The organism is Haloquadratum walsbyi J07HQW2, from assembly GCF_000415985.1.
Classification (GTDB): Archaea; Halobacteriota; Halobacteria; order Halobacteriales; family Haloferacaceae; genus Haloquadratum; species Haloquadratum walsbyi_B.
In genome coordinates this window covers 2,904,760-2,962,430 of sequence record NZ_KE356561.1, presented here as the reverse complement: position 1 = coordinate 2,962,430, position 57,671 = coordinate 2,904,760, and the positions used below count along the sequence as shown (strand labels likewise).

Annotated in this window: 48 protein-coding genes, 1 tRNA gene and 3 pseudogenes (2 of these 52 only partly in view); 29 read left to right on the top strand and 23 right to left on the bottom strand. The window is 47.7% G+C overall.

What is annotated here, in order from left to right:
• On the top strand, positions 1–77 hold the end of the coding sequence (gene proS, locus J07HQW2_RS13940; protein ID WP_021056223.1) for a proline--tRNA ligase. The gene continues 1,465 nt to the left of window position 1, outside the view; 77 of the gene's 1,542 nt are visible here — the last part of the coding sequence; its start codon lies beyond the left edge, outside the window; its stop codon occupies positions 75–77.
• Positions 78–239: 162 nt separating this feature from the next.
• Positions 240–4,808: a glutamate synthase large subunit gene (gene gltB / locus J07HQW2_RS13935; protein ID WP_021056222.1), complete on the top strand. Its 4,569-nt coding sequence runs from the start codon at positions 240–242 to the stop codon at positions 4,806–4,808.
• A 467-nt stretch (positions 4,809–5,275) separates the two neighbouring features.
• Here gltB and J07HQW2_RS13930 read toward each other — a convergent pair.
• A pseudogene (locus J07HQW2_RS13930) lies at positions 5,276–5,941 on the bottom strand (HD domain-containing protein); the annotation flags it as partial.
• A gap of 442 nt (positions 5,942–6,383) precedes the next feature.
• Between J07HQW2_RS13930 and J07HQW2_RS13925 the strand changes: the two are divergent.
• Positions 6,384–7,067 (top strand): DUF1405 domain-containing protein, encoded by a 684-nt coding sequence (locus J07HQW2_RS13925; protein ID WP_021056220.1) that lies wholly within the window; start codon positions 6,384–6,386, stop codon positions 7,065–7,067.
• A 318-nt stretch (positions 7,068–7,385) separates the two neighbouring features.
• Here J07HQW2_RS13925 and J07HQW2_RS13920 read toward each other — a convergent pair.
• From J07HQW2_RS13920 to J07HQW2_RS13885, 8 genes and pseudogenes are all read right to left on the bottom strand, one after another.
• Positions 7,386–7,458 (bottom strand) — tRNA-Gln (locus J07HQW2_RS13920).
• Positions 7,459–7,784: 326 nt separating this feature from the next.
• Positions 7,785–8,237 carry a metal-dependent transcriptional regulator gene (locus J07HQW2_RS13915; protein WP_021056219.1) on the bottom strand — a complete coding sequence of 151 codons (453 nt, stop codon included), beginning with the start codon at positions 8,235–8,237 and terminating at the stop codon, positions 7,785–7,787.
• On the bottom strand, positions 8,234–8,815 hold the full coding sequence (locus J07HQW2_RS13910) for a hypothetical protein (RefSeq protein ID WP_048075704.1): 582 nt from the start codon (positions 8,813–8,815) through the stop codon (positions 8,234–8,236). Before J07HQW2_RS13910 ends, J07HQW2_RS13915 begins: the two co-directional genes overlap by 4 nt.
• A gap of 290 nt (positions 8,816–9,105) precedes the next feature.
• Entirely contained in the window at positions 9,106–10,320 is a 1,215-nt protein-coding gene (gene sufD, locus J07HQW2_RS13905) for a Fe-S cluster assembly protein SufD (protein WP_021056217.1), read from the bottom strand.
• Positions 10,321–10,322: 2 nt separating this feature from the next.
• Complete coding sequence (gene sufB / locus J07HQW2_RS13900) at positions 10,323–11,753, bottom strand: Fe-S cluster assembly protein SufB (protein ID WP_021056216.1); 1,431 nt, start codon at positions 11,751–11,753, stop codon at positions 10,323–10,325.
• A 69-nt stretch (positions 11,754–11,822) separates the two neighbouring features.
• A complete protein-coding gene (locus J07HQW2_RS13895; RefSeq protein ID WP_021056215.1) occupies positions 11,823–12,755 on the bottom strand; it encodes an ABC transporter ATP-binding protein in 933 nt (310 codons plus the stop codon).
• Positions 12,756–13,114: 359 nt separating this feature from the next.
• The gene (locus J07HQW2_RS13890; RefSeq protein ID WP_021056214.1) at positions 13,115–18,202 is read right to left on the bottom strand and encodes a DNA polymerase domain-containing protein; all 5,088 of its coding nucleotides are present in this window, start codon (positions 18,200–18,202) and stop codon (positions 13,115–13,117) included.
• A gap of 389 nt (positions 18,203–18,591) precedes the next feature.
• Positions 18,592–19,506, bottom strand: a pseudogene (locus J07HQW2_RS13885) (3'-5' exonuclease); the annotation flags it as partial.
• 219 nt (positions 19,507–19,725) lie between these two features.
• Between J07HQW2_RS13885 and J07HQW2_RS13880 the strand changes: the two are divergent.
• From J07HQW2_RS13880 to J07HQW2_RS13870, 3 genes are all read left to right on the top strand, one after another.
• Positions 19,726–19,914, top strand: a complete 189-nt coding sequence (locus J07HQW2_RS13880; protein WP_021056212.1) for a DUF7331 family protein — start codon at positions 19,726–19,728, stop codon at positions 19,912–19,914.
• Between the two features lie 190 nt (positions 19,915–20,104).
• Positions 20,105–20,578 (top strand): DUF7322 domain-containing protein, encoded by a 474-nt coding sequence (locus J07HQW2_RS13875; protein ID WP_021056211.1) that lies wholly within the window; start codon positions 20,105–20,107, stop codon positions 20,576–20,578.
• 183 nt (positions 20,579–20,761) lie between these two features.
• Entirely contained in the window at positions 20,762–21,214 is a 453-nt protein-coding gene (locus tag J07HQW2_RS13870) for a DUF7346 family protein (RefSeq protein ID WP_021056210.1), read from the top strand.
• Positions 21,215–21,285: 71 nt separating this feature from the next.
• Here J07HQW2_RS13870 and rad50 read toward each other — a convergent pair whose 3' ends face one another.
• The 3 genes from rad50 to J07HQW2_RS13855 form a co-directional block, all read right to left on the bottom strand.
• Positions 21,286–23,982, bottom strand: a complete 2,697-nt coding sequence (rad50, locus tag J07HQW2_RS13865; RefSeq protein WP_021056209.1) for a DNA double-strand break repair ATPase Rad50 — start codon at positions 23,980–23,982, stop codon at positions 21,286–21,288.
• On the bottom strand, positions 23,983–25,557 hold the full coding sequence (mre11, locus tag J07HQW2_RS13860) for a DNA double-strand break repair protein Mre11 (protein WP_021056208.1): 1,575 nt from the start codon (positions 25,555–25,557) through the stop codon (positions 23,983–23,985).
• Positions 25,558–26,140: 583 nt separating this feature from the next.
• A complete protein-coding gene (locus tag J07HQW2_RS13855; protein ID WP_021056207.1) occupies positions 26,141–27,862 on the bottom strand; it encodes a hypothetical protein in 1,722 nt (573 codons plus the stop codon).
• 374 nt (positions 27,863–28,236) lie between these two features.
• Here J07HQW2_RS13855 and J07HQW2_RS13850 point away from each other — a divergent pair, with 374 nt between their 5' ends.
• Genes J07HQW2_RS13850 through J07HQW2_RS18915 form a run of 3 tightly spaced genes read left to right on the top strand, consistent with a single transcriptional unit; the run spans position 28,237 to position 29,017 of the window.
• Entirely contained in the window at positions 28,237–28,530 is a 294-nt protein-coding gene (locus J07HQW2_RS13850; protein WP_021056206.1) for a UPF0175 family protein, read from the top strand.
• A complete protein-coding gene (locus J07HQW2_RS18920; protein ID WP_021056205.1) occupies positions 28,530–28,772 on the top strand; it encodes a PIN domain-containing protein in 243 nt (80 codons plus the stop codon). Before J07HQW2_RS13850 ends, J07HQW2_RS18920 begins: the two co-directional genes overlap by 1 nt.
• On the top strand, positions 28,739–29,017 hold the full coding sequence (locus J07HQW2_RS18915; protein ID WP_021056204.1) for a hypothetical protein: 279 nt from the start codon (positions 28,739–28,741) through the stop codon (positions 29,015–29,017). The genes J07HQW2_RS18920 and J07HQW2_RS18915 overlap by 34 nt, the downstream gene beginning before the upstream one ends.
• On the opposite strand, the gene J07HQW2_RS13840 is transcribed toward J07HQW2_RS18915, so the two are convergent.
• Positions 29,006–29,359: a hypothetical protein gene (locus J07HQW2_RS13840; RefSeq protein WP_021056203.1), complete on the bottom strand. Its 354-nt coding sequence runs from the start codon at positions 29,357–29,359 to the stop codon at positions 29,006–29,008. The genes J07HQW2_RS18915 and J07HQW2_RS13840 overlap by 12 nt on opposite strands.
• A 36-nt stretch (positions 29,360–29,395) precedes the next feature.
• Between J07HQW2_RS13840 and J07HQW2_RS13835 the strand changes: the two genes are divergently transcribed.
• The 7 genes from J07HQW2_RS13835 to J07HQW2_RS13815 all read left to right on the top strand — a co-directional run bounded on the left by J07HQW2_RS13835 (position 29,396) and on the right by J07HQW2_RS13815 (position 32,925).
• Positions 29,396–29,977 carry a hypothetical protein gene (locus J07HQW2_RS13835; RefSeq protein ID WP_048075311.1) on the top strand — a complete coding sequence of 194 codons (582 nt, stop codon included), beginning with the start codon at positions 29,396–29,398 and terminating at the stop codon, positions 29,975–29,977.
• 86 nt (positions 29,978–30,063) lie between these two features.
• Positions 30,064–30,249 (top strand): hypothetical protein, encoded by a 186-nt coding sequence (locus J07HQW2_RS18910; RefSeq protein WP_021056201.1) that lies wholly within the window; start codon positions 30,064–30,066, stop codon positions 30,247–30,249.
• Between the two features lie 179 nt (positions 30,250–30,428).
• Positions 30,429–30,893, top strand: a complete 465-nt coding sequence (locus tag J07HQW2_RS13830) for a LamG domain-containing protein (protein ID WP_021056200.1) — start codon at positions 30,429–30,431, stop codon at positions 30,891–30,893.
• An 84-nt stretch (positions 30,894–30,977) separates the two neighbouring features.
• Positions 30,978–31,448, top strand: coding sequence for a hypothetical protein (locus J07HQW2_RS18905; protein WP_303704158.1), 471 nt, complete (start codon positions 30,978–30,980; stop codon positions 31,446–31,448).
• Positions 31,449–31,468: 20 nt separating this feature from the next.
• Entirely contained in the window at positions 31,469–31,666 is a 198-nt protein-coding gene (locus J07HQW2_RS13820; RefSeq protein WP_021056198.1) for a hypothetical protein, read from the top strand.
• 74 nt (positions 31,667–31,740) lie between these two features.
• A complete protein-coding gene (locus tag J07HQW2_RS18900; protein ID WP_021056197.1) occupies positions 31,741–31,935 on the top strand; it encodes a hypothetical protein in 195 nt (64 codons plus the stop codon).
• A gap of 510 nt (positions 31,936–32,445) precedes the next feature.
• Positions 32,446–32,925 (top strand): DUF5793 family protein, encoded by a 480-nt coding sequence (locus J07HQW2_RS13815; RefSeq protein ID WP_021056196.1) that lies wholly within the window; start codon positions 32,446–32,448, stop codon positions 32,923–32,925.
• A gap of 525 nt (positions 32,926–33,450) precedes the next feature.
• On the opposite strand, the gene J07HQW2_RS13810 is transcribed toward J07HQW2_RS13815, so the two are convergent.
• Positions 33,451–33,651: a hypothetical protein gene (locus tag J07HQW2_RS13810; protein WP_021056195.1), complete on the bottom strand. Its 201-nt coding sequence runs from the start codon at positions 33,649–33,651 to the stop codon at positions 33,451–33,453.
• 591 nt (positions 33,652–34,242) lie between these two features.
• Between J07HQW2_RS13810 and J07HQW2_RS13800 the strand changes: the two genes are divergently transcribed.
• Together J07HQW2_RS13800 and J07HQW2_RS13795 are read left to right on the top strand one after the other, a co-directional pair.
• Positions 34,243–35,283 carry an MBL fold metallo-hydrolase gene (locus J07HQW2_RS13800; RefSeq protein ID WP_021056194.1) on the top strand — a complete coding sequence of 347 codons (1,041 nt, stop codon included), beginning with the start codon at positions 34,243–34,245 and terminating at the stop codon, positions 35,281–35,283.
• Between the two features lie 25 nt (positions 35,284–35,308).
• Positions 35,309–35,599, top strand: a complete 291-nt coding sequence (locus J07HQW2_RS13795; protein ID WP_021056193.1) for a DNA-directed RNA polymerase subunit L — start codon at positions 35,309–35,311, stop codon at positions 35,597–35,599.
• Positions 35,600–36,113: 514 nt separating this feature from the next.
• Here the strand turns inward: J07HQW2_RS13795 and hisF are convergent.
• Positions 36,114–36,926, bottom strand: coding sequence for an imidazole glycerol phosphate synthase subunit HisF (gene hisF / locus J07HQW2_RS13790; protein ID WP_021056192.1), 813 nt, complete (start codon positions 36,924–36,926; stop codon positions 36,114–36,116).
• A gap of 147 nt (positions 36,927–37,073) precedes the next feature.
• On the opposite strand from hisF, the gene J07HQW2_RS18895 reads away from it, so the two are divergent.
• Positions 37,074–37,238: a DUF7550 family protein gene (locus J07HQW2_RS18895; protein ID WP_021056191.1), complete on the top strand. Its 165-nt coding sequence runs from the start codon at positions 37,074–37,076 to the stop codon at positions 37,236–37,238.
• Between the two features lie 226 nt (positions 37,239–37,464).
• On the opposite strand, the gene purL is transcribed toward J07HQW2_RS18895, so the two are convergent.
• Positions 37,465–39,642, bottom strand: a complete 2,178-nt coding sequence (purL, locus tag J07HQW2_RS13785) for a phosphoribosylformylglycinamidine synthase subunit PurL (protein ID WP_021056190.1) — start codon at positions 39,640–39,642, stop codon at positions 37,465–37,467.
• A gap of 134 nt (positions 39,643–39,776) precedes the next feature.
• On the opposite strand from purL, the gene J07HQW2_RS13780 reads away from it, so the two are divergent.
• Complete coding sequence (locus J07HQW2_RS13780) at positions 39,777–40,460, top strand: PHP domain-containing protein (RefSeq protein ID WP_021056189.1); 684 nt, start codon at positions 39,777–39,779, stop codon at positions 40,458–40,460.
• 3 nt (positions 40,461–40,463) lie between these two features.
• Complete coding sequence (locus J07HQW2_RS13775) at positions 40,464–41,786, top strand: asparagine synthase C-terminal domain-containing protein (RefSeq protein ID WP_021056188.1); 1,323 nt, start codon at positions 40,464–40,466, stop codon at positions 41,784–41,786.
• A gap of 247 nt (positions 41,787–42,033) precedes the next feature.
• Here the strand turns inward: J07HQW2_RS13775 and J07HQW2_RS13770 are convergent, their stop codons facing one another.
• Positions 42,034–42,510: an NUDIX domain-containing protein gene (locus J07HQW2_RS13770; RefSeq protein ID WP_021056185.1), complete on the bottom strand. Its 477-nt coding sequence runs from the start codon at positions 42,508–42,510 to the stop codon at positions 42,034–42,036.
• Positions 42,511–42,757: 247 nt separating this feature from the next.
• Complete coding sequence (locus J07HQW2_RS13765) at positions 42,758–43,798, bottom strand: transcription initiation factor IIB (RefSeq protein ID WP_021056184.1); 1,041 nt, start codon at positions 43,796–43,798, stop codon at positions 42,758–42,760.
• 258 nt (positions 43,799–44,056) lie between these two features.
• On the opposite strand from J07HQW2_RS13765, the gene J07HQW2_RS18890 reads away from it, so the two are divergent.
• From J07HQW2_RS18890 to J07HQW2_RS13750, 6 genes are all read left to right on the top strand, one after another.
• The gene (locus J07HQW2_RS18890; RefSeq protein WP_303704153.1) at positions 44,057–44,251 is read left to right on the top strand and encodes a helix-turn-helix domain-containing protein; all 195 of its coding nucleotides are present in this window, start codon (positions 44,057–44,059) and stop codon (positions 44,249–44,251) included.
• Positions 44,252–44,434: 183 nt separating this feature from the next.
• Positions 44,435–44,641, top strand: a complete 207-nt coding sequence (locus tag J07HQW2_RS18885) for a hypothetical protein (RefSeq protein ID WP_303704152.1) — start codon at positions 44,435–44,437, stop codon at positions 44,639–44,641.
• 264 nt (positions 44,642–44,905) lie between these two features.
• Complete coding sequence (locus tag J07HQW2_RS18880; protein ID WP_021056182.1) at positions 44,906–45,226, top strand: transposase; 321 nt, start codon at positions 44,906–44,908, stop codon at positions 45,224–45,226.
• Positions 45,187–45,348, top strand: coding sequence for a zinc ribbon domain-containing protein (locus J07HQW2_RS20095; RefSeq protein WP_394324615.1), 162 nt, complete (start codon positions 45,187–45,189; stop codon positions 45,346–45,348). The genes J07HQW2_RS18880 and J07HQW2_RS20095 overlap by 40 nt, the downstream gene beginning before the upstream one ends.
• A 358-nt stretch (positions 45,349–45,706) precedes the next feature.
• The gene (gene gatC / locus J07HQW2_RS13755) at positions 45,707–45,985 is read left to right on the top strand and encodes an Asp-tRNA(Asn)/Glu-tRNA(Gln) amidotransferase subunit GatC (protein WP_048075309.1); all 279 of its coding nucleotides are present in this window, start codon (positions 45,707–45,709) and stop codon (positions 45,983–45,985) included.
• Positions 45,982–47,421, top strand: a complete 1,440-nt coding sequence (locus tag J07HQW2_RS13750) for an amidase family protein (RefSeq protein WP_394324649.1) — start codon at positions 45,982–45,984, stop codon at positions 47,419–47,421. Before gatC ends, J07HQW2_RS13750 begins: the two co-directional genes overlap by 4 nt.
• 86 nt (positions 47,422–47,507) lie before the next feature.
• Here the strand turns inward: J07HQW2_RS13750 and J07HQW2_RS13745 are convergent, their stop codons facing one another.
• From J07HQW2_RS13745 to J07HQW2_RS13735, 3 genes are all read right to left on the bottom strand, one after another.
• On the bottom strand, positions 47,508–49,112 hold the full coding sequence (locus J07HQW2_RS13745) for a TrkH family potassium uptake protein (protein WP_021056179.1): 1,605 nt from the start codon (positions 49,110–49,112) through the stop codon (positions 47,508–47,510).
• Positions 49,113–49,329: 217 nt separating this feature from the next.
• Positions 49,330–50,667, bottom strand: coding sequence for a Trk system potassium transporter TrkA (trkA, locus tag J07HQW2_RS13740; RefSeq protein ID WP_021056178.1), 1,338 nt, complete (start codon positions 50,665–50,667; stop codon positions 49,330–49,332).
• 330 nt (positions 50,668–50,997) lie between these two features.
• Positions 50,998–51,558 carry an SRPBCC family protein gene (locus J07HQW2_RS13735; RefSeq protein ID WP_021056177.1) on the bottom strand — a complete coding sequence of 187 codons (561 nt, stop codon included), beginning with the start codon at positions 51,556–51,558 and terminating at the stop codon, positions 50,998–51,000.
• Between the two features lie 188 nt (positions 51,559–51,746).
• Between J07HQW2_RS13735 and coaBC the strand changes: the two genes are divergently transcribed.
• On the top strand, positions 51,747–52,925 hold the full coding sequence (gene coaBC, locus J07HQW2_RS13730; RefSeq protein ID WP_021056176.1) for a bifunctional phosphopantothenoylcysteine decarboxylase/phosphopantothenate--cysteine ligase CoaBC: 1,179 nt from the start codon (positions 51,747–51,749) through the stop codon (positions 52,923–52,925).
• Positions 52,926–53,152: 227 nt separating this feature from the next.
• A pseudogene (locus tag J07HQW2_RS13725) lies at positions 53,153–54,449 on the top strand (RNA-guided endonuclease InsQ/TnpB family protein).
• A 126-nt stretch (positions 54,450–54,575) separates the two neighbouring features.
• Here the strand turns inward: J07HQW2_RS13725 and J07HQW2_RS13720 are convergent.
• The gene (locus tag J07HQW2_RS13720) at positions 54,576–56,486 is read right to left on the bottom strand and encodes a Na(+)/H(+) antiporter subunit D (RefSeq protein WP_021056173.1); all 1,911 of its coding nucleotides are present in this window, start codon (positions 56,484–56,486) and stop codon (positions 54,576–54,578) included.
• Positions 56,483–57,671, bottom strand: the 3' portion of a protein-coding gene (locus J07HQW2_RS13715; RefSeq protein ID WP_021056172.1) for a cation:proton antiporter. Its footprint extends 956 nt past the window's final position; the window shows 1,189 of its 2,145 coding nt (coding positions 957–2,145); its start codon lies off the right edge, out of view; it ends in the stop codon at positions 56,483–56,485. Before J07HQW2_RS13715 ends, J07HQW2_RS13720 begins: the two co-directional genes overlap by 4 nt.

Genomic DNA, 57,671 nt, shown 5'->3' with positions numbered 1-57,671 from the left:
TCGATCTGACAGACTCAACATGTGTGGTCTGTGATAATCCAGCTCTCGAAACTGCATATTTCGCCAAGTCTTATTAACGAAATTAGTAATATCGAAAATTATATTTGTCGATAATTACATTCGTCAGATGTCGAGAATATCGTCAATATATTATATATTCCTCTGGAGCCTTATATGTGGTTAGTGTCACCATATCATTTGAGGACAAGTTCCTTTAGTAACCGTGCTGTAAACATCATATGACCAAGCCAAGTAGCCATACGACTGGAAATTCGGATGGATTAGCTGATCCATCAGATAGTCAGTCGAACTGCGGTGTTGGTGCTGTCGTCAATCTTGACGGTGGACAATCACACCAAACCGTATCTGATGGGATTGAACTCCTTGAAAATCTTGAGCACCGAGGAACGACCGGTGCCGAGCCTGACACAGGTGACGGTGCTGGAATCGTTATCCAACAACCTGATTCATTCTTTGATGCTGTTGTCGGGCATGACCTCCCAGAAGAGTATGCCGTTGGTTCGATTTTTATGCCGCAAGACGATGCCGCTCGAGAAGGTCTTATGTCGATCTTCGAGCGGGTGCTTGCTGAGCACGACCTATCTGTCGTCGAATGGCGAGACGTTCCAACAGATAACAGTGACCTTGGTGAAACAGCGCTTGCATCTGAGCCTGATGTTTGGCAGGCATTCATCGTCCCTGGATCTACGCATAAAACTGAGACAGGTGCAGTCGATGAAAAGCAGTTTGACCGGTCTTTGTACATTGCTCGGCGAGCAGTTGAGACAGAAGTAAATGAACTTGACTCAACCGGTGCTGCGCGATTCTACATTTGTTCATTATCCAGGCAAACGATCGTATATAAAGGATTGCTGAAAGGAACGCAGCTCGCTGATTATTATCAAGATCTTGCGGACGAACGGTTCAAAACAACGCTGACACTCGTTCATGCCCGGTTTTCAACAAATACACTTGGTGCATGGCATCTCGCACACCCATACCGACATATCATTCATAACGGCGAGATCAATACGATTCAAGGCAATATCAATTGGATGCGAAGCCGTGAAACAGACCTCTCACACCCAGAATTTGACGACGACCTCGACACGATAAAACCAGTAATTAACGACCCAGATCAGTCAGACACAGCATCTGTTGACAATGCTGTTGAGTTGCTTCTACAAGGAGGTCGTGAACTACCACATGTCCTTCGAATGCTCATTCCTGAAGCATATCGTGGTGATGAGCAGATGGACAAGGATCGTCGCGAATGGTACGATTACCACGCCTCACTCGTTGAACCATGGGACGGACCAGCACTGGTTGCAGCAACAGATGGCGATCGAATTGCTGCAGTCCTTGATCGAAATGGACTCCGACCGTGTCGATATGATATTACAACAGATAACACGCTCATTATGGCAAGTGAGTCTGGTGCGCTCGATACTGAGCCGAGTAATATTAGTGAACGTGGACGTCTTCAGCCTGGGCAGTTATTTGTTGCAGACCCAGAAGAGGGACGTGTTATTCCAGACTCTGAGGTATTTGATTCGCTTACCGATGAGAAGTACGGTGAGTGGATTGAATCAGAACAACGACACCTCTCAGAACTGACTGGTGATTCTGGATACGAATCGCAGGCAGACGTTGATCATCTCCGTGCAGCACAAGCAGCATTCGGGTACACGCATGATCAGATTAATCACCTGATTGAGCCGATGGCAGAAAAAGGTAAAGACCCAGTCGGGTCGATGGGTGATGATACTCCATTATCAGTTCTGTCAGATTTTAATCGACCGCTGTTTACATACTTCAAACAACTATTCGCACAAGTCACAAACCCACCGCTTGATTACATTCGCGAAGAATTAGTCACTTCGCTCGAATCGCGTGTCGGGGCACAACGGAATCTCCTTGATGAGACTCAAGCCCACGCCCGTCAGCTCGTCTTAGATTCACCTGTGTTGTCTGATGAACAGACATCAGGAATCAAATCACTGGGTAATACTGAAGAAGATGCAATGTCGACAGCAGTTGTTGACATCACATATGATCGCGAGAAAGCACTTGACACAGCAATCGAACAAATCCGTGAGGACGCGGCAACTGCGATCAGAAATGGTGCTGACGTCGTTGTACTTTCAGATAAAAAACTTAATTCCGACCGTGTAGCGATTCCAAGCCTTCTTGCAACAGGTGCTGTACATCATAGTCTTGTTCGCTCTGGGCTTCGAAGCCGTGCTGGACTTATTATTGAGTCTGGTGACCCACGTGAGGTCCATCATATTGCAACACTTGTCGGATACGGTGCTGATGGTATCAATCCATATCTTGCATACCAGACGATTGCCGATGTTGTTGCTGGACCTGACGGTGCTGAAGAGTCCGAGGCGATTGCCTCATACATCGGAGCGCTTGAAGATGGGCTACTCAAGACAATGGCGAAGATGGGGATTTCAACGGTCGAGTCATATCAAGGAGCGCAAATTTTCGAGGCAGTCGGTCTTGATTCAGATTTCATTGCAGAATACTTTGAAGGAACAGAGATCAGAACTGAGGGAATCGGCATTGATGTCATTGAGGAAGACGCATTAACCCGACATACGGTCGCTTACGGAACCGACCCAGAGTTGGAACGACAGGGTGAATTCGAGCATCGATCTGATGGAATTCATCATCAATGGAACCCGGAAACAGTTGGAACACTTCAACAGGCAGTTCGATCAGGTGATTATGAAAAATACGGTGAGTTCGCTGAGCTAATTAATGATCAGTCTGAAGAACTGCAAACTCTGCGAGGACTTCTCTCATTCGATGGTGATCGTGAGTCCATTCCGGTTGAGTCTGTTGAACCTGTCGAAGATATTGTGACGCGGTTTTCGACAGCGGCGATGTCGCTTGGGAGTCTCTCTCCAGAGGCGCATGAGAATAATTCAATCGCTATGAATCGTCTTGGTGCGAAATCGAACACTGGCGAAGGCGGCGAGCCACCAGAGCGATTTGGAACTGAAAAAGAATGTGCAGTCAAACAGGTTGCATCAGGACGGTTTGGTGTCACATCAGAGTACCTCACAAGCGCTGATGAGATTCAAATAAAGATGGCACAGGGAGCAAAGCCTGGTGAAGGTGGGCATCTTCCTGGAAAGAAGGTTAATGAGATGATTGCCCATGTTCGGTTCTCAACACCAGGTGTTGGGCTTATTTCGCCACCACCATTACATGATATTTATTCAATTGAGGACCTCAAACAGCTTATTCATGATCTAAAGGCGGCAAACCCTGAAGCAGATATTAATGTCAAACTCGTCTCAGAGGCGGGTATCGGAACGATTGCTGCAGGTGTCGCAAAGGCAAACTCTGACGTTGTGCATATCTCAGGACATGACGGTGGAACTGGTGCGTCACCGAAGACATCAATTAAGAATGCGGGTCTGCCGTGGGAGCTTGGTCTAGCAGAGACAAACCAGATGCTTCGGGCAACAAACCTTCGATCACGCATTCGTGTTGCTGTCGATGGCGGAATGAAAACTGGTCGTGACGTTGCTATTGCGGCGCTGTTAGGTGGCGAAGAGTACGTCTTTGGAACTGCTTCACTCGTTACCTCTGGGTGCGTGATGGCTCGGCAATGTCAAGAAAACACCTGTCCAGTCGGTGTTGCGACACAACGGGAGAAACTCCGGAATCGATTCCCCGGACAGCCGGATCATGTTATCAACTACATGACGTTCATTGCACAGGAACTCAGAGAAATAATGGCTGAACTTGGATTCGAGTCATTAGATGAGATGATTGGGCGACCATCACTCTTGACACAACGTGAGACCGATCATGAGAAGGCTCGTCATCTTGATCTCTCAGATGTTATTGCAGAGCCTGCAGGTGATACGAGACACCGAACTGAAGGGCAGACTCATTCCGCTATCGAGACGCAACTCGATCATGAACTTATTGAGTCAGCTGAAGGGGCAATTACTGATGGAGAACCAGTTGCGATCACGGAATCAATCTCGAATGTTGATCGAGCGGTTGGTGCGATGTTATCAAACCGAATTTCGAGTGAGTATGGTGGCACTGGGTTACCAGACGACACAATCCATTGCTCATTCGATGGTGTTGCAGGACAGTCATTTGGTGCGTTCCTTGCAAGCGGTGTCACGATGCATCTTACCGGTGCAGCCAATGACTACGTTGGTAAAGGGCTCTCTGGCGGAAAAGTAATTATTGACACTCCAGAGACAGCCAATTACGAAGCGAGTGAGAATGTCCTTATCGGAAACGTTGCACTTTATGGCGCGACGCAGGGTGAATTGTATGTCAACGGCGTTGCTGGTGAACGATTTGCGGTCCGTAACTCCGGAACTAAGGCTGTTGTCGAAGGAGTTGGCGATCACGGCTGTGAATATATGACCGGTGGTGTTGTTGCTGTCCTTGGAGAGACAGGTCGAAACTTTGCTGCGGGTATGTCAGGTGGGATTGCATACGTGTACGACCCAGACGATACATTCTCAGAGTCAGCAAACACAGAAATGGTATCGCTTGCGTCTCAACTTGAAGATAGCGATGAGGAGATGCTCCGCCGGCTTATTGAAAATCACGAAGAATATACCAGTAGTGATCAAGCTGAGTGGATGCTTGAACAATGGACAGATGTTGTTGGTGACTTCGTGAAGGTAATGCCTGATGCATATGCAGAAGTCATCGAAGAGCGAGCACGGGACGACGTAAGGAATGAACTTCCACCAGCTGCAGCTGCCTCAGCAAGCATCACTGATAATGATGCCATTGCACAAACAAGCGACGACTGATCGTATGCGTAGTATTTAGTTTTCATCGTTTCAGTTTTGTCGAGTTTTTGTCATACATCTCACTCACAAAAGCCAGCAGTGATGACTCAATGAAAAGGTGATGTGAAGATTTTAATCAATCATACAAATATTGATAACTCACGAGTAAGTCTCTTGAGAGATCAAACTGTGTATACAGCAATTATATTCTTACGCAGATGGCACTCATGATTCGATGGTTGTCTTCGCTGTGAGGGATACAGCATCACTTCGTCAAACTGTGTTATTTATCTTATCTATCCATCAGTGACGTGAGTGTCGACGGGATCGCTATTATCGGTGCCGGTGTCAGTACTAGCGTCTGTGTCTGTGTCTATGTCTGTATTGGGGTCAGTGGTGACGCCAACGTTAGAATCAGTATCGTTGGGCATCGTCCGATTATTTACCGTCGAGGAATCGGGCGTGAATTCGATTTCCTCAGTGGCAGACATCGCTGGGACTTCAGATTCAAGCCATTCCCGAAACCACTTCACGCGTTTGAGACGCTGATGTGCAATACTTTCGGCGGTATCAGAGACAATCCGTTCTTTCGCATTACGTCCACGTTCAAGAACGCGATCAACCATTTCTGCAGCATCGGTATGTGTGCGAGACTCATATCCCATCCGTAGGAGGATCAATGCAGTACCGTTCGCCCCAATTTTATCAAGAATATCTGCTTCGATGAGGCTCTGTGTCTCAAGGGGGACATCTGTCAGTTGACCTTGATATGAATGGTCGGTAACAGACTGACACACCTCATCAATGAACGACTGTGGGAGGTTACCGCGGGTCTGAAGATACTCGCGAGTAACCCGGGCACCTTCCTCGGCATGGACATCCTGGTCCGCCTCAAGTTTGGAGATATCATGAAATAGCGAAGAAACACGGACAACATCAACTGCTGCTCCCTCGCGGTCAGCGATTGTCGTTGCGATCTCAATGACATTCTGAATATGATTGAATCGATATTCCGCACTATGCCATGGATACCACCGCATTCGACCACCATCATCCTCAGCCTCAACGCTAGCAGCAAGATAATCATAAACAAACTGCTGCATCCGCTCGAACTCTGCGTCAGAAACAGCAGAATCCTTAATTTCAACGCCCACAATACCACCTCGGATAAGTTATTTCCGGCAGTCCAGCCGGCAATAGAGTCACGAATAGATTCATTACTCCAACGAATGGCTCTTCGGTTCTTAGGCGTTACGACGAGATAATATAAATAAGATGTATATGATCGGTTGTATCGGTACTACGCACACTACAGTGCACAAACTGAGTCGCACATGCTCAGTGTCTGTATCGCAAGTACTCCAAGTTATCATGATTATATTATCTTGGAGTAACTAGTAATCATAGTTCATTAGCCCCATCCTGTCGCCAACCACTATTGCAAATAGGTCATTCCAGCAGTTTTATACCTGATATGGGCTGGCTATTAGATATCTTCGACCATATCATGATGTTCAGTCATAATAGCGATCAACGCACAATGCACGCGGGCACATTGCAATTCTCATTATCATATCAGTATCATAATTAGGGATAATGAATTCAATACCCGCTCCGGATGATCTTCCGGTGTATCTCTCACCGTTACCGACTCAGATCGAGACGTTTGCACTTCAGCTTTCTTGGGCAATCATCTTGATCAATATCGTCGGTAGCATATTTGGATTCTGGTATTACCGATTCCAGTTATTGAATACATCGGTAGTAATGTGGCCTGTTGTGCCTGACAGTCCACTCGCAACAACGCTGATGGTACTAAGCCTTCTGTCATGGCGATTCGGACAGAGTCGAAACTGGATACATGCGCTGGCGTTTGTTGGAAATCTAAAATATGGATTTTGGGTGGTGGCTGTTCAGATTTTCATCAACGATATATTCATTACTCAAAGTCTATATCAATGGTTTTTGCTCATTAGTCACCTTGGAATGGGGTTACAAGCATTCGTGATCTATCGATATGCAGAATTTACTATTCCTGCTGTTGGTGTTGCTGTGAGTTGGTTTGGATTTAATGACATTGTCGACTATCTTATGCCACTCATTGGAGATTATCATCACACTCATTTTGGACCAAGGCTTGCCAGCGCCGGTGACCACAGCGTCCGTGCACATGATATCGCCGCCGTAGCTGCGATTTGTTTGACACTTATTACGTTGTTTTTGATGTTTGCCGTCCGTATCCGAAGCATAAAATCTGAGATAGCTGACGACGACGGTTAATTAATTAGCCATTATATTCGACGATATTAGTATGGTTTCAAATTCGTATCTACGAGATTAGAGAAGCCCAATATGACGGTCCCGATACCGAGGACCTCCTCGTGTGTGTTCGAAGGTAATCTATTGTATGTTTCATCACCGAAACAAGTGAGCTACCCCGGAGACAAGCCCCAAGACACTCGTCTTGATATCTGTAGATTACAACAGACGGTACGTTCTCACGAGTATTCAACTCACAGAGTCTTCGTGTTCTTCATCGTGGGTTTCGCTTAGATAATCAGCTAATGAATGAAAACAGGATTCGCCGACATAAACGCATAGTCCCGGGCGGATTCGAACCGCCGTCAACGGCTCCAAAGGCCGTTATGATTGGCCACTACACCACGGGACTACAATTGATACACATGTGCGGTCATATGAAAAACCATCGAGTTCATTCGCAAGTAGATCAATTCATACATCGAAATCAGACTCTATGCAATCTCGATTACTCATCTGGTGTTGAGTATAATTGATGTATATTATCAAATCGCTATCCACAACTAGTTGAATATCAGTTAAATGATAATTATCGAAACATCCCTGTGGTATCTTCAAAACGCCGAATAATGAGATGTGAAACGATGGGGTGAATTCGAATTCGAATCTCAACCTGAATCTATATACTAACTGAGAACTGGAGTGTGCTCAGCTCATTCAATCCTATGAGATGTACTGTTAATCTGCACGCTGTTCGTTTGTTTTTGTTGACTCAGTTACAAGGTCGAGATAACAGCATGCATTTGTCTCAGGATCAAAACAATCGGGACAGTCTGGATGACGGTCAATAATTGTGTCGAGTCGTTCAGCAACGAGTTCATCAATCACGGGTTCAAGCTCATCTGCTTCCGTACGGAATGACTCGACAGCAAGGACATTCATCAGGAACCGTTCAATAATACAATACGTTTGCAGGGCCTCGCGTGCACGTGCAATTCCTTCATCTGTGAGTGTCACCCCAGTGTATTTTTCATGATCGACGAGATTACGTGATTCGAGTTTCCCAATCATATCGTTTGCACTTGCTGGGCTAATATCTAGTCGATCTGCGAGCGTTCCAGTCGAGACTGGTCCGTTTTCAATTTGCTGTTCAAGATATATTGCCTCTACATATTGGTCTGCGGTATTCATTTACGTTGCTCCATGAGGTTTATGACAGCTTCGACACCCTCTGCTTCTTCAGCTTTAAGCCGTTTAAGTACGTCTAGAAGCCGTTTGCGATCAATGCCGAATGAAACATCGGAAGCCTGGATCGCCGTTACCAGGTCATCATAAAACTTGTACGCCGTTTCCTCATTACAGAGTTGATCATAAATCACGTCGTCAAAATCCTCCAGTTCTGTTCGTCCATACTGCCCCTCAACGAGTGTTTGGATCTTATCAAATGCAATGCTCTCAGCATCAAGCACGTTGATTAATTCCTCAAGTTGGTCTCGATGGCGTGCAGATTCCTTGACAGCATCGGAAAGTAACGCTTCCAGTGTATCATCGGTATATGCTGTTGTGTCAGTATCAGCATCATCATCTGAGTGATATTCTGTGTGTTGTATAGAGTTACCATCATGATGTGATTCAGTAGTATCTAAGCTATCATCAATCGATTGGTAGTGTCTGGTGGCTCGAGCCTCAACAACTTCTTCAAGAACGATACCAATCTGTAGTAATCGCACAAGCTGTCGGTCGGAGTCAACGCGCTGACCAACACTCACGGGTCTCTCCATGGCATTTCGCTTGCGGTGTCGATTCTACGTTGAATCATATCTTGCTGGTAGGGAGTTGGTCCCTTAACAGTTATTCACATACACAACAACCCTGTAGTAGGGCTATTAGGACGCGTGTAATACAATAATGCAGTAACAAACACGTTATGACTAGATTGACCGTATCACCCGCTGAGATGTGTCATGTTATCGCTTAATTGGTATTATCTCATATGATTAAATTAACAGCAATAATTTAAATAAGAATAAAAATTAAACTTAGAGCGAATTAATCTGCTCTACTTAAGACGTGCTGCGATCAATTCTTCAAGATCGTCACGGAATTCATCGACTGCAATTTCTTCGAGCACAGGAACGAAGAATCCCTTAACGAGCATATCCCGAGCCATACCTGGTTGGATTGCTCGAGAGATCATATAGAACAAGTCTTCTTGATCGACTTGTCCGACAGTCGCCGAATGCGATGCCTCGGTATCGTGGTTATGGATGATCAGCTTTGGTGATGCATCAGCTTCACTCTCATCTGAGAGCATCAGCGTGTTTTCACGCTGATATGAGCTTGTGCTCCATGCGTCACGACCGACGTCTTGAACACCCTCATACACTGATCGAGCCTCATCATCAAGGACACCGCGGGTCACCAAGTCTGCGGTCGTGTGTTCAGCCTTGTGCCAGACCCGAGCATTCACGTCGAAATGCTGGTCCTCGTGACCGAAGAATGCACCAACAATCTGCGATTCAGACGAGTCTCCGTTGAGTTCGGATTCAACATCGCTTCGCGTCAACCGAGACCCAAGATTGCCTTCGATCCAATTGACTGTCCCGTATGTGCTAACGTCTGCTCGCTTGAGACTGTAACTGTACGTGTTGTCATCGAGCGTCTGCAGTGATCCATACTGTACGTATGAGTTTTCTCCAGCAGCTATTTCAACCAGATTTGAGAAATACCGGGAATCAGCATCGACGGATTCTGACCCGGGTTCAATGCTTTCAAGAATTGTCACTGATGAAGAGGGCTCACTGATGACAAGCGTATGACTGAATAATGATCGGGAGTTCATCTCTGCACGCACCTTCACATCTTCAGCATCAACACCCTCTGGAACGTAGACGACAGTTCCAGTGGTGAAAAGTGCTGCCGAGAGTGCAGTCAGGTAATTCTCATCGAGTGCTACTGTTGATCCAAATGCAGACTCAACGACATCCGGATGCATGTCGACTGCATCTGCAAATGGCAGTACTTTGACTCCCTCAGCGGTAACGCGAGCGGTTTTGTCGCTCTGGTTGAGCGGGTCAACCAGCTTTTCAAAGTCAAGAGATTCAAGATCAGTCCATCGACGTCCTGGTGTTTTAATTACATCGGGGAGGTCAAGACTCTCAAGTGACTTGAGCGCATCAAGTCGCGTCTGAAGGAGCCACTCTGGTTCATCACGCTGTGATGAAATTTCGCGAACCGTATCCGTAGAGAGATCCGCAGGGAGTTGTGTGCTCATTATTACCCGAGACTACCTTCCATCTCAAGTTCAACGAGTCGATTCAGCTCAACTGCGTACTCAATTGGGAGCTCTTCAGTAATCGGCTCAATGAAGCCTGAGACAATCATTTGTTTTGCATCATCGTCATCAAGACCTCGAGATTGAAGATAGAAGACATCCTCATCTCCAATCTTACCAACAGTCGCTTCGTGTGCAACATCAACAGATGACTCGTTGATCTCCATGTACGGCATCGTATCAGATGTTGACTCATTATCAAACATCAGCGCATCACACTCAACTGCGGTTGAGGAATTCTCGGCGCCGTCTGCGATGTGAACGAGTCCACGGTAGTTTGTTCGACCACCGTCTTTTGAAATCGACTTTGACTCGATAGTCGACTTCGTCTCAGGAGCGTTATGATAAACCTTAGCGCCAGTGTCAATATCCTGACCGTCACCGGCGAACGCGATTGTAATGTGGTTATCAGATGCACCACGTCCCTTCAGCACAGAAGACGGGTACAGCATTGTTGCCTTCGAGCCCATTGACCCGGAAATCCATTCCATCCGACCTTCGGACTCAACGATTGCTCGTTTCGTATTGAGGTTGTATGTGTTCTTTGACCAGTTCTGTACAGTGGAGTATTGAACATGGGCGTCTTCACCGACAAAGACCTCGACACCACCGGCGTGAAGATTAAATGCAGAGTACTTTGGTGCTGAGCAGCCTTCGATGTAGTGGACTTCGGCACCATCCTCAGCAATGATCAGTGTATGCTCAAACTGACCCATACCCTCAGAGTTCATACGGAAGTATGCCTGCACAGGCATCTCAACGGTAACGTCCTCAGGAACGTAAACGAATGACCCACCAGACCAAACAGCGCCGTGGAGGGCAGCGAACTTATTATCGCTTGGTGGGACAGCCTTGGTCATGAAGTGCTCTTTGAGAATTTCGGAGTGTTCCTGGACTGCTTCATCCATGCCACAGAAGACAACACCCTTCTCTTCCCACCGTTCTTGCATATTCTGGTAGACGACCTCAGACTCATACTGTGCTCCAACGCCTGAGAGCGCATTCTTTTCTGCTTCTGGGATTCCGAGCTTGTCGAATGTATCCTTAATATCGTCAGGAAGTTCTGTCCAGTCATCAACACCAGCGCGTACATCGACGTCTGGTCGGATGTATGGGACGATTTCTTCGACATCAACTTCGCTCAGGTCAGGTGCTTCTGGCCAGCTTGTCGGCATCGGCATTGCCTTGAATTGTTCAAGCGCACGAAGTCGGCGCTGAAGCATCCATTCTGGCTCATTCTTATCTTCAGAGATTAGTCGAATCGTTTCTTCGGTAAGCCCTTTTTCAGTTTTGAATGCGGAGGCTTCCTGCTTTTTGAACTCAAATCGTGCTTCAGTGTCAGTGTCTTGTAGGTGATCTTGTTCAGAACTCATTATTATATTTCAAGTGTTGTATCGGTATTAGTCTTAATACTATTCTTCATGCGCATCGTCTGATCGGTATTATGCTGTTCCATAGACCTCTTCGCGTACCCAATCATATCCGTCATCCTCAAGTTGCTGTGCGAGTGACGCATCACCGCTTTTTGCAATTTTTCCGTCGAGCATGATATGAACATGGTCGGGTTCAACGTAATCGAGGATCCGCTGATAGTGTGTGATCTGGAGGACTCCAGTGTTTTGTTCATCACAGAGGGCATTGATCCCTGAGGAGACATCCTGAAGTCGGTCGATATCGAGTCCAGAATCAATTTCGTCAAGCACTGCAACAGCAGGTTCGAGAATGGCTGCTTGGAGGACTTCATTCTGTTTTTTCTCGCCACCTGAGAAGCCAGCATTAAGATATCGCTGCATGAACTTCTCATCCATATCAAGCAGTTCCATCTTTTCATTCAGGAGCTGTTGGAATTCAGCAACACCAATTTCGCCATCATCGGTTGGACCCTCCATTGGTGAGCTCTCATATCCTGCTGCATCATCGGCATCAAGCTCTTCTGCTTCTTCATCGTCGTCGGCTTCTTCTTCCTCAAAGAGCTCTTCGCGCTCGTCGAGTTTAGCGTTCAACGCCGTTCGGAGGAAATTCGTCATCGTGACCCCTTCAATCTCCGCTGGGTACTGGAAACCAAGGAAGATGCCAAGTGCAGCTCGTTCGTTTGGCTCAAGTTCGAGAAGACTCCATGTTCGGTCTTCATCGCTGATTTCGATGTCGTCGCCAAACTCGTTTTCTTCAAGCTGTAATAATACTTCACCGCCAGTTACCTCATACGAGGGATGACCGGCGATAACTTTCGCCGTTGTTGATTTTCCGGAGCCATTTGGCCCCATTAATGCATGTATTTCGCCAGAATTGACTTGAAGATCAACGCCTTGAAGAATCTGTTCACCATCTTCTTCTGCAACGCGAGCTTGTAGATTATTAATTTCCAGTGTTGCCATTTTGATATCGTTACCTCGTATATTTACAATGGCAAGTCTCACTCATAATGGTTACGGATTTACCATTTCACAATTTCTTTGAGAGAAAAATTATTTGTTCAACAGCAAAAAATTGAGGATTAAAAAGAAGATCATCAAGATACACTCTCATGATCAAAACGGCATGTACAGGTTCTCCTAACAGGAAAAAGTGCTAATTTGCAAACTGAATAATCATGTTTTTGTACAGTATACTGTGAGTGTCCTATTCAATACTGAACTATGCTGTATATAACGCGACGTATTACATGTAACATTTGGTTATTTACCAAATAAAGATTGTAGACCCTAAACAATGAAATGTCAATTGTAGCTGTCAGTTACGTAAAGCTACCAAGGCCAGTCTGTTCTTGTCCAGATTTCACTTCCTTCCATGACATACCAAGAGCCTCGATAATTCTCTCAATTGGACCTTTCAGCGTCTTTTCCAGCATGAGATCCCAGTCAATTGCAAATTCATCAGGAATCTGGTCTTCATATTCGAAGCAAATGACATCAGGGTCACGCTTAAATTCACGATATAGGCCATGGCGTTGTGGGTCGAATCTGTCTTCAGACTCCAGCTCACGAAACCACGATGGATGCACTTTTCGGAGATACACGCGTTTTGGCTTTGAACCTCGACCAAAGTTCGTGCCCAAGAATTCATTCGCATACTTCGACCCGCGTACCTGGGCAGTTGCTGTGTCATATGATTCTAATCGCTTGCCGATTCCACCTGGAATGCCGATATCCTCAAGCGGTACGTTACCGGACTCAAAATCATTGATGATATCGGTTAGATACTCACTGATAGTATCTGTTCCTTCACCATGAACAATCATTTCAATGACACGCCGCTGTACTTCTTTCGTAATCGGTGCAATATCTGACCGTTTGTATTCAAATCCAGTAATATCGATATCGTCGACATCTTTATTCTCCTTCCAGATAATATGACCCGCATAGCGTTTTTTCTTGCCAGCCTGGAAAAATCGCCGGTAGAGTTTTTCAAACTCAATTTCGAATCGATGTCGTGCTGCACCGAGTTCTTCGCGGGCAAATTTATCATAAGAATCATTGATGTACTCTTCAACCTCGAATGACTGTTCAATCGCTTCTTGCTTGGTCATGCCACCGCCAAGCTCCAGCATCACTGAATCGGTATTATGTAGTACCAGCCCACCGAGTCCATCAACGAAGTTCTGATTCGCTTCGACACTGAGATCATATACATATCCCGAGTCAGCTGTCTCAATGAGCATTGGCTCACACTCAGAGGATGGGGGATCACCAACTTGTATCGTGTATACATCCTCACTGCCTCGCTGTAATATTGAGTATGACTGCCCACACTGTGTAAGCAACATAGACACACCAGCGGCGAGTTCACGACTACTGGTGGTAAAGTCACTTTCTATAGATATCGAATCATCAATATTCTGAGGACAGCTGAGCAACTCATTTGATTTTGGTCGGATTAGTTGTTGAATAAAATACGACTGCTCAGCGTCCGGAAGATGATACACAACCGAAGGAAGCTGGTTATTCTCTGCAGGATGACCCACGAACGCGGTCATAACTGTCGCAGCGAGTGTCGTCGATATATGGCATCTAAACGTGGAATCACCAGTATTCGTGTTGTTTTCAGCATCTCCTGCGATGCGAGTGGTTACATTTGTGAATAGTTGATCTATGGCTACCTTGCAGGTCTTTATTTCTGATTTATGTGGTCCTATGATCTGTAAATACTGTTTGGACTCAATTGTCCTAACTGTCGATTTACTTCGACTGGATAGACACACAGCAAGGAAGCGAATAAGTGCATGTCCCGCATCGCTCGTCAAATCAATATGTCGTTGAATTGTGGGTGTTGAGTCTTCTCGCTCTTCACCTGTCGGATTAATCCAGACACACTCGTCGTTAGCGTGAATACAATCTGTGGATGGAAGCCATTCACCGGGGTCGATGTTACTTCCTGCATGCGTCTGTGTATTTGCTGTCAGTATCTGATATATATCAATTGTTTCGATTGTTTTGACCGGAGCTATCTCTGGAATAGAAAGTGGTTCATCAACATTTTTTGGAGATGTCTCGACATATTCGCCATCATCAGCAGTGATGTATGAATGATCACGAGTCGTCGTTGACTCACCGTCCTCATGCTGGAGGGTGAGGATTTCTTTATCAGTTTGATGACGGATTATTTGTTTAATTGATTGCCATTCTGTCTCACCGGTATCACTCAGTGACAGCGCTTCCCACTGGTCAAGATGACGGCGTTCTTTTGGAAGTCCAGAGCTTCCAGTTGGTGCGCCATCCGCGGTGATACGCGTGTTTCGCTTTGGTGCAGTCGCTAACTCGAACAACGTTTCAATGGGAACAATCTGGATACGACCTGTTGGGTCCCGAACAACAACTGGGCGATCACCAGTGACGCTGTCTCCATAAATAACACTTTTGTCGAGGTCACTCGCTGCATCAGCGGTATGTTCAATGACATCTCTCCCAGTTGCCGTGACTGCTGCTCCCATTTCTTTATCATACAGTCGGAATCGATCCCAGCCAAGAACACCATACAGCGAATTCCCGGTCCACTGTAACATTCCATTTCGTCCAGCTAAGAGCGTATGATTGTCCGCAACAGTAACACAGTAAACTCCCTGCTCGGCAGTGCTTCGCCCGCCGTTTTGAGTCATATTGAAACTGGGCGTCGATGTCTCAGTGTAGTCAATCTGCCAAGACTCAGAACCAGTGTCGCTATACTGCGCGTGAATTCCGATATGGATGCACAATCGAAGGATGTCATCACGGAGATCTTTGCTTGATGTATAATACTGGTATGAGTCGTTATGTTGTGATTCTGATCCCTCTATGATTGCATCGAAAAATGCTCGTTTCTGATCTCCAGAAGCGTCGAAGATAACCTCAGGAACATGCTTGTCTGCATCCTTTCGCCCACAGATGGTATCAAGCAGTTCAGTCCAGATAGGGTTGACAAAGTAGATCTGATTGTTATCAATCTGCCAATCAACACCCAGTTTATCAAGCAGCGTCGTGAGTTGCGTTCGTGAGTTGGTGTCTATCTGTGAAAGTTGTAGATGAACGCAATCGGCTCCATCTTCAGTGCGCGATATCTTCCCGGTGGCGATATACCAGCCGATAACTGACATAAATGTATCAGTGTCAATACAACGTGTCACATCGCCGTGATTGTCCCCCACAGTCGTTGTAGTGGTCATAGTCGTTCCACCATCAGAAAGGACGCTGTGTGCGCATGATGGCGTTTGTTTTTGTTCTTGCAGAAGAGATATTATATCGATATACTCACCAAGTGAGTCATCATGATTAATAGACCAGTCGTGTGGCAGCTCATACTGTGAGGCTGCATCAAGATTACCAGCCTCAATAAACTCATAATCATTCATAGACTCAGTGTCTGCTGTGGTCGCCTCAACAAGCATTCGGTGATTTGGTGTTATACTGAAATCTATTTCATTTGTCTGTATATCGACGAGATCGCCCTGATAGTCCGGATATGCATGCGTTTGCTTGACCGGTTTTATTTCAATTTGCATTGTTTCAGGGTTGAGTGAGTAGACATCATCACCAACAGCAAGTTCGCGGATATTTCGAACACCATTCGGCGTAAGAACGTCTGTATCTGGTGTGAAACAGTTCATGATGACCTTTACAGCAGTTTGTTGTCGATCATACTGCTCATACACTGACTCACCGGGGTCATGTTCATTACGAAGTGATTTCTTTTCCTCGCGCTCTGCGAGGAGGTCATCAATCATCTCACGAATAATACCATCTGGAGACCGCCGGAAATGGGTTCCATTCGGTGCACGGAAGGTATCACCATCATAGCTTTGTGGGTCTACTTTCGTTTCCGGTGAGGCGTTGATTGTGGTCATCGCCATTGGATAGAGACTCTTCAGGTCAAGAACGCCGACCATCTCCTTGACGCCAGTTGCGGGGTCAAAAACTGCACCACCCTCATAATCTTCGGCGTCAGCTCGTCCCTTCGATGGAAGAGCAAAGCGGTTGTGTGCTTCATGAAGAATATAAATATCAACAGTATCGCCCGGTGTCGTTGCATCCTCAAGTTTACAACCGACAAAGGATCGCACCTCATCCCAGAAAGCGATAATATCCTGTTTACGATCAATTTCAACGCAGAGTTCAACATCACGAAGGTTATATTCAAGAAGTCGCTTCGGATTTTGCTCCCAAAGATCGCCGATATCACCAGGATAGCGCTCTTTTCCAACATCGAGTTCGAGTTCTCCGACTGCATCTAATCGATATGACTCCAATTCAGTGAATTGTGTCCGTTTATACGCATAAAGCAGATCGAAAACCACTCGACCTTTGATATTTGGACCCCCCCATCCACTTCGCCATACCTCATCAATCCGTGAGAACCGTTCGGGTGTCAAATCATACTCAGATTGTGGATTGATGACTTCCATTCGGTCCAGGAAGTATGGTACATCAAAGTCATCGCAATTATGTACCAAACAATCATCAGCAACAAAACTGTGCGTCGTTGTTTCGATGTCGTAGGTTATTTCAGTTCCAGTGACAGTTATTTCTTCAATTTCGATGGAAACGTACGGATCCCAGTTATCATCATATTCACTGGTGTCTGGATGGATTGAATCAGACGTTTCTCGATTTCTGTTATTAGTAAACTGTCGTGTCTCGCCTTCATCAGCATCCGAATCAACAATAGATGTAGATGTCTGTGAGCGTTCTGAGAATTGATCGCAAACGGCACTGACATGAGACTCAATCCGCTTAATAGTCTCTGAACAGTGCAGATGTGGCAAGATAGCGTTAGATAATCGCTGAAGATCACATGTGTTATTAGCTATCTGAACAGTGTTTGCTTGTTGTTGTGCGTAGACGCCAAGGCGTCGATATAATCGTGTATACCACCTAGCAGTGGCTGGAGATTCTGTGGCAAATGTTAGATGAGATGGAATACTCTCGTAACCGTCGAGTGTACCTGCAAGGAACCTTGCGATGTGTGATTGTGGCATCTCATATATTGTTGAAAAGTCAATGATATGTGCATCGACCCCAACTGAATCCCCTATATCATTAGCTGCATCAATGAGAGTCGACTCAGATTGATCCTGAATATCCCTGAGGCTGTCCTCATTTAGAGTTGCTTCATTTGGTGATGTAGTATCTGTGGGGGGTGCGACGGTATCTCGTTCTAATATGGTTTGATCATGTAGTGCACACCCCAGAGAGTATAGTTCCTGTTCAGTGACGGTATATCTTAAATCAGGTTCATCACTCTCAGTAACGTGCTGTTGATATCCTCCATCTGCTATTGAGGGCGTATCTGTTTGAATCGATGACTGTCGAAGATTCAATGAAACTGTATTTATTGATTCTTCGAGTGCACCCACGGCATCACCGTATGGATTATTTGGATTTGGATTTGGATTTTATTGAACTCGGATGAAAGCAGCTCATGAGCTGATGGCACGGTCGGATCCTCGACTGGCAACTGTCGTGGTTTGAGTACAGACTCTCCCGCTTCGACATCACTACCATTTTTCCAGTCAACCGTATTGGCATCATCAATCATAATCCGATGATCGCCAGAGGATCGAAGGGACGTGCCATCTGCGAGAGAGAACTCATAAATCTCTGTTTCACTTTCCCACTTATTCGTCACCTCTGTCGTGACCAAGTGCTGGTTTCTGGCACCGATAACCGTATCTCCAATTTCAATATCATGAATCTCTGTTTCGGTTCCATCGGCCATCTGAATACGGGAATCTGATGGGAGACAGTTCCAGCCTGTTAAGATGTCAGGGTCGGTTTGCTCAATATAGGAGACAAATGCATCGAGCATTGCATCTTCGTGATCAAATATCCGAACATCAGCAGTTGTGCCTGAGCGAATCGGATCATCATGATTGATTAAATCAGGAGACTCAACATCTTCTGCTGCGTCTGGTGCTTCATAAAGCCATGCAATATATTCATCACGTTCAGAATCGTGACTCGTAAGACAAACAATCGGCTCTTCACCATCCTCGGGGAATCCGGATCGATCGTCAACCTCAATATCAAACGTGTTCACACGAAGGTTTGCCTCAACATCAACCGGTTGAATTTCGTTATGAGGAATCTGAATCGTCTGTGGTTTATTTGCAAGTCGTCGCGCTGGAACTCGAATTCCACTTTTGATATCCTTATCGATCAATAGTCGGTTAGGAAAGAGAATATCTGCTTCATAATGATCAAAATCGTCTCTGATCTGTCCAACATCTCGCGGTGTTCGCGTGCAGATCTTCGTTAGCTCCTGACCACGGATACTCTCATATCCTGGTTCAGTCCGTGTAATGGCATCGTTGTCGAGTAAATCATCATCAAGCGTCTCCGTTGGGGCATAAAAATAGGGTTCAAACCCAAGAACTCGCACATGATGGGAAACATCATCAGCTGTCCGTCCAAAAATGTGGATAACGGGATATTCGTCGTGTCCGGCACGCTCAACGCTATAATTAACCTGCGTGACAAGTAGATCAACTGTCCCTTCTGCATCAGGAAATCGAACCTCATCAGCGTCAACAACCGCAGAGACATGCTGTGTATCATTACCAGCCACCGCAAGAGCCTCTGCATCGGGCCGGGCGTTGGATGTGCCGGCACCGCTATCAACGGCATCACTCCAGTTGTCTGTGAGCCCTGCCTGTTTCATATCGATTTATTTGATATTGTTGGCTAAAAACTTCGGCATTTGTGGACTCGACATATTAACTAATGACGTCGTCAGCCGATTTTGATAATAATTTGGGACTCGATCATAGATGATGATAATATGGATTCAGTAGTCACATATCTGTCTGATAGGTAATTCAAAAAATATCCTGATAGCACCGATTGATATAAGTCATGCCACATTGTACCATTCAACACGATGTCCGACCATGCGGACTCCGAGCAAACGGATGAGTCGCCGCCTGTACCGGCACGGGTGGGTGAAGCAAGAGGACTTAGCGATGTTGAGTCGTATGAGGTCGATGATGGCATCGTGTTTTATGATCCACAGAACCCTCTTGCATGGGTCGAGACGTCAGAGACAATCATACTCAGTGAATATTGCTAGCTACGACCCAAAGTTACCCACCCAGAACAAGTAGTGTCATATTGGATCAGTGAATCAATAATCGTATACGATACAAAATTTTCTGTTGTTATCTTTTGATGAGTGGATGGAATATACTGAACTGAAAGCATATAGCTGAGGGATTGATATCGAAGGAACTGCTTTTGCTTCCTCGGATAGTCGCATAAATATGCCGTTTGATGATAATAACTGGCCTGATGAACCAACAGAGTATGATCCTGAATCACGGTGGGGCGACCCAGAACGTGACCTCGTATCGATTCCGTCAGTTGACATCCCCACCACGAAAGATGTGGGTGAGGAATCCGGACTAAAAGCATTTGAGGGGACAATTAGTGGTAAACAAGCACGATTTTTTATGCTCGCAATTGTCTTTGGAAATATCGCGGTAGGTGGGATTGGAATTGGAATCCTTCTGATTGGCTTTCGCGGTCAGTGGAACTGGGGTGGTGGTAGTATTGCTCTCGGTAGTATTGCGTTGTATCGAACGTATAGATTGACAACGCAATATTATCAGCATATCAGCGGTCCAAACGATGATAGTCATGAACCAAATGCCACTACCTCTCAGTCTGTTTCAACGGCAGGTGAGGATGCACTCAGAGTCGGTGATGAGGATAATGATGACAATGTCAGTTCTTGACATTCTCTTCCGCCTGGATCTAAAGGGTTTGTCCCGCTATTGTATAAAAGCTAGTAGCTAAGCCGTATCAAGTCAATATGTAGAAGGAATGCTGTGACTCTGCCAGCAAGCCCTGATGTTCGATATCAAACTTATGACCCCTATGAAATGGGTTTATACTGTCTCACTAAGTATCTATAATGAATGCGGACTGTATATCATACTGATGGCACTCAATATTTACTATGCAAAGAGTCGAGTGAGTCAAGTCTTATTCGCGACCCACGCTCAGGTGAGGAGCGATATGTCCCGAATGAAAAATTAACAATCGCTGATGCAGATGACTCATCACTTATTGCTGCCGCAAGTGGAGTCTCAAACCCGGTTCGAACTGTACTTACTGCAAGTCATAATGAGGAGGCACTCGGACTGTTGGTTGAGCTTACCGATCGAGAAGGGCTCAGCGTCGTGGCTATGATTGACGCATACGATTACTGTGAATCAGATCTAAACGGGCAACTTGCTGAATTTCGTGCTGCTGGACTTATTACTGAAGCGGAGATATATGGTGAACGTGGATATGAACCGACAGAAATGACCAAATCTGCAATTGAATCTCTTCGGTCACTTCCACAACAATCAGTAGTCAATAGTTAGTGATGGTTAGAGAGTTAGGAAGCTTGAGATAGCTGCTCAATTATATCTGTATATGCGACAGAGATTCATCGTTACTGTGGCGTTTTATTTGGGCTCGCACCGCTAAGTGCTGTTCGCTGTGGGTCATCGATGCGTTTGATTGAAGATCGATTACTCGTTGGGTCTTTGTCAACCGTTACAAGATGATCTGCTGCTGCAATGAGTTCTTTATCATGACTCACGATTAGAATCTGTGCGACACCACGGCGTTGCATATCCTCGATAAGATCAACAAGTCGACCAACGTGTCCAGCATCAAGAAATACAGTTGGCTCATCTAGAATAAGCGGTGGCATTGGGGCTGTTCCATCGATTCCCTCCGCTAACAGCCGATATATTGCACAGCGTAATGATAGATTAAATAATGCTCGCTCGCCACCTGAGAGTTGCTCTGGATTGAGAGCGGTTTCATCTTTTTGAAAAATAGTCAACTTATACGCATCGTCAAGTTGAATCCGAGAGTAAGCATCGTTGTCATATACAAGATTGAATACCTCATTAAGCATCCGCTCAAGCGTTTCGACATTTTGTTTACGAAGATCAGCTCTCAGTTCCCGATATGTTGATGAGAGGGTCTCAACTTGCTCATGGAGTTGCTCAAGCGCGTTGACACGCTCATTAATTGCTGTATACTTCTCTCGAAGTTCAGCTAAGTTTTCGAGTTCTCCACGGACACTTCCAATCTGACTCTGGATAGTATCACGCTCTTCGCGCAATTCATCAAGTTTTTTTGAGACATCTTCAAGATATGAAGTCGCCTGTTCGCGATTATCTCGTGCTTTCTTAATCCGTGATTCATCAACATCTGCAGCGAGTTCTGCACGACGATCGCGTTTTGCCTGCAGATACTCACGACGTTCATCATTTCGATTTGCGATTTCTTCACGACGCTCACGTAGGCGCTCGATTTCCGTTTTCGTGTTCTCAATTTTTGATTGAATCTCCTCAAGATCGTCTAGACGGTCACGAGCACTACCGATCTTTTCCAGCTTGGATTCAAACGCAGATATCTCCTCAGCTTTCGTCTCAGCGTTCGTCATCTGTGTCGCCGCTGCCTCCCGCTTTTGTTCCGCTTCTGTATCAAGTTCTTCTGCATCTTCGCGGAGTGACGTTACTATTTCAGTCTGTTCATCAACTGTTTCACGAGCGTCTTCGATCCGCTCGCTTGCGAGAGATTTCCGCTCTTTGAGAGTTTCAAACTGCCGCTCAGCCTCGACAAGGGACTCAGCAGTCTCAACTTTATCATTCACTTTAGCTTGTCTTTCCTCAAGTTCGGTGATACGGTCAGTGAGTGTCTCGATCTGTGTATCATATTCATCAATTGCCTCAACGTGCGGTGACCCTTCGACCAACTGCTCACATGTCGGGCACTTGCCAGCCTCTTGTAGTGTCTGTGCTTCATCACGACGGTCTTGAACAGTTGAGAGGGACGCCCGAGCGGATGCAAGGTTGTCACGAATGTCATCACGATCTTTTTGAAGCGTCTCAAGATATCCCATCGCATCACCCAGATCAGCCGGCGAATTGCGAAACCGTTCACGTACTGCCGTTATTTGCTCTGTAATTGTTGAGTGAGTGTCTCGTTGGGCTGTAATTCGCTCTTTTGCCTCTGTGATTGTGGTTTCTGCTTCTGAGACCCGTTCTCGAAGCTCATCAGCACGTGATTCAAGATCATCGACTCGCTCAGTAAGCTTTTCAGCTTGGTTTTCAAACATTGTTCGCTGCTGTCGTGTTGTCCGTAGTGAGTCACGGACTGAGGATTCTTTTTTTTCAAGAGCAGATCGGCGTGTCCTGAGTGACTCTTCGTCAGCTGATGTAACCTCAGCAGATGATAATGCATCAGTGAGCGCCGATGAGAGCGTCTCGACCCGTTCAGTCTTTGTTTTAACATTATTACGAAGGTCTGAACGGGTTGACTCATCTTCTTCGATAGTTGTCTGGAGATCCTCAATTTCAGAGTCTAATTTGCTTAATTCCTCTTGTGTATTCTTATATGATGTCAGGATTTCTTTCGCATTATCTCTGGTTTCCTCAGCGCGTGCTTTATTTTCCTCAAATCGCTCAATTTCCGAATCAAGGTCGGCTTTGGCAGCTTCGTATTTATTAAGTTGCTCATGAAGACCAGCATCTTCTTTCCGTTCGATTTGTGTCTCAAGTTCAGTTTGTGCACCCCGTTGCTCAGAGAGAATATCCTCAACGCCAAGTCGGGCATCAGAAGCACGCTCACGATACATTTCGAGCTGACCAAGCTGAAGTAGATCATCAATAATCGCCTGCCGTTGGGTCGGAGTTGCATTAATGAGTTTATTCACCTCTCCTTGGCGGACATACGCACAGTTAACAAAGGCTTCAGCGTCCATCCGGAGAATGTCGGTTATAAATGCTCTGACATCAGTCGCCCCATCAATCTCTGTGTCTGGACCATCAAGTGTACATTGAACTGTCTGTATCCGGTCACCGCTCCGTCGAAGCCGTCGTTTGATGTGATACTGTGATCCAGCATGTGAAAAGCTGAGTTCGATCGTCGCATCATCTTCATCAGTCGTGACAATGTCATCAAGTGTCTCATCGAGTGCTCGTGCGCCATACAGTGCAAAAAAACAAGCCTCAAGCAATGATGATTTTCCGCTACCATTTAGCCCGTGAATAACTGTCACTCCATCTCGAAGGTCCAAACTTGCGTCTGCGTACGGCTTAAAATGCTCAAGAGTAATATGATCAAAGCGCATTTAAAAGTCACCCATTGTAAATTGATTTGAATCCGAATCTGGTTGATCATCCTCAGACCCATCTGATTCATCAACAGATGGCTCTGTGCTATCGATTTTATCCGTATTCATATTTGTATTCGAATTCGGCTCGACCTGTGTGTGAGATTCTGATTCAGTCTCCGACTCTAATTGTAATTCCGACTCTGACTCTATATTTAACTCAGAGACATCTTCCAGCTCATCTGAACCGGTATCCATATCGGCTTTTTTGTTTGTGTCTGCAATATCCTGGGCATCTGTAATGATATCCGTGTTCTCATCAGTCTCAACATCTGACTTCTCATTTGGTGTCGTCGAATGTGATTGCTGTGTAGATTGTGTGTGATTCGATGTTGCCTTGTCTGATTGTGATTGTACGTTCTCTGTTGTCGCTGTATTTGTTTGAGTGGATGTGTCTGTCTCAGTCGCAGAAGTGGGGTCGAACGCGTTGAGTGACTCATCAGTTAATAGATCTGAGACATCCTCAGTGACAGTATTGCGGATATTCGAATCAGAGACACTAGCTGAGCGAATGGTGGTATCAATATCGTGCGCCGCTGTCGAAAGCTCAAGCTCTCGGATCCGTTGGTCAACGGCAGTGTCTGGGTTAGCAAATGAGATATCATCGCCAGTATCTCCTTCCTCAGGATGATCACGACGATCAGTTACACGAGCAATGAGTGCGCCGTGGTCAGTTGCGAAGGTCTCGATTGTAGCTGGTGGGACAGAGTTACCGTCACCGGTAATTTCAGTCACGACAACGGCATCATCAAGATCGTGTTCACGGAGGCGGTCGCAGACCCGTTCCGATCCCTCATCTGCGGAAAGATCAACCGATATAAACACAAACGGACGTGTTTCTAGACTTCGACGACGAATATCTATATCGGTGTCGAAATTGACAAGATTATATCCCCGAGCAGACTCTTCAGTGGTGCTTGTCCGTTCCGTGGAGCCACAGTACGTTACCCAAGCGTCTTTGACCGTCTCGATACCAGGAACATGATTATCCCCAAGTAGCAGTGCATCAAATTCGACTGATGCCTCTGTGAGCACCGTTTCTGTTTCCCAGTCTGCATGTGCAAACGGAGTGAATAGTCCATGACTAACAAGGGCAGCATGAGTGGCTTCGTGCGGATTAAATTGATATTCGAGATCTTCTCGTCGAGATGGTGGAACGTGATCGAGTCCATAAAGTGCAAGATCGTCGTCGATATACCGCGGCGATTCATCAAGCCGCTCAGCAAGCCCAATTCGCTCGAAAATATCAAGCCATTGTCCACGACGAGTCGATTCGTGGTTACCGACAACGGCAAGAAATGGAATGCTAGCCTCACGCAGATCTCGAAGAATATCGATTGTGCCAAGAAGATCTGGCAATGATGGGCGACGGTCATGAAAGAGATCACCTGCATGGACAACTGCATCGACATTAGCATCGCATGCATCAGCGATGACCTGTCTGAAAGCATTAAGAAAGTCCTCGCGCCGTGTTTGCGAGTGGTACTGTTGGTATCCAATATGGGTGTCGCCGGTATGAATCACCCGCGTCATTTAATAGTATATTGGATGGTTATGCCTAAAACCGTTCCGCGAATGCGTTTAGTTTACAATCGAATCATATTAGCGCTTATCGGCGGTATAAGATATATCTAGTAATACAGAAACCACTACTTGTCACGGATTTTCTTGACCGGGCACGCCGATATTATGATGAATGCGAAGCAGTTATGAGAGCCGATGGAGGTCGATGTGCGTATCATAAATGAGGAACCCACGCAAATGATTTTTTGCAGCACTCAGCTGTTTTGATCTAAACAAAGGCAATTGTGGTGGAGTGATTGACCCAGACACTCAATCAATTGATTTGCCGTTCACATTCACTGTAGCGTCACATCCGTCACATCCTCTACATTCCACATCTTTCGATGTCGCTACTGAATCCCGAATATGGATGATTAAGAGGTTGCGACCAGTAGCAAGACCTCTCGCTCTGTGGTTTGTGAAAAGGAAGATTTAGCGTTCTGAGTTCGTCGGGGAACTCGGGTTGTTGTTAGGGTTCGTTACATTTCGGGGTGACAGTACGGAGACGGTATTTCGTCATCGAATCCGCACCACGGAGTACGGACGCGTGTACTCATGCAGCATCACCAGTCCGGGCAATGCGGGTGAGCTCATCGGCGATACAGTCAGCAGTCATCACTGGCTCGGGCCAGGAGATACAAACTTCACCGTCGAAATTCGCAGCTGAACTCCGCAGAACTGGTTCATCACCATCTGATGGACTCAACGAACGACCAACACGTTGTGGTCTGGCAATCGTCGATGTCTGGGTAGATGACGTCGTCGGAGCGTGTTCGATGATCTCGATTTCAGATGCCCATCGAGAGTCAAGCTTCGGTTGACCCTGATACGTCTGCTTGGATCTCTCGCGTGGAAGCTTGAAATCCACCAGTCGCACAACGTTGCCTTCGTTCGGTTCGATGAAGCTCTTCTTCGAGATCAGGACTTCGCCATCGACATCACCGGGGTCAGCCGTTGACGCAGTCTCTTCGTATTCGCTGGACTCCCAAACAGAAACACGGACCTCGTCCTCACGGCGGTTACCATCCTTCAGGATCATAGCAAACTTCATACTAGGAACCGGTGGGTAGTAGATCTTCTTCACGACACCTTGTGTCATGACGTAGCCTTTCGAGGACGCGAGATTTGCCTTCAAAATCGCGCTGATTCTGATGACGTTTCTCGGGTCGGTCTGTTCCTCATCGACAAGGGAGAGGAACGCGGTCGTAATGTCAGTTCCATCCAGCACACGGTGTGCAAGGTTGGAAGCAACAGTGACCGGCGATTTCCGAATTTCGTGTGGTGAATCTCCGTCGAGCAGTCTGCGTGTCTCGGCAAGAACATCCTCACGAGGCTCGGAATCTCCTGCACCCAGTTTTCGCAACGGCGCAGCACGACTGTAGACCTGCTGTTTCACGTTCAGATTCCGTCGCTCGGGAATCGTCTGATCGTGTTCCGTGCGAAAGCGAGCAAGGAGGTCTGTGTGTCGGTCCAAGAGAGCGACCACATCCGTCATGTGACCGTTTTCATCGATACTACGAGAACTCCGAGTCAGCTCTTCGTCCAACGCGAGGCGGAATTCGATTCCGGCTATCGACGATCGAGAGTAGTCCTCGGGATTCGGGACGACGTTCCGAAGGAAGGCAACTTCGCCGTAGGGAAGCAAGACTTCCAGATCGGGCGTCGTGACACCTTCCGATTCGCGAGGCGTCTGCTCATCCTCGGGGATGATCTTCAGCTCACGCAGCCGTTGGGTGTCCGGGTCGAGGGTCTCAACAGGTTCGAGCTTCCGTCCCAGCTGTTCGGGGACAGTAGACGAACTCGTGGGGATGTACTCTTCGAGGCCAGACGCAGTGCCCGTCAACTGATCGCCAGTTGGGTCGGTCAGGCGGTCGTGGCCCGTGTAGATGTACTTGCCAGTCGAGAGAGCGTCATGTTCAGAGATCGCATCAGCCGGACGGCCTCTTGCGTTCATCTCAGCCCTTCGCTCGTCACTACGGGAGGGGACCATCGGTTGGTCGTTGCTCCAGCCGTAGCAATCAATGGTACTCTCGCTCTCTCGCTCATCAGTCTCGAACTCGTGTTCGGAGTCAGACGGGAATTCAGAGAGTGAGTGTTGCGACTCCACGTTACCGTCCAGGCGACGACGTTCCTCATGATTGAGGGAGCGGAGTTCGGTGAACCACCCATCGTAGCGACGGGCGATGTGGGTCGGGTTCTCATCTTCGATTTTAGATTTTCCGTTCTTCTTGTGACCAGCCTCGGAGAGGTGGACACTGTCGGTGTTTTCACTCATAGCAAGTTAGAAAGCGACCATGCTTTCCACTCGCATAGACGATTGAACTGAATATAACTGTACTACGCTCATCACCACGCTGTAATGCGATTCTTTATTGTAGCCCCCACAAATACTGCCCTTCTCTAACAGAGCAACCTGCGAAGTTGTTCCGACCTACAGCAATTCACTCTGCTCTTGTCACACTGGAAGATGACGCTACTCGGGAAGTGTAAAATGGAAAGACGAGGATCGCCTTTCCTAACTTGCTATGTTGAGCCGCTCAAGACTCAATCGAGAGTATGCTTGAAGACGACTTAACCGTAGTGTACAAGAATGCCAGATTTGGCTGACCGTTACATCTAATCTGTATCGTAACGAAATTGATCGTAACGATGAAGCCAGTCACCACGCGGATCCCGGAAGATGATGAGGAGGCACTCACCGAACTCGAAGCAGAGATGAGTGCTGACCGGTCGGAGGTGCTTCGACGGCTCATCCGACAGGGGCTTACTGATTGGCGCAAAGAACGGGCACTGGAACAGCTCCGCCAGCAAAGCATCACGCTCCGAAAGGCAGCCGAACTCGCGGACATCTCGTATGTCGAGATGCTCACCCTCGCCGCCGAGGAGGGAATCGACGTCGGATATACGGCTGACGACCTAGACCGGGACCTAAACCGAATCTGATGGTCGTTGTTGATTCTTCCGCACTGATTCCGCTTGCGTGGGTCGGTCGGCTCGATCTCATCTCGACTGTCTTCGATGATATCCGAACGACAGTAGACGTACGGACAGAAGTTCTCACTGAAGGAAAGCGAGGCACAGCGGCGCTCGACACGTTTCTTGAGGACGTCGACATCCAGAAACTCCAGCGTCAGCCGGGGAAGTCGCCTCAATGGAGGGGATTGCCGTTACGGATGCGTCAGTGATTCTGCTCGCAGAGGCTGACGAGGAGATCCTCATTGCCAACGACAAGGGCCTCATCGAAGTTGTTCGAACGCACGGCGTGGAGTGCTGGTGGGTGACGACGCTGCTGCTCAGTTGTGCCAAGCACGGAGACCTGACTGCTGATGAGGCGACCGACGTCCTGTATGATCTCGTGGACGAGGGGATGAACCTACATCCGAAAATCTACGCACAGGTGCAGAAGAAGCTCAAAGAGCTAGCCGAGTGAACTCTCCTGTCGCCTGGATTCACAGAGATACAAGGGGGAAGCCCACGACCTCAGTTGTGGGAGGAATCCGACGGTATCCATCACTGAGCTAAGGAGAAACGCTAGCGCCAATCGAGCGCATATCCTCGTCGACGAACCGTTTTGCGTTTGCAATCGAGAGAGAGCGGCGCTTGCGAATGCCAGATTACGGCGCAGGAACTTACAGTCTTGAATCGTCTCTGCACCGACCTCTGGCTGTTCTGATGCTGTTTCAGTGAGCGTCTGGTTCGTCTGCTCGACAGTCAGTTTTTCAGGAGAGTCAACGCCGTATTCAGAGCGATATTCGTTGAGCTGGTCACGCATCTCTCCGATACGCGTGACGAGTTCATCCGTTGAGACGTGTTCGAGGATATCTGCCGCCTGCTCAACGACGAGTCGAGCGAGGGAAGCTACGGCATCAAGATCCAGCCGTTCGGTCCGGACGACGGTCTTCCCGGCAACCCGACAACCGTCGACTCAATTACAGTGAAGCGCTCGTACAAGACGGAACTGGATCTCAGTGGCGTCGAGGGTGGCACAATCAGTAACGTCACTCTGGCCGGTCAGAACACGAGCGGTGTCGGGCTCGCATTGTCTAACTGTAAGGAGGTGAGTCTCGACAACGTTGAGACGAGAGACAACGACTGGGGTGGGATCGGCTTGTTCACGCACGAGGAATTCAGCAGCGTTGAGTTGACCAATATAACCATCAGCAACCATACGGCAGCCAACGGCGAGTCGATCGCTCCAATCTACCTCGATCCAGAGACGGACAACTACAACCTGTCGTCGTTGGTGCCGAGCTATCAGTACAAGATAACGTCAGAGGACTACAGAGACGGGGACTTCCAGTTTTTCTTTGAGACCCGGAGTGCCGCCAACGCGTATGAAAATGTCTTGGAATCTGACGGCAGTATCAGCGCCAGCGTGAACAAACGATAGGAAACCCAATGATGCCACGTATCGAACCCTCCCGGGCGGACGAATTAAGCCTCAACAGTAGCGTCTCGTCGACGGAGGTGAACTGAATGGTCGACCTCTCGGATTTCGTCGCCCACTCGCCGAACGTGAAGCGAGGTGACATCCCCGCTGAACGGAGACGCCGACTGAACAACGCGCTCGAAGGACTGAATTCGGGTCTCTACGGCAGTGACACCGGGCAGGTCAGCGGAGGTGGCAATGATATCCCCACCGCAGGGCTGGTGAGTTACTGACCACTCAACGATCTCGAAAACTGCACCGCCACAGACTATCTCGGCCGGAACGATGGAACAGTAAACGGCAGCGTGTCGACGGTCATGGAGAAGGTCGATGACGCGGCTGCGTTTGACGGCGGCTACATTGAGGTCGGCACCGGTGAGATCTTCGGGCTGTCGGAGTTCACCGTCTCGGCGTGGGCGAGGACCGAAGACGAAGACGCCAGCCGGCTCCGAACGATTCTCGCCAGACAGGACCCGACAGGGAGGTCCTACGAGAAACGGACGTTCGTCCTCTGGTTCGACGACGACAGCAGATTCTTCGGCGTGGGAGTGATACTGCGCAGGCGGCCGAAGCCGACCGTGACCTTCGGACAGTCACAACGAGTGGCTCGTATCTTGACGGCGAGTGGCATCATATTAGCGTCACCGCCGTGGCAGACGGAGAGCTCACCCTCTACGTTGATGGAAGCAAGCAGACGACAGAGCCGATAGACCGTCCCCTGTACACGGGTTCTGGGGCGACGTGGATCGGGCAATCGCCCTCACAAGTCCGCCCGCTCGGGGGTGCCGTCGACGATGTGCGGATCTACGACCGCGCGTTCTTGGACAGCGAGGTCACGGCGCTGCGCGATACAGCAAGTATGCCGAGACAAAACTAAACCCGGGAAATTACTCACGCTGGTCGCCACCACGCCGTGGTGCGGGGGTTCGATTCCGCCGGTGGGTTTCGACAGAGAACAAATATGAATCGACGAAAATTCCTCGCCACAATCGGCGCTGCGGCGACAGACACCTCAGCGGCGGTAGGCACCGGTGCGTTCACCAGCGTGAGCGCGGACCGGAGCGTCAGCGTGCGAACTGCTTACGACAGCAGCGCACTCCTCGGGCTCGTTCCGGGTGATACTGGACTCGTCGAAGAAGACAACGGTACGCTCCAAGTCAATCTCGACGGGACTGGAACCGCCGCATCAGGCGTCAACTTCAATGCCGTCACGCAGATTGGAAGCCCCGAGAATCCCGAAGACGATCACGCGTTCAAAATCGTCAATCAGGGAATACAGAGCGTGATGCTCAAGATGAGCTACTACTTCACGGACCCGAGCTGGCTGGAAGGCGGCGCAGGACAGTCGTTCATCAACTTCACGCTGTACGACACTAGTGGCGGTCAAACTGGGAAGAACTCAAAAAAACTATTCAACGCAGAACGGCTATAATAAAGACTTCCCGGTTTGGGATGCCGACTGGTAGCAATTCCGGCTCAAACAGCGGTGGGTTCCGGTTCAACGTCGGTGAAGAGTACTATATGGTGATCACGGTCGACACGACCGGACCCGACGCGTCACCGGAAGACGATCTCTCGGGGATCGCAGAGTTCTTCGCCGGACAGGAAACGAGCGGGTTCGGGTACGACCGGACTGACCCGCCGATTTAAAAACGAAGACGCCACCCCACGCTGGCGTACAGCGGCTCAATTCCGTCGGTAGGTCTTCGGGAGCAAGATAACATATGAGTCAATCAAAACGCCTCGCCACGCTTGACACAGCGGCGACAGGCATCTCGGCGGTCATCAGCGCCGGCGCGTTCACGAGTGTAACAACTGAGCGCGCCGTTGAACTCTCAGTCGCCAGCGATGCCGATTTATTCATTATATTTAATTTATTAAAGACTAAGTCCCCTTCCTCAAGGAGTCAGCTTCGCTGACGAGTAGGGAGGTGATGGGATACAGCCGTCTACTAATTTCTACAAAACTTCAACTAACAGTAGTCCTTACACCAGACTAGTGGTCAAAGAAGCGTTCCAATATCGAGCAGTGCAGAGGACACCACTACTGCTGAGAGTGCTTGGAATGCCATTCAAACCTGTCGAGAGGTATATAACCACGTACTCACACAAGAGTCCAGACCCGCACCTGAGTATAACAAGCCATCGTACAACACGATGCAGAATATGCTTCCTGATTGGAAGCAAGAATGGTCAGAGTGGAAAAGAGTGTACTCGAAATGTCTTCAAATGGCAGTTCGTCGTATCAAACATAGCGACAGTGTTTCTAATGCGAGAGCACGGAAGCCCTACCCTCAAGGAACGAACTGATACAGCCGTCTCAGTGAGTGAGTAGGGTAGGGTAGTTCACATATTGGGTAAATACATCGCATTATCACGTTGAGTGAACGTTACGTTCATACTCACCCGTCTCAAATCAATCAATACGGAATGAGGCGGGATTACTTCGAACTGGACGTGACCGATGTTGCTTGGGTAGATAACGATACAGATCCCCGTGAACCACAAGTTAGGATTGATTTTGATGGTCCAGCTGACGTACTTGAATCACAGTTGACAGACCCCAATGGGGAGTATCTTGACGCCGATGAGACGGACGTTGCATTTCGATTGCAAGGCTCAGTCGAGGATCCGGATACAACTGGCGTAGTGAGTGTAACAAACCGGATTACCGGTGACTTTATTCTTGAACTCAATGAGTCAGCTGATAGCGTCTTATCCTTTATTCGAGCTGCTCGAGAATATGGTCACGATGCAGGCGTTGATACTGAAGGCGGTAGGTATCGTGTTGAGTTATATATTGAGGGAAACGAGGCTGTTGTCTATCACAAAGAAACATTTCTGGTATACGATGCTGATGGGAAGCTTCTCCGCTCACATAGTCTAATTCCTTCTGGGGTTGAGTTGTAATCGACTGGTGGACATCGGTTAATCTGCTCTTTCTCATACTGCTAAAACCGTAAGATTCTGTAGTTTATTGGTATGACCATGCATTCATCAAATCTGTAAGGGTGTTTATGCGTGAAATGCAATTTTCTTGTATTTTAGAGGTATCACATGACCGCGGACGTGACCACAATCAAACCCAGAGGAATACTGATTCCCCTTTATTGGATACCAATCTTGGTATGACGACCAAGACAGATATCCTATAAACATACACCGTGAGCTTACCTATGAAACCGTCTATTTGTTTTTAACTATTATTATCGCATCTTTTGAATAATCATCCATGTTTCTTACTTTTTGAATCGTTATTTGATCCTATCAGCATCTTTTTCAGTAAAAGCATCACATTTTGTTATGACGCTCGAAGTTTATTCGATAAGAGCGTCATTGACGGACTGCAAGACTGGTGCTCTCTGCAGTCAAGTGATCACGACCGGAGTCCCATCATGGGCCTCCGTCTTGATCATATAACTATACTGACTGTAGTTACACCACGTGTCGCTTCCAGAGTGTTGAGATATCCACGGATGAACTACCGTGCCCCGCTGCGCTCGGGCTGCTCGCCCCTCGCTTGTCGAGGACAGGGCTTCCTGTTTCTGTGTCAAAATTGATACCCACCGTGGGCACAGGGATTCCAGACTCCGCAGGCGATTTCCCTTCACGGGCGGTTCGGAGTGACCCACTCATACCTGTGCTGTGGGATACTCGCCCACAATCAACAGTGCGCGCTTTGTGTTGCGCTTGAACATCATCAGAAGCATGGGAAGTATCGGACTATTCAGTCCGACAAGCAGGATCCGGATAGTACCTGTATCGATTGAACTCTCTACATAACTGATGACGGTGCTGTATCCCCCCGCCGCCCCCGCCGTACTCACTCGCTTCGCTCGTTGCTTAAGCACGGGGACAGGGGATGGGGATTAGCACCCGTATTCAGCTAAATTGGTAGGATTCAACGTGGACTCCCATTTCAACCAGATTAATACTATGAGAATGCACTCTGTTCCTGTCATGTTCATGTTCATATTCATATTCACATTCACATTCACATTCACTATTGCAGGCTAAGTCCCCTTCCTCAAGGAACGAGCGAAGCGAGTGAGTAGGGAGCGGTAGTTCATTTGCGTAACTAAGACCATACTCCGGTTACCGCCAGCCTGGATGTGACGATGATGCCCAAGACCGATGATTTTTGTAGCACTGCGGTCTGTGTAGGTCACGATTTCGACGATACGGAGTGTACGTAGTACTGATGTCGAAGGAGTCTGTAACATGTGCATGCCAGTCGATGTCCACCGAATCCAACTTGAAAATAGAGTATTTGAGGGGGAAAATAACGTATATTTATTGGACGGTGATATCACCACGCTCATTGATGTCGGTATTGCAACAACAGAAACGCGAGCAGAGCTTGAAGCTGGGCTTGATGAGGTTGGGATAACACTATCATCAATCGATCAAATCCTTTTAACTCACTGGCATGCTGACCATACGGGTCTTGCAGGAGAGATTCAAGATCTCTCAGGAGCGACTGTCCGTGCACATACAGATGATGCAGGAATCATTGCGGCTGGAAGTGACTCAACAAAGCGACGCAAAATACGACAACGGCGACTTGAAGAGTGGGGTGTTCCAGCGGCAAAACAAGATGAGTTATTATCTTTTCTTGATCGGTTCAACGGAATCGGTGGTGAGCCAGTCGATGTCGACACAGTGAGTCATGGAGAGACCATCTCTGTTGGAGATGTTGAGTTGACGGTCATGCACTTACCGGGGCATACAGCAGGTCATGTTGGATATCAATGTGAGAATAAGAACAGCCATTTCGCGTTTGTTGGCGATGTGATTCTTCCAGAGTATACACCGAACATTGGCGGGGCAGACCTTCGAGTTGAGTCTCCGATTAAAACATATCTCGACAGTCTTGATCAATTGTCAAAAGCAGAGTTTGATTATTTGTGGTCTGGTCACAGAGCGCGTATTGTTGACCCAGCAGATCGAGTTGATACAATTCGGACACATCATATTGAACGGACACAGCGATTGTACGATGTTCTCACTGAGCAGGGCACCACAGACGTATGGCGTATCAGCGCTGCATTGTTTGGCGAAGTTGATACAATTCATATTTTACACGGACCTGGAGAGGCGTTTGCTCATCTGATGTATCTTGTCGAAGCTGGAGTCGCAGAGCGTGTCGATAAAAACAGCAAAACTGAAGCCACAGATGCAGAACATGGTCAGCAGTATCAGCTTGTTGATCCTGTAGCAGTGGATACCGATGATATTGAGACGTTGTTTGTTGAGACGAAATACTGAAACACCGCCATCAGAAAATAAATGTATGGAATTACGGGTTATCGAACGAACAGACACTGAACTTCGAATTGAAGTTGCCGGTGAAGACCATACATTCATGAATGTAATCAAAGGAGCACTGCTTCAGACTGATGAGGTTGCAGCCGCAACATATGACGTTAATCCCGAGCAATCAGGAGGACAAACTGAGCCAGTCCTCTCAATTCAAATCGAATCTGACGCAGATATTGGCCCGCTTGATGCGCTTGGTGACGCATCACGGCAAGTGCAGACAACGGTAGATGACTTTACGAGTGCATTTAGCGCAGCACTCTGAGATTTCTATCAACGCTCTTTCAGTATTCACGGAGATACAGGAAGATATCTAGAGATTTTAATCGATGACTGAACTCACCCTGATATGAAGCAATATATCAATTCCGTATACTCTATTTTGAGCTACCTACCCGTGAACGGGTAGGATCCAGTGTGGACTCCTGTTCTAGCCACTAGCAGTGCTCTGAGCAGGAGGTTCATACTCTCCGTTCTTCAACGTCCCGCTGTTCAAGCGCACGCCTAAGAGTGCGCCTCAGCCAGTCCCAGTCTGGTCTAAAAGGTGAACTCGACTTTGATCGAGGGGATTCAACTATAATCGCGATTCGAACAGGTTGCGAGGAGGATTTTTCTTTGTTGGGATAGCCTGAATACACGCCGTATATCGACGATACCTGATATTGTCATTGAAACAGAAACGTTTAGATTTTGATGTGACCGCAGAACATTTCACCATTGTATGTCATATCAATTATGATTATACAATAAATTGAAAATACAGCGGCAATATCGACATCTCAAGTCCGGATGGGTACATCACGCTCATCGAGATACTCCTTTGTCGCCTCAATACTATATTCGCCAAAGTGGAAAATTGAAGCCGCAAGTCCTGCATCTGCACCGGCCTCAGTGAATACCTCATGCATATCCTCTGGTCCTCCACACCCTGATGACGCAATGACTGGTGTTGAAACAGTATCACATACCGCACTCGTCAGCGGAATATCATACCCATCTTTTGTCCCATCAGCATCGATGGAATTGATAAATAATTCACCTGCCCCTCGGTTTTCAGCCTCCATTACCCATTCAAGAACATCGATACCGGTTCCCTCACGACCGCCTTTGACTGTGCATTCAAACCAGCAAGACTCCCCATCGACAGAGAAATAATTCTCACCTTGCTCATCAAATCGTCGGCGCGCATCAACGGAAATCACAATACACTGCGATCCAAATGCACGTGCGCCATTGTTGATTAACTCTGGTGTCTCTAGTGCCGCGGTATTAATTGACACCTTATCGGCTCCCGCACGGAGTGTATCTTTAATATCTTCACGGGTCCGAATACCCCCGCCGACGGTCAATGGAATGAATATCTCATCGGCAACACGAGACACTGTCTCAAGCATCGTTTCACGACCTGCAGCGGAAGCAGTAATATCAAGAAAGACAAATTCATCAGCACCAGCCATGTTATACTGTTTTGCCATTTCCACCGGGTCGCCAGTATATTCGAGATTTTCAAAGTTTATTCCGGTATAGACCGCTGGATTTCCATCTTCATCGAGGTCAACATCAATACATGGAATAATTCGCTTTGTTAACATCTGATGTATATTTATTCATCGATGATTTGTTTGACCGTTTCGACTATCATCCAATATATCTGCATATACATTTATGAGATTCAACATTATCTTGATCTTAATATACAGCCAAGAATATATTTACAATCGGCTCTAAATTGAAAGCTAATGGATGAACATACGACTACTGGCGATTATCAAAGTGATAGTAATGATTCAATACGCGTTACATCACCAATGCAGCCATTCAATATGAGTGCTGTCACAACGGGCATCATAATTACTATTATTGGACTTGGCATTATTTTTGGGATTCCATTTATTCTGTCGTGAACGATCCTAACTGAGAGTAACTAAGCTACGATCTGTAAATAAAAGACGCGACATTAGCATGATCCATGTCAATTCTGTGCACAGGAGCGTATCCACATGAAAGTAAGGACGCAAATAGCCAAGATAGAAATCATGGATAATTATTTGACTACGAACTGGCGGTAGTCATGAGCGCGTAGTGTAGGTGAAAGTATGATAGTCTAATATAATAACGGTATTTCTGTGATCACTCCAGTGTGTTCTGAAGGGTACGTCGTTGTTCAACGACTGTTGCTGCATCGGTAGTTACTGCCGGAGACTCACTGACAGTGCTTTCCTGGTCAATGTCGATTGTGAGGATTCCATCTGTCGTTGTATCACCAAGCGAGATAACCGGTGCAACATCTTCGAATATTTCTCGAACAGCATCTGGGTCGGTCGTTTCGATAACTGCACGACCTGGTGTCTCAGTGAAGAGCGATGCCTTATTGGGGACTGTAACTCTCGCCCCGGCATCTGGAGTGATTAACTCAGCGAGTGTTACCGCAAGACCACCGGTGCTCACATCATGGGTCGCAAGCGTCGATTGATGATTTGCCACACGTGTGAGTGCATCAATAACTGTTGCTGGATTTGATGGGAGTACCGGAAACGGGTCTGTTTCATCAGTCTGTGCAAGAAGCTCTGACCCACCGAGATTATTACTTTGATGCCCAACCAATAGAAGTGTTTCATCCCCAGTGAGTGCTGCTGGTGGGGCATTGAGTGTTGGTGTTGTCCCTACCAACGCCAACGTCGGTGTCGGAGGGATCGGTCCAGATACGGAGTCATTATATAGTGATACGTTTCCGCCAACGACCGGAACTGAAAGTGTGTGACACATGTCTGCGAGACCTTCAACGATATCTTTGAACCCACCGTATACGTCTGTTTTCTCCGGATTTCCGCCGTTAAGACAATCAACCGCAGCAAGCGGAGTCGCCCCTTTTACTGCGATATTTGTTGCATTCTCGAGTGCTACAGCTCGAGCACCCTGATATGGGTCACATGCCGTCCATGCTGGGACTGCCCCAGATGAGAGCGCCAAACCAACACCAGCCTCTCTGACGTCAATGATGGCGGCATCGTCACCAGGACGCATCGCTGTTCGGAGACCAACCTCGTGATCATATTGCCGATATATCCAGTGTTTTGATGCCGTATTAGGGGCGCTCACAACCGTATTGAACGCAGTTTCTGGGTCAATCTCAGGAGGATCTGATCGCTCTGGTATGGATGGTGTCGTCACAGAGAGATCATTCATTGGTGCCCCATCTGCAAGAAGTGTCGCTGGAACATCAACAACAATCTCATCATCAAATGTGCAGACATAGTTTCCGTCATGTATTTCACCAATTACAGCATGTCCAAGGTCATATTTCGTTGCAATGTCGCCAACTGCATCGACATCGTCTGGGTGAACTTCATAACACATCCGTTCTTGTGACTCCGCAAGTAGAATCTCCATTGCGTTCATTTCTGGTTCGCGCTGATGGACGCGTTCGAGATCAATACGAGCACCAAGACCACCTTTTGCAACGAGTTCTGAAGAAGCACCACCAAGTCCAGCAGCACCGAGATCACGTGCTGATTGAATAAGATCTGCTGTAATAAACTCTTCATTTGCTTCAATAAGTCTTTTTTCAGTGTAAGGATCGCCTACCTGCACTGCTGGTCTGTCTTCCGTTTCAGCGTCCTCAGAGAGGTCTTCACTGGCAAATGAAGCGCCACCAAGACCGTCTCGACCGGTCGCATTCCCAACTAAAACAAGTTTGTTATCTGGTGACTGTGCCTCAGCGGTGACAAGTCGTTCATCAGTAACTAACCCAATACAGGCAACATTAACTAATGGATTTCCTGTATAATCGTCATGAAATTCAGCACTTCCAGCAACAGTTGGCACACCGATGGCGTTCCCGTAATCGGCAATACCTTCGACAACTCCATCGAGGAGATATTGCGTTCGTTCATCATCGAATGAACCAAAATAAAGACTATCTGCGAGTGCTATCGGATACGCACCCATCGACAATGTATCACGCACAATCCCGCCAACGCCGGTCGCAGCCCCATCATATGGGTCGACATATGAGGGATGATTGTGGCTTTCGATTCCCATTGTGATGTAAGTCGGCGTCTCAGACGCTTCATCAACACTTGGAAGACGGACTACCGCTGCGTCATCACCGGGACCGATTACCACATTGTCAGCTATCTCATCATCAGAGCTATCATCACCTGTAGTGAACGACTGAAGAAGAGGGCGTGAGGACCGATATGCACAGTGTTCACTCCATAGATTTTCAAATAATACAGCTTCTGCAGGCGTCAGTTCACGACCAAGTTCAGTCGTAATGATGTCACGGTCTGAGTCCGACAGTACCATTGATGCTGTTGTTTTGGGAGCTACAGATAATAGTTTTTGATATGTGGAATCATGTATCGAATTAATTGATTCGGTCGTTATCGTGCTCTGGATGGACCGGGGCGTTTTTTATATCTCGTTGGTAACGACAGCATGTGTTATCGGTCGAGCTCCACGCACACTCGTCACTGTCGTATGATGGTCGCGATTCAATTGAGCTACTGTTGGAGCAAGCGGCAGCAATTGGTCTCGACGCACTTGCCGTGACAGACCACGACGAGATTGATGCGAGTCGGCGTGCAGCCGAGCTTGCGCCCGAGTACGGCCTTATTGGGATTCCTGCAATGGAGATTTCATCAGCAGCTGGGCATGTGCTTGGGTTTGGTATCACAGAGCGTGTCCCCGCAGAACTCTCATATGAGGAGACAGTGAGCCGAGTTCGATCACAGGGGGGGATTGCTGTTGTACCTCATCCATTTCAATCAGCACGCCATGGTGTCGCAGCTGAGATTACCACAACACAATTGAGTTCAGCTGACGCAATCGAGGTGTATAATTCCCGACTTCTAACTGGTCGAGCAAATCGAAAGGCAAAGGAATTTGCACAGGATCACAGTATCGCGATGACTGCTGGAAGTGATGCACATATCAGTGAGATGGTCGGGCAAGCAATCACCGAAGTCGCGACTGAACATCAGTCTGTTGATGCAATTCTCAATGCAATCGTTGCTGGCGAAACGAGTGTTGTTGGGACAAAAACCCCGTGGCGAGTGTCATTCAAGCAATTCGGCGGCGGTGTCAAACGGCGGATTGTGCGAACACTCTCTGAGTTGGTGTAAGCGATGGTTTCAGATCCAACGGCAGATGAATCGGAGCGGAAGCAAGTACCCGACTCAATGACGGATAATTCTGAACTTCGTGGAGCACCAGCAAAGACGGTTCACGACGCTATTGACGGAGATGTCGCATTGTCTGGAACAGGGGGATTCGCAGGATACATCAATGGAATGCTCGTTCGTGATGTGCTTGGTCGTCAGCCAATATTTCTCGAAACAGCTGGACAGTTCACGCAGGATGTAATGCCTGATTGGGCATTCGATCCACTTTCTCTTGAAGCACCTGCGGCGTTGCCAGCTGGGGCGGTATATGATCCGTCACAAATGGTTATATCCGGTACCGATATTATCGGTGGAAGTGAAAATACGGTTGATACTGATTCTGACACTAGTTCTAGTACTAATACCGATATTGCTGAGCAAGGAAGTATAGATGGAGAAAAAAGTAGATTCAGATTTGGATATCTTGATATTGACCAGCATTGGTCCCTTCCTGACCCACCAGTAGAAACTAACGATGATGTAGTACGTAGGCGTGTTCAGAAAGCAATTATCACACAGACTCAAAAAGATGATTCAGGTACATCGACAGCAGTAGCATTCTCGGGTGGGGTTGACTCGGCGATGGTTGCTGCCGGACGCCCAGAATCACCCTGTTATGTTGCTGGATTTAACGGATGTCATGATATTACCGCAGCAAAAGAGGCAATCGCTGCTATGGACAGTAGTGCAGACCTCCGTGTTGTCGAGATTTCACATACGGATATCATTGAGTCAATTCCGCGGCTTGTCTCCACAATTGGACGGACAAATCCAATGGATCTCGCGATTACGATTCCACTATTTCTTGTTGCACAACGCGTCGCAGCGGACGGCTTTGATCAACTCGCACTTGGGCAGGGCGCTGATGAACTGTTCGGCGGATACGCAAAGGTACAGAAGGCACCAACCGACCCACGCGTGAATGCAACAACAGTTCGTGATGCCCGACGGGAGTTACTTGAAACAATTCCAAAACAAGCTGAACGGGATATTCTTGCTATCCGAGCCAGTGGTGTCGAACCTGTGATACCGTTTCTCCACGATGATATTGTTGAGCCGGCACTTACGCTTCCAGAATCACTCCTTGTGCGTGGTGACCAACGAAAAGTTGCACTTAGAATGGCTGCTGATGGGATTGTCCCTGAGTCTGTGCGTACAGCATCAAAAAAAGCCGTTCAATATGGAACATATGTTTCACGCGAGCTTGACCGACTCGCTCGCCAAAATGGATTCAAGCGCCGGATGGATAATCATGTACAGAAATACGTCCACTCGTTAATTGAGTAATACCCATATTACAAATTCCTGTTGTCTCTGGGACGAATATATGACAAATAGTATCATTCATATTCATCTTACTGGTCGACTGTACGCACGCTATTTGACTCGCCGAAAAGTGTTTGCCGATCATGGAGATAGCTCAGTGCGGTATCTTTCAATATCACAGCGGTAGCAGTGGCTTTAGCCGTGGGAGGAAGCGCGTACGCCATATTACATCACATTCCATCACACAAGAAACCACTTTCAGCATAGCCTAATCGTGCGTTTGTGCAGCATCGATAGCTTCATGTCCTAATTGAATAGTGTCGGGGTCAAGATCGCTCGCCGTAAGATCAGTTTTGTCATACCATTCCCACGCTGATGATGGAGCTTCATCAGGTTCACTCGGAGAAATAGAGCGGCTATCAACCCGTGCATAATATACATGATCAATGTGTTGGTGACTGGCTGTTCCATCCTCGTGAGAGGTGACGTCATAGAGCATCTGATATCGAGGGTGAGGAAGTGCCTTTCCAGCAGGCGCATCAACCGCTGCCGATGTGTGAATGAGTTCTGCATTAAGCCCGGTCTCTTCATACACTTCGCGGAGTCCTGCTTCATGCGGAAGCTCGTCGCGATCGATATGACCTCCAGGTGGAATACGAATTCCAAGCCCCTCATGACGATGTAACGCTGTTGCATCATCTTCAACAATATACACGGTTGTCGTGAAATGTCGCGTCGTCTCCATGTTATGAACTTTGTTGTGAGATACTTGACTCAGGTGTTTTCAATAGCTTAAATTAATGATATAATAGCCGGATGCGATGCTATGCTTTCCCAGGTTCTTACCGGCGATCACGGCTAATTCCATGCGGCTTGACCCGAGGTAGTTCACGACTCAACGCAAATATGCATATATTCAATTGTTATGACCGCGTGTTTTGTGCCGGTCGCAGTCTCACTGAGCCGTCCTAAATAAAATAGTGTATCGGCACCTATGCGGTAGAAAGTTGTTCTTCAGCTTCAAGCAACTCGTGATATCGGTTACGAATTGTCACTTCGGAGATATTTGCTACGCTACTGACTTCTTTTTGAGTTACTTTCTCATTGATGAGTAGTGATGCGGCGTATACAGCTGCTGCTGCAAGCCCAACCGGAGACTTCCCCGAATGGACGCCTTGTTCTTTCGCACTGCGGAGAAGTTGGCGAGCACGTCGCTCAGCTTCATCTGAGAGATCAAGGTCAGAGGCAAATCGAGGGACATACTGTTCAGGATCAGCTGGTTTGATCTGGAGTTTGAGCTCACGTACAACATACCGATACGTACGCGCAATTTCATCACGACCTACGCGTGAGACGTTTGTGATTTCATCGAGTGACCGCGGCGTTCCAGCCTGCCGAGCAGCAGCATACAGTGAAGCGGTAGCGACGCCTTCGATTGACCGACCAGGAAGCAGTTCTTCATCAAGCGCCCGACGATAGATAACGGAAGCAGTCTCGCGGACATTCTCAGGGAGTCCAAGTGCTGATGCCATTCGATCAATTTCACCAAGTGCTTGTTTGAGATTTCGCTCTTTTGAATCGCGAGTACGAAACCGCTCATTCCATGTCCGAAGTCGCTGCATCTTCTGGCGTTGAGTTGATGATAAGGAGTTTCCGTATGCGTCTTTGTCCTGCCACCCAATATTTGTTGACAGACCTTTATCATGCATCAAATTCGTTGTCGGAGCGCCAACACGAGATTTCTGATCGCGCTCAGCGCTGTCAAAAGCACGCCATTCAGGACCACGGTCAATTGAATCTTCATCAACAACAAGCCCACAGTCTGAGCAGACGGTTTCACCATGTTCATCATCTGTAATAATCCGATTCGAATCACACTCTGGACAGCGAAGTGTTTCTGTAGATTCTGTAGACTGTGTCGTCTCATCAGACACAGTCGTATCTACATCTTGTTGATCAGCCTCCGTGCGTTCGTCTGATGTCTTCGCGCGTGCGCGCGTTGCGGCTGGGGAATGGTGACTATTGTCAGTCATAACAGTTGAGAGAACGGAATAAACAGCTCGTTTCTCTAAGAACAAAATTGCTCGAATGCAATATATATCTGGCGGCCGGTTCAGTTCTTTATTCGAAATTAATAGCTACTTTTGAGGGAATAAGGGAATTTAACAACAACGAGGCTAACTCCCCTTCCTCAGGGAGTCAGCTCCGCTGACGAGTAGGGAGGTGATGGGATACAGCCGTCTACTGATTGTCCCAAAAATACAACTAACAGTAGTCTTTGAATCGAGTTGGTGGTTGAAGAAGCGTTCCAATACCGAGCAGTGCCAGAGGACACCACTACTGCCGAGAGTGCGTGGCAAGCCATTCAAACCTGCCGTGAAGTATACAACCACGCACTCACACAAGAGTATAGACCCGCACCTGAGTATAACAAGCCATCGTACAACACGATGCAAAATATGCTTCCCAAATGGAAGCACAAATGATCAGAGTAGAAAGGAGTGTACTCGAAATGCCTTCAAATGGCAGTTCGTCGTATCAAACATAGCGACAGTGTTCTCGACTCGCTCAAAGAACGTAGATTCGATGTTGGTCGTCTCAAGTCTCAACTGGAAAGCACCACGAGAGTATCGTAGCATAGCATCAAGTATAACCAGTCTGGCTTTGACGTGGATACTAACACGGGTCAGTCTGGTCACGCTATTGGACACTTCTCACAGATTGGTAATTTCAACTTGGACTACCATCGACAGCTCCCAGATACCGCTGACATCACCGAAGTTATCCTCACAAAGCAGACAACAGACAACAGACAACAGACAACAGACAACAGGCGACAGGCGACTGGCGACTGGCGACTGGCGACTGGACGGTAAGTATTGTTGTCGAATACAACGCTGACTATCCAGACAAACCTGCCGCCGACAGTATTTGTGTAGAGGATACCGTTGGAATTGACCTCGGTGTTACCACGTTCATTCACGATTCAGATAATCGGGTTTTTGTTCGACTAGAGGAGGTGAGGTGAGAGACCGTGAGCGAGTTGAGAAACGACACCGCTCACTTTCTCGCAAGCAGAGCAGTACGAATCCGAAAACTGGAACAAATCTCGACAGTCGTTAGCACGTGCAGATAAGCGATTGACAAATCGAAGAGAGCAAGAGGATTATCGTGATCGTGACAAGCTTGCTCACTGGGACACCCAAGAATACGATGCCGTGTTTCTCGAAGATTCGGATGTGGCTGCGATGACTGAGCAGGATAGAAATGCTCGGAATATCGCTGCAATGTCGTGGTATGCGACAATCCAAGCATTCGAGCGACATGGAAAGAAGAATGGGTGCCATCTCGTGAAAGTCCCACCAGAAGGGACGACAAAACGGTGTGCAAAGTGTAGTGTGGCGTTGAGTCTGATAAGCCATTGTGGGTTCGAGAGCATTCCTGTCCGAGCTGTGGATTGACAGCGGACAGGGATTATAATGCAGCTCTGGGAGTTCAGCAACTTGGATTAGAGGAATTGGGGGTGGAGTTTACCGAAGAAGAGTTAGGGCTGGGCTGGGACAGTCCGAACGAATGTCTATGAGACTGGTATCTCTGAGGGCGAGTATCACCATGATGCACTGCTTTCAGATACTGCCCTGCGTAGAAGCAGACAGTCGAATGCGAGAGCATAGAAAAAAAGCCCTGTCCTCAAGGAAGCCGTCGCAGACGGCTGAGTAGGTCAGGGTAGTTCACTTGAGGAGTAGGCATCAAATAAGAAGCCGGTAGTGCACACACTAAGCTGTGCAGCTCTCCGAGTTTGGCGGTTCCTGTCAAGGTGAGTCATTAACATATTTTTATTGCGAAAGCGGATGCTGCTCGATTACAATGGACGACACACGACGATATTGACTCTTGCACGCATCGAAACCCTTACTCCTAATCCACGGCACCCCAGATATATGAGCGACTCAGCCGTCGACACAGATGAGGTTGAACACGTTGCAGAGTTAGCACGGGTTGACCTTACTGAAGAGGAAATCGACGCTTTCAGCACACAGTTTGCAGATATACTCGCATATTTTGATGCACTTGATGAAGTCCCGGCAGTCGAGCATGAACCGGACCTTGTTAATGTGATGCGCAGTGATGAGGTTACGGAAAGTCTGGATCAATCAGAAGCACTTCAGAATGCTCCCGAGACTGAAGATGGGCAATTCAAAGGTCCACGAGTATCATAATAATGGATCTAAATGCGTTCATCACTGCCGAGGAAATCGACCCAGAAGTTGAATCTGAGACGGAAGCCAAACCCGCGTTGGGTGACGTGACAGTCGCGGTAAAAGACAATATCAGTACTGCTGGTGTGCGGACGACCTGTGGGTCAGCAATGCTATCGAGCTATGTTCCCCCATATGATGCAACCGTTGTTGAACGACTGAAACAAGCTGGGGCGACGATCGTTGGAAAAACAAATATGGATGAATTTGGAATGGGTGGAACAACTGAAACATCTGCATATGGACCAACAAAAAATCCAGTTGATACCGGTCACGTTCCTGGTGGGTCTTCGGGTGGATCTGCGGCTGCTGTCGCTAGTGGTGCTGCAGATATTGCACTTGGCTCTGATACAGGCGGGTCAGTGCGTAATCCGGCAGCATTCTGTGGCGTCGTTGGAATCAAACCAACGTATGGGCTCGTCTCACGATACGGACTCATCGCATATGCGAACTCACTTGAACAGATTGGACCAATCGCACCAACGGTTCGGGAAGCGGCTGAGCTGCTCGACGTTATTGCAGGTCCTGACCCACATGATGCAACAACACGATTTGACAGTGGTGAGATATCGATCAGTGGTGTCGATACGTTGCAGTCAGAATCAGAATCAGAATCAGAATCAGAAGCATCACACCCAGCTACAACAAGAACGTATGCAGCAGCTGTTGATCAAGACGTCTCCGGCATGACAGTTGGTGTTGTAACTGACTTACTTGATGATGCTGATGATCGTGTTGTTGAGACGTTCCGCGAAGCGATTGCTGAGCTTGAATCACAAGGTCTTGAGATTGTTGAAGTCTCACTTGATTCGCTTGAACATGCAGTGCAGGCGTATTATGTTATTGCGATGTCAGAAGCATCGTCAAATCTTGCACGATTCGATGGAGTTCGATACGGACCAGGTGGTGGAGATGGAGATGGAGATGGAGAGTCTGGTCAGGAGAATATCGATAAGATAGTCACAGATGTCGACGTGAACGACGGAAACTGGAATGATGCCTTTGCCGCAGTCCGAGATGTTGGCTTTGGTGAGGAAGTCAAGCGTCGAATCCTTTTAGGAACATATGCGCTATCAGCTGGATATCATGAGAAATATTATGAAAAGGCGCAGGATGCACGCGAGTGGGTAAAACAGGACTTTGAGTCAGCCTTTGAGACGGCTGATGTCTTGGCGACGCCCACGATGCCGGTGCTTCCACCTGCGATTGGTGAGAGCATTGATGACCCGCTTAAATTATATTTAATGGATGCGAACACTGTCCCGGTTAACCTTGCCAATCTTCCCGCGGTCTCAGTGCCAGCAGGAGAGGTTGATGGACTTCCAGTAGGACTTCAGGTGATTGGTCCCGCATTTGGTGAAGAGTTAATCATCCAAGCGGCTGCGGCTGTTGAATGATATAACACATATCATATGTTATTGGAGGTTGATACGTTGATTTTAGCGACTAAATATTACAAAAAATAGTGTCGTCACCGTTGTCGTTATTGTTGCCAATACTCAGGCGTTAAAAGTACGATAACCGGAAGTATCTCCAAACGACCGATCCACATCAATATAATCATCAGTGATTTGCTTGCAGGTGAAAACGACAGATAACTACCCATTGGTCCGACAAAACCGAATCCTGGACCAACATTGCCAAGCGTCGCTGCGGTTGCTGAGAGGAGTTCTAATGTAGTCACATCCGCACCTACTCGAAATGCGTCAAATGCCAGCAATCCAGCTCCAATAAAGAAGGTAATAATATATAATAATGTGAATGCGTAGATGCCTCGAACTGCTCGTTCGTCAAGTGGCTTTCCGCCGAGTCGAACCGGTCGGATAGCCTCAGGATGTGCAGTGGTGAAGAGTTCCCGACGAACTGTTTTTAGGATAATGTACCACCGAACAATTTTAATTCCACCACCTGTTGACCCTGCGGAGCCACCAATAAACATCGCAAATAATAAAAGATACTGTGCAGGTGTTCGCCATGCGTTGAAATCAACATTTGCGTATCCAGTTGTTGTAGTAATAGAGGCGATCTGAAATAGTCCATCCCGAAGTGCAGGCTCAAATTGTCCGGGGACCGTCGAGCGTAACATCTCAAGATATGCTGCATCAACTGTCCCACCAGCAGGTGAGGTTATGAGTATACTTTGCGCCGAAAACAAAATTCCGGTTAATACTGCAGTGAGTGTTGCAAGAACACCGATATAGAATTTAAACTCTGAATCACTGAGTAGTCGGCGTGGGTCACCGGTGATAGCGCGCCAGAAGAGCGCAAAGTTAGTTCCTGCAGCAATCATAAATGGAATGATAATCCATTGTGCGGCTGCACTGAATGCCTCAATACTCCGTGCCTCAGGTGAGAATCCACCGGTCGGCATCGTCGTCAGTGCATGTGAAACGGCATTATAAAATGTCATCTGTGGATCAAGACCGGTTAAGAAAAGTCCGTAAAGAAGACCTGCCTGAATAACAGTTAATCCTAAATATGCAACCCAAAGTGCGCGTGCTGTTTCAGCGATTCGCGGGGTTAGTTTTTCAATACCAGGACCAGGCGCTTCTGTTTCCATCAGTTGCGCACCCCCGACTGATAACTCCGGAAGGATTGCAACTGCGAGTACAACGATTCCCATTCCACCAAGCCACTGAGTGAGTTGTCGCCACAGCATAATCGAACGGGTGTGTGAAGAAAATGAGATATCACCAAGCACGGTCGCCCCAGTCGTGGTGAATCCACTCATGCTTTCAAACAGTGCATTCAGTGGGTTTGCAAGTGTTGAGCCTGGGTGGATTGCAGGGGCAATAAAGGGGATTCCATGTGCCTCGATAAGATATGGAACTGCACCAACAATCGTTACTGCAAGCCATGTTAATGCGACCATCAGAAGCCCTTCACGTGGTCGAATATCTGGATCGGACTCTCTTCTATCAAGGATAAATCCAACAGTCCCTGTGAGTATCATCGTAGCGACAAACGGGATAACCGACTCTCCGTACCAAAGTGCAACTACCAGTGGAATGATTAGTGGGACGGTAAGGTATTTTAATACAGACCCAACAAGGCTGATACTGGCATTATAATCGACACGGATTGTCATCAAGAGCGTATGTACTTCTCACGCACCTCGTGTAGTGCTTTCGAAATAATCAGGAGATATAAAATCTGGCAGTACACGATTATTGTACCCAATAATTAGACATCTGATCCAACAGATTGACCTATAATACATAACCGATGACAACGGAATAAAGATAGTAACAGCAAATATGAATATCTAATTTTACTGGTGTATGTCTGTCATTAAATGTATCGTCTTAGAGCTTTGGTGCTGCTTCATCAACCACATCAGTATCAACAAAGATGACGACGTGGTCATCAACTGTAATCACGGTATCACCACGCGGAGTAATGAATTCGTCATCACGAGTTATTGCACCGATAACAACCCCATCAGGAAGGTCATTAATCGCATCACGAATTGGGCGATCAACAAGTATGCTGTCTGCATCAATCTCAATTTCAAGCACTTCAGCTTTATCAGATTCAATGAGTGCAACATTCTCAGCATCGCCTTCACGGGTAAACTGTGTGATTTCTTCGGCGACCACCTCACGTGGACTGATCCCAACGTCAACACCAACTGTCTCAAAAAGATCAACATACTCAGTTGTATTGATCACCGCAATCGTTCGCTCAACGCCCATCAACGAAGCTAACAGTGAGACAAGTAGGTTTCGTTCATCAGAATCAAGTACGGTCACGACGACATCTGCATCACCAAGTCGCTCGCGTTCAAGAAACTCGATATCGGTTGGGTCAGACTGCATCACAATAGACGCAGGGAGTTTCTCTGCAAGTTCACGGGCACGATCATCTCCTTGTTCGATGACTCGGGGAGTGATGCCCTGTGACTCAAGTAATCGAGCAACGTGGTATCCTATCCTTGATCCACCAATAACAACAGCCTCCTCGGGATCCGCTTCTGTCTCCTCAGGATCAACAGTGTCAGCGAACTCTTGTACACTATCAGGTGAGCCAATGACAACGACGCGGTCTGTTGGATGAAGTGTTGTTTCACCACGCGGCATCTCCACAGTGCCATCACGCAAAATTGATGCAAATGTCAGTGATTCAAACCGGTCAGCTGATGCAATTGTTTGTCCAGCGATTGGGCTTGTCTCGCTAAGTTCGAATTCTGCCATCTGTACCTCACCGTTCGCGAATGGATCAACATCACGAGCAGCAGGAAGTCCAATCATACGAGCGATTGATTCTGCGGTGAGAAGGTTCGTACAGACCATAAAATCAACACCGAACGCACGATCGGAACGTTGCCATGTCCGGAGGTACTCAGTATCTTTGACCCGAGCGATTGTGAACGCATCTGCGACCGCTCTTACCGTCGAGCAAATAACGATGTTTGTCTCATCGTTATCAGTCGAGGCGATAACCATATCTGCTTCCTCAATGCCTGCGTCTTCAAGTGTGTTCATAGAGGTCCCATCGCCGACTGTTCCAAGCACATCCAGTGAATAATTTAGATCCTCGACGCGGCTGGCATCGCTATCGACAACAATAACATCGTGTGATGGTGCGAGATCAGCAGCAATGCTCGATCCAACTTGCCCTGCACCGACGATAATTACATCCATAAAACGCTCTCAATCTGATGATTATGTCGGGTTTGGATTCTCATTATGCTCTCTCACAGTATGTCCGACCTGGCGGTTTTTTTCTTTCGCATTATCTATATTGCATAACATATCGAAGTATAACTAGAGGTACGCTTCAAAAAGTAATATCCAGATAGCTGTAGACTGTCTCATTATTATATCATTTACCCCGTGATACTGTTGTTCATTGAGATCAGTATTACTGATCATATATCATAAGCTGTCATGTAGAATAGCCAAATGTGGAGTTATAGCTACTGTATATAATATACATACTTGAGACACTAATATTGTGCGTACAGCGAATATTCATGTTGAGTGGTGTTCAACCGTGAGTTCAACCGGTCTTTTGCGACCCTCAATATCTGCCACAACACGCTCAACCGTATCCTCTGCTTCCCTCTGTATTGCAGGCTCAAGTCGATCAATTACCCGTCCAAATGGAATAAATCGTGGAAGACTGATACTGCCTTTATTTGCTGAATCAGGATCATATGTTGCTTCAAATATGACGCGGGTGGCTTTATCAGCCGTTTCTGGGGCAGTGACGGGGAGTGAATCGCCTTCTATCTCTCTAAGTCGCCATCTACCATGAGCACTGAGATTTTCAATGATACGCCACTCAATGCTGTGCGGCCTATCGGTATTCGTCACCTCTGATTCGACGGTGTACGTTAGTTTCCACCATGCGAATTTTAGTCCATATTGTGTATTTTCTGTCTTGGAACTATGAGCTCTCGCAGACTTTGACCGTTCAGTGACCTCTCGAAGGTGATCTGAGTATGCAGCATATCGTTGGAATTTGATAAGAAAATCATATATTTCATTCGGAGGGCGATACACAATAGTGCTAACAGTGAGTTCATCCACAGTAGTTCATGGCTTTTACCGAAACAAAATGAGTGTTATGCTGGATAGTATGGTATGAAAGTAAGCAACGATAGGGGAACCTCGAATTAACTATAGTATCATCTTGTAATTAAAGTAAGACATATTCCTCTGATCCTGTGTGGGTTGACACCGTGGGCTTTAGCCGACGCCTGTCAAATGTTATAATAATGCTGAACGGTGTTAACGTCGCATTGGGTGTTTCGGGTAGCATAGCCGCTGTCAAGGTGGTTGAACTCGCCCATGAGTTACGTCGACAGGGTGCGACTGTTCGTGGAGTGATGACAGAAAGCGCACAGGGCATCATCCATCCGTGGGCTGTCGAGTTCGCAACTGAAAATCCAGTCGTGACGGAAATAACCGGTCAAGTCGAACATGTTGAGATGTGCGGTCGGTCTGGATGGGCTGATGTCTTATTACTTGCCCCAGCAACAGCAAACACGGTTGGAAAGATCGCTACGGCAGTCGATGACACTCCAGTAACGACATGTGCGACAACAGCACTTGGTGCGGACGTTCCAGTCATCATTGCTCCTGCGATGCATGAGCCGATGTATGATCACCCAGGAGTGCTTGATGCGATTGAGACTGTTGAATCGTGGGGTGTAACGTTTGTTTCTCCACGTATTGAGGAGCAAAAAGCAAAGATTGCAACAGAAGATGCCATTGTTACCGCAGTAGCAAGCGCTGCGGGGTCACAACCACTCGGTGGGCAGCATATTGTGGTGACCGCAGGTGCAACCGCAGAGTCAATCGATCCTATTCGAGTACTTACAAATAGGTCTTCAGGACGGACAGGTCGAGCTGTTGCACGCGAATGTCACATACGTGGAGCTGAGGTCACACTTATTCATACTGGAAATGATGTTCATTATGCACAAACACGGTCAGTTGAGTCAATCGCAGAGATGCGATCTGCGGTATTTAAAACACTTGATACCGGAGCTGATATGTTTATTTCCGCAGCTGCGATCAGTGATTATACTGTTGATACTGCCTCAGAAAAGCTTCGATCGGGCAAGCCACGAACACTTGAGTTAGAACCAACAGAAAAACTTCTCGACGCGGTACGGGATGCGTACCCGGATCTCCCGATGGTCGGATTTAAAGCTGAGACATCGGGTGATGAGGAATCAATGATTGCTATCGCAGAGAGCCTTCGTGATCGAGTTACCCTTTCTTTCGTCGTCGCAAACGATGCCTCGGTGATGGGTGCTGCTGAGACGCGTGCAATTGTCATTGATGATTCGACAACAGTGGTTGATGATTCAAAACAAGCTCTTGGTGCGACCATCGCAGATAAACTCGTTGAGAAATTCAGTAGTGATCAGAAAGAAACCACGGAATGAATGACTTCAGATTCACATTGTTGTCTCTTCACAAGCAAAAACAGTATTATTTATTTTTCTATGATAAAATCTCACACAGATGCAAGGAGGAAGCCCACGACTTTACTCGTGGGAGGAATCCGACAACCCCCGAAACAACCCACGAGCGATAGCAGTCTGACTCCCCTCCCCCACGCCAATCGTATGATCTATAAAGAGCCAATTCAGGATGTACATGTGAAACACGGATGGAGGACGTGATTCGCACCGTCAAAGTCAAACTCAACGTGCCCGACGAGCGGTGTGACGACCTCCATCAGACTAAAAATCAGTTCTCCACTGTGCGAGTGGGCTTGGAGACACCCGAACGACTACTGCGTGACCTCGAAACAGAAGGCCGAGAACACCCTCTACGACCAACTCCGAAACGAGACAGAGTTGACTGCAAACCTCGTCCAGAAAGGGATTCGGCGTGCTATCGAGACCATCAAAAGCGGTATCGCCCGACTCAAGAAAGGCGACAACACGAGTTAACCGCACTTCGATGCGTGGAGCGTTGTCTACGACAAGCGTTCAGCGACGTTCCACCGTGACCACGTTTCCCTTTCGACAGTGAACCGTCGGGTCGGGTCGGGTCGAGTGTGACTACGTGATTCCCACCGACTCAGAGGGAGCGCCGATTGGTGAGTACCTGCTGAACGAGGACTACGAGTTCCGTATGTCCACGGTGCAGTACGATCGCCCCACAGAGTCGTTCTACCTCCACGCACGGATGCGCCGAACCACGGGAGCAAGAGCACGAGCAAGGGCACGAGCACGAGCACTCCACGACTCCTTCTTCCGATACCAAGCACAGAACAGTCCTTGGTGTTGACCTGAACGTGGACGGCTCGCTCGCTGTAACTTCCACAGGCACGTTCATCGGGAACGCCGACGAGATGAACCACCGACGCCGAGAGTTCGAGAAGACTCGCGGGTCGATGCAACAGACAGGCACACGGTCGGCACAGTTATCAATTCAGTCGATGCAAGACCACGAACACAGCTGGATGCAGGATGAGCTCCACCGTGCCTCGAACCATATTCTCGAAGAGGCCCGCGACCACGGCTGTACACACGTCGCATTCGAGAACTTGACTGGGATTCGTGACCGGATGGCTGGTGCAAAGCGATTCCACGCATGGGCGTTCCGCCGCCTGTACCAGTACGTCGAGTACAAAGCCGAGATGTTCGGTCCCGAGGTGACGCAGGTGAATCCTGCGTACACGAGTCAACGGTGTTCGTCATGTGGCTTGACAGATGACTCGAATCGGCGGTCGAAACACCAGTTCGTGTGCCAGAAGTGTGAGGACGAGTTGAACGCGGATTATAACGCGAGCAAGAACATCGCTCGGAAATTGTTGAAACGTCTCCGCTCGGGGCAGAAGTCTTCGAGCGGAGGCGCACCCTGTCAGTGTGCGCTACCGTCAGGGACGCTGAACCTGAACGGCGATTACACCGCCTCCGTCCACTGACAAGCCCACGACTTCAGTCGTGGGTAACTGACTCCTATCTTTGTGGTATCTGTATTCTGTATTTGCTCGTCTTATTGTCGATTCATCTTTTCGAGAAAGGAAATAAATCGGTCAACATCAACTCAGCTTGACTGTGAGAGCGGAACGTGACCAATAATCACATGGACATTGTTCCGACAAAGGCAATCACAAGTACGACGACAACAAGAAGGACACTTGTTCCGATCGTTGCCTGTAGGCTTCCATCAGTCAGCGTGTCCGGGTCTCGTTGGAGAAGTATCGCGGCTGGTCGTCGGACCGCGCTATACGGATCAGCAGTAATCGTGAGTGAGCGCGCTGCTATAGTCTGAATCATAGTATCAACGGTCGCGAATAGTTCTGTTGTTCCGCGAACGAGTCCACGAGTGATATAAAACGATCCAGGATTGATCACGGCATCAACATCGGGAATCCTTCCAAGATTGGATATTGGTCGTTTGACAAGTGCGAATCCAATGATGCCAAGCACAGCAAGAATGACACCTTCAGCGAGGTGCCCCAGAGTGAATGGATGTGCATCAGCAGTGCTTCCCGGAAGAAGTGCAAAGAGTGCATCTGGGAATAACCCAAACACGACACATAACACTGCGACGCCGAGCATCGCAATACGCTGACCAGTCGCTGATGGAATAATGTCAGTATCGGCATTATCACCGATTGCTCCCGAATCAGGAGCTGAGCGGATGAATGCATAATACCCGAATTTAATAAATGACATGAATGTTCCGACGCCAGCCGCAAGTAATATATAGAAGATTCCATCAAGATTCTTTTTATCAGCTGCTGCGGTGATCATGCCCTTGCTGACAAAGCCATTAAATCCAGGAAATCCGCTAATCGATAGCGCTGCGATGGCGAACGCCAATCCAGTGAGTGGGAGATACTGGCGAAGTCCACCGAGATATTTTAGATTTTCTTCACCAACACGAGAGACAACGACACCAGCAGTCATGAACAGCAGTGCTTTATACAGAATATGATTGAATACGTGTGCAAACGCGCCTGCTGTCGCCAGAGCGGTTCCAATCCCGATCCCGGCAACCATATATCCAACCTGTGATTGAATGTGATATGATAGTAGCCGGCGCATATCATTTTGTAAGAGTGCGTATACAACGCCGACCAACGCCATTGCTGCGCCCATGTATGCAATGAGAATGTTTCCGTCAGGGAAAGCACGGGCAAGACCGTAGACACCAGTCTTTGTTGTATACACACAGAGGAAAACGCTCGCAGCGATATGTGGTCGGGGATATGTGTCTGGAAGCCACACATGTAATCCTACAAACCCAACGTTAACACCGATGCCAACAGCAGCAAGTGCAGCAGGGACACCTGGCGTCAATCCAGTCGCTGCGGTAAATAGGAATGATCCGACATCAACATAATGCCAGATTATGGCTGCAATCAGTAAGCTTCCACCGATGCCGTGGTAGATGGCATATCTGAATCCAGCACGAACGGCTTCACCACCGTAGTCCCAGACTAGTGCCGTGCTGGTAATAGCCATCAACTCCCAAAAGAAAACGAGGGTTAACCAATCACCGGCAAACACTGATCCAACACTTGTCCCGACGTAGCCAAGTGCAAAGGCTGTCTGTCGGTTCGATGCCTGTGATGAGTATGAATAAAGGACTGCCGCTGCACCAATTGTCCCAAAGATAACGCCCATTACCCGGGAGAATGCATCTACATTGAATAACACAGCATCGAATCCAAGGAATGTAACCGGTAAGTGTGCGCCAGTAGGCGAAATAAGTGAAATAATTGCAACACCAGCGGTCACAATCGCCCCTAATCCATGACCAACTCGCCGTGAGAGAAATGGCGCAATGAGCGCGATACTGAGAATTGCAAATGCAGGTGGAAATGGAAGCACGAACTCGATGGTCGGTAATGACGGTGCCGCAGCAGCCGGGAGTAGTGCATACGTGATATCAGAGAAAGCAGTGGTGATTGACCGTGAAAACGTCCCGGTAAGTGTAAACACGTACATGATGGCAGAAATCAATGCAGAGAGCCCACTCATATTATTACCCCCATTACTGCAGAGACAATTTGCTCAATCAGCGAGAGAAACGCAATCTGTTGTGGGATAATCCCAAGCGCAATTGCCCCAGTAACAGCAACTACAATTGGTGCAATCATAAACCACGTGCTCTCTGTCCAAATAGTGCGCTGTTCCCACATAGGATCTGACATATGCGAATCGTGTTCTTCGGCTTCAAGTGTATCATTATCACTTGAGAGATCAAAGTCAGGACGATTGTTCGGCGTCGGTGTCTGAGTATCTGTATGACTGTTGCTGGCACTGGTACCGGCACCAGTACTTGTATTTGTATTTGTATTTGCTTCCATCTCACTCTCAGACACATCGGCAGGCGGGGCATCTGATGTATGAGTAGATTCGGTTGATGGGTCTGGTGATGAACTAATTTCCATGTCACGGCTGTCTTGTGTTCTATTCATATCTGGTGTTGCGGTTTCATTATCAGGCGCTGGTGAAGACGCATCAGCAGTGGCTTTCATTTCTCCAGAGTCTGTTTTGCTAGAGGTATCGTGGTCGCTTGGATAAATATCAACAGCGTATGTCGTTTCTGCGTCTGGATCGCCAGGATTATTTGCCATTTGTTGTGGTTTTTGTTGCGCCGATGCATCGTCAGCATCGCCAGACCGTTCATTGATAATGGTATCAACTACATCGGTACTGTCATCGCTATCGTCAGTGTCGGGGGCTTCGTCGTGGTCATCATCATATTCATGTCCACGACCATCGGTTCGAGTTGAGTTCCATCGACCACCGAGTGAAAATTCGATGACTGGTTTCGCATCTGTTTCGGCTGCAGTTTGGAAAAATGCCTGATATACAATCGGCCAGAAATATGCGATATTTAGTATCCCCGAGCCAAGCAACACAACTGCGAAGATTGGATAACCGGCGTCAACGGATCCAATAAGCAGGTACCACTTACTCACAAATCCTGCGACAAGTGGCAATCCAGCCATTCCAACACTTGCAACAGCAAACGCACTCATTGTCAGTGGCATTCGCCGACCAATTCCAGCCATCTGGCTAATGTTATCGGTATGAGTCTCAACATGAATAGTGCCTGCACAGAAGAATAGTGTTAATTTCATAAACGCATGTGCAGGGATGTGAAGTAACCCACCGATGAGTGCTGCCGGGGAAAATAAGCCAAGCCCAAGGACGATA

Excerpts from the sequence above, each read along its gene's own strand:
- J07HQW2_RS18905 (WP_303704158.1), top strand. The coding sequence starts at position 30,978 with ATGAATCGACGAAAATTCCTCGCCACAATCGGCGCTGCGGCGACAGAC.
- J07HQW2_RS18920 (WP_021056205.1), top strand. The coding sequence starts at position 28,530 with ATGGTCGTTGTTGATTCTTCCGCACTGATTCCGCTTGCGTGGGTCGGT.
- J07HQW2_RS13840 (WP_021056203.1), bottom strand. The coding sequence starts at position 29,359 with ATGCGTGACCAGCTCAACGAATATCGCTCTGAATACGGCGTTGACTCT.
- J07HQW2_RS13855 (WP_021056207.1), bottom strand. The coding sequence starts at position 27,862 with ATGAGTGAAAACACCGACAGTGTCCACCTCTCCGAGGCTGGTCACAAG.
- J07HQW2_RS13815 (WP_021056196.1), top strand. The coding sequence starts at position 32,446 with ATGAGGCGGGATTACTTCGAACTGGACGTGACCGATGTTGCTTGGGTA.
- mre11 (WP_021056208.1), bottom strand. The coding sequence starts at position 25,557 with ATGACGCGGGTGATTCATACCGGCGACACCCATATTGGATACCAACAG.
- J07HQW2_RS13875 (WP_021056211.1), top strand. The coding sequence starts at position 20,105 with ATGCCGTTTGATGATAATAACTGGCCTGATGAACCAACAGAGTATGAT.
- J07HQW2_RS13720 (WP_021056173.1), bottom strand. The coding sequence starts at position 56,486 with ATGAGTGGGCTCTCTGCATTGATTTCTGCCATCATGTACGTGTTTACA.
- rad50 (WP_021056209.1), bottom strand. The coding sequence starts at position 23,982 with ATGCGCTTTGATCATATTACTCTTGAGCATTTTAAGCCGTACGCAGAC.
- J07HQW2_RS13795 (WP_021056193.1), top strand. The coding sequence starts at position 35,309 with ATGGAATTACGGGTTATCGAACGAACAGACACTGAACTTCGAATTGAA.
- J07HQW2_RS13775 (WP_021056188.1), top strand. The coding sequence starts at position 40,464 with ATGGTTTCAGATCCAACGGCAGATGAATCGGAGCGGAAGCAAGTACCC.
- sufB (WP_021056216.1), bottom strand. The coding sequence starts at position 11,753 with ATGAGTTCTGAACAAGATCACCTACAAGACACTGACACTGAAGCACGA.
- hisF (WP_021056192.1), bottom strand. The coding sequence starts at position 36,926 with ATGTTAACAAAGCGAATTATTCCATGTATTGATGTTGACCTCGATGAA.
- J07HQW2_RS13850 (WP_021056206.1), top strand. The coding sequence starts at position 28,237 with ATGAAGCCAGTCACCACGCGGATCCCGGAAGATGATGAGGAGGCACTC.
- J07HQW2_RS13770 (WP_021056185.1), bottom strand. The coding sequence starts at position 42,510 with ATGGAGACGACGCGACATTTCACGACAACCGTGTATATTGTTGAAGAT.
- J07HQW2_RS13820 (WP_021056198.1), top strand. The coding sequence starts at position 31,469 with ATGCCGACTGGTAGCAATTCCGGCTCAAACAGCGGTGGGTTCCGGTTC.
- J07HQW2_RS13765 (WP_021056184.1), bottom strand. The coding sequence starts at position 43,798 with ATGACTGACAATAGTCACCATTCCCCAGCCGCAACGCGCGCACGCGCG.
- J07HQW2_RS18915 (WP_021056204.1), top strand. The coding sequence starts at position 28,739 with ATGGAGGGGATTGCCGTTACGGATGCGTCAGTGATTCTGCTCGCAGAG.
- J07HQW2_RS13895 (WP_021056215.1), bottom strand. The coding sequence starts at position 12,755 with ATGGCAACACTGGAAATTAATAATCTACAAGCTCGCGTTGCAGAAGAA.
- J07HQW2_RS13800 (WP_021056194.1), top strand. The coding sequence starts at position 34,243 with ATGCCAGTCGATGTCCACCGAATCCAACTTGAAAATAGAGTATTTGAG.
- J07HQW2_RS13880 (WP_021056212.1), top strand. The coding sequence starts at position 19,726 with ATGTCCGACCATGCGGACTCCGAGCAAACGGATGAGTCGCCGCCTGTA.
- J07HQW2_RS13925 (WP_021056220.1), top strand. The coding sequence starts at position 6,384 with ATGAATTCAATACCCGCTCCGGATGATCTTCCGGTGTATCTCTCACCG.
- J07HQW2_RS13870 (WP_021056210.1), top strand. The coding sequence starts at position 20,762 with ATGCGGACTGTATATCATACTGATGGCACTCAATATTTACTATGCAAA.
- gatC (WP_048075309.1), top strand. The coding sequence starts at position 45,707 with ATGAGCGACTCAGCCGTCGACACAGATGAGGTTGAACACGTTGCAGAG.
- J07HQW2_RS18895 (WP_021056191.1), top strand. The coding sequence starts at position 37,074 with ATGGATGAACATACGACTACTGGCGATTATCAAAGTGATAGTAATGAT.
- J07HQW2_RS13915 (WP_021056219.1), bottom strand. The coding sequence starts at position 8,237 with ATGAATACCGCAGACCAATATGTAGAGGCAATATATCTTGAACAGCAA.
- J07HQW2_RS13745 (WP_021056179.1), bottom strand. The coding sequence starts at position 49,112 with ATGACAATCCGTGTCGATTATAATGCCAGTATCAGCCTTGTTGGGTCT.
- J07HQW2_RS13810 (WP_021056195.1), bottom strand. The coding sequence starts at position 33,651 with ATGAGTGGGTCACTCCGAACCGCCCGTGAAGGGAAATCGCCTGCGGAG.
- gltB (WP_021056222.1), top strand. The coding sequence starts at position 240 with ATGACCAAGCCAAGTAGCCATACGACTGGAAATTCGGATGGATTAGCT.
- J07HQW2_RS18910 (WP_021056201.1), top strand. The coding sequence starts at position 30,064 with ATGGTCGACCTCTCGGATTTCGTCGCCCACTCGCCGAACGTGAAGCGA.
- purL (WP_021056190.1), bottom strand. The coding sequence starts at position 39,642 with ATGGTACTGTCGGACTCAGACCGTGACATCATTACGACTGAACTTGGT.
- trkA (WP_021056178.1), bottom strand. The coding sequence starts at position 50,667 with ATGGATGTAATTATCGTCGGTGCAGGGCAAGTTGGATCGAGCATTGCT.
- J07HQW2_RS18900 (WP_021056197.1), top strand. The coding sequence starts at position 31,741 with ATGAGTCAATCAAAACGCCTCGCCACGCTTGACACAGCGGCGACAGGC.
- sufD (WP_021056217.1), bottom strand. The coding sequence starts at position 10,320 with ATGAGCACACAACTCCCTGCGGATCTCTCTACGGATACGGTTCGCGAA.
- coaBC (WP_021056176.1), top strand. The coding sequence starts at position 51,747 with ATGCTGAACGGTGTTAACGTCGCATTGGGTGTTTCGGGTAGCATAGCC.